The organism is Paenibacillus sp. SAFN-054 (genome assembly GCF_051966755.1).
Taxonomy (GTDB): domain Bacteria; phylum Bacillota; class Bacilli; order Paenibacillales; family Paenibacillaceae; genus Paenibacillus_AQ.
This window is the reverse complement of record NZ_JBQCKS010000012.1, coordinates 1-49,473: the sequence shown is the minus strand read 5'-3', so window position 1 is coordinate 49,473 and position 49,473 is coordinate 1. Positions and strand designations below refer to the sequence as shown.

47 protein-coding genes, 1 tRNA gene, 1 other RNA gene, 1 pseudogene and 2 riboswitches are annotated in these 49,473 nt (G+C 50.6%); of the genes and pseudogenes, 15 read left to right on the top strand and 35 right to left on the bottom strand.

Annotation, left to right across the window (positions count from 1 at the left end):
* Positions 1-203: 203 nt before the first annotated feature.
* The 14 genes from ACTHPM_RS27290 to rpoE all read right to left on the bottom strand — a co-directional run bounded on the left by ACTHPM_RS27290 (position 204) and on the right by rpoE (position 13,365).
* Positions 204-470 (bottom strand): pro-sigmaK processing inhibitor BofA family protein, encoded by a 267-nt coding sequence (locus tag ACTHPM_RS27290; RefSeq protein ID WP_440398501.1) that lies wholly within the window; start codon positions 468-470, stop codon positions 204-206.
* A gap of 24 nt (positions 471-494) precedes the next feature.
* A complete protein-coding gene (locus ACTHPM_RS27285) occupies positions 495-809 on the bottom strand; it encodes a DUF2508 family protein (RefSeq protein WP_440398500.1) in 315 nt (104 codons plus the stop codon).
* Between the two features lie 119 nt (positions 810-928).
* Positions 929-1,528: a recombination mediator RecR gene (recR, locus tag ACTHPM_RS27280; protein WP_440398499.1), complete on the bottom strand. Its 600-nt coding sequence runs from the start codon at positions 1,526-1,528 to the stop codon at positions 929-931.
* Between the two features lie 26 nt (positions 1,529-1,554).
* Positions 1,555-1,866: a YbaB/EbfC family nucleoid-associated protein gene (locus ACTHPM_RS27275; RefSeq protein WP_136607632.1), complete on the bottom strand. Its 312-nt coding sequence runs from the start codon at positions 1,864-1,866 to the stop codon at positions 1,555-1,557.
* 51 nt (positions 1,867-1,917) lie between these two features.
* Positions 1,918-3,666 (bottom strand): DNA polymerase III subunit gamma/tau, encoded by a 1,749-nt coding sequence (gene dnaX / locus ACTHPM_RS27270; protein ID WP_440398498.1) that lies wholly within the window; start codon positions 3,664-3,666, stop codon positions 1,918-1,920.
* 338 nt (positions 3,667-4,004) lie between these two features.
* Positions 4,005-4,272: signal recognition particle sRNA large type (ffs, locus tag ACTHPM_RS27265), an RNA gene on the bottom strand.
* Between the two features lie 197 nt (positions 4,273-4,469).
* A complete protein-coding gene (gene rpmE / locus ACTHPM_RS27260) occupies positions 4,470-4,667 on the bottom strand; it encodes a 50S ribosomal protein L31 (protein WP_127607030.1) in 198 nt (65 codons plus the stop codon).
* Positions 4,668-4,777: 110 nt separating this feature from the next.
* Positions 4,778-6,058, bottom strand: coding sequence for a radical SAM protein (locus ACTHPM_RS27255; RefSeq protein WP_440398497.1), 1,281 nt, complete (start codon positions 6,056-6,058; stop codon positions 4,778-4,780).
* Positions 6,059-6,085: 27 nt separating this feature from the next.
* Positions 6,086-7,423: a transcription termination factor Rho gene (gene rho / locus ACTHPM_RS27250; protein ID WP_440398496.1), complete on the bottom strand. Its 1,338-nt coding sequence runs from the start codon at positions 7,421-7,423 to the stop codon at positions 6,086-6,088.
* Positions 7,424-7,714: 291 nt separating this feature from the next.
* A complete protein-coding gene (locus tag ACTHPM_RS27245) occupies positions 7,715-8,968 on the bottom strand; it encodes a UDP-N-acetylglucosamine 1-carboxyvinyltransferase (RefSeq protein WP_440398495.1) in 1,254 nt (417 codons plus the stop codon).
* A gap of 200 nt (positions 8,969-9,168) precedes the next feature.
* The gene (gene fba, locus ACTHPM_RS27240) at positions 9,169-10,023 is read right to left on the bottom strand and encodes a class II fructose-1,6-bisphosphate aldolase (RefSeq protein ID WP_440398494.1); all 855 of its coding nucleotides are present in this window, start codon (positions 10,021-10,023) and stop codon (positions 9,169-9,171) included.
* 176 nt (positions 10,024-10,199) lie between these two features.
* On the bottom strand, positions 10,200-10,583 hold the full coding sequence (locus ACTHPM_RS27235) for a response regulator (RefSeq protein ID WP_440398493.1): 384 nt from the start codon (positions 10,581-10,583) through the stop codon (positions 10,200-10,202).
* Between the two features lie 172 nt (positions 10,584-10,755).
* Positions 10,756-12,360: a CTP synthase gene (locus ACTHPM_RS27230; RefSeq protein WP_440398492.1), complete on the bottom strand. Its 1,605-nt coding sequence runs from the start codon at positions 12,358-12,360 to the stop codon at positions 10,756-10,758.
* A 453-nt stretch (positions 12,361-12,813) separates the two neighbouring features.
* Positions 12,814-13,365, bottom strand: a complete 552-nt coding sequence (gene rpoE, locus ACTHPM_RS27225) for a DNA-directed RNA polymerase subunit delta (protein ID WP_440398491.1) — start codon at positions 13,363-13,365, stop codon at positions 12,814-12,816.
* Positions 13,366-13,771: 406 nt separating this feature from the next.
* Between rpoE and ACTHPM_RS27220 the strand changes: the two genes are divergently transcribed.
* A complete protein-coding gene (locus ACTHPM_RS27220) occupies positions 13,772-14,932 on the top strand; it encodes a S8 family peptidase (RefSeq protein ID WP_440398490.1) in 1,161 nt (386 codons plus the stop codon).
* Positions 14,933-15,004: 72 nt separating this feature from the next.
* Here the strand turns inward: ACTHPM_RS27220 and argS are convergent, their stop codons facing one another.
* On the bottom strand, positions 15,005-16,684 hold the full coding sequence (gene argS / locus ACTHPM_RS27215; RefSeq protein WP_440398489.1) for an arginine--tRNA ligase: 1,680 nt from the start codon (positions 16,682-16,684) through the stop codon (positions 15,005-15,007).
* Positions 16,684-17,106: a DUF1934 domain-containing protein gene (locus tag ACTHPM_RS27210; RefSeq protein ID WP_440398488.1), complete on the bottom strand. Its 423-nt coding sequence runs from the start codon at positions 17,104-17,106 to the stop codon at positions 16,684-16,686. Before ACTHPM_RS27210 ends, argS begins: the two co-directional genes overlap by 1 nt.
* Before the next feature lie 301 nt (positions 17,107-17,407).
* Between ACTHPM_RS27210 and ACTHPM_RS27205 the strand changes: the two genes are divergently transcribed.
* Complete coding sequence (locus ACTHPM_RS27205) at positions 17,408-17,965, top strand: GNAT family N-acetyltransferase (protein WP_440398487.1); 558 nt, start codon at positions 17,408-17,410, stop codon at positions 17,963-17,965.
* A gap of 28 nt (positions 17,966-17,993) precedes the next feature.
* Here the strand turns inward: ACTHPM_RS27205 and ACTHPM_RS27200 are convergent, their stop codons facing one another.
* The 3 genes from ACTHPM_RS27200 to speE form a co-directional block, all read right to left on the bottom strand.
* Positions 17,994-19,184 (bottom strand): WD40/YVTN/BNR-like repeat-containing protein, encoded by a 1,191-nt coding sequence (locus tag ACTHPM_RS27200; protein ID WP_440398486.1) that lies wholly within the window; start codon positions 19,182-19,184, stop codon positions 17,994-17,996.
* Between the two features lie 180 nt (positions 19,185-19,364).
* The gene (speB, locus tag ACTHPM_RS27195; RefSeq protein ID WP_440398485.1) at positions 19,365-20,234 is read right to left on the bottom strand and encodes an agmatinase; all 870 of its coding nucleotides are present in this window, start codon (positions 20,232-20,234) and stop codon (positions 19,365-19,367) included.
* Positions 20,235-20,248: 14 nt separating this feature from the next.
* On the bottom strand, positions 20,249-21,076 hold the full coding sequence (gene speE / locus ACTHPM_RS27190; RefSeq protein WP_440398484.1) for a polyamine aminopropyltransferase: 828 nt from the start codon (positions 21,074-21,076) through the stop codon (positions 20,249-20,251).
* Positions 21,077-21,418: 342 nt separating this feature from the next.
* Between speE and ACTHPM_RS27185 the strand changes: the two genes are divergently transcribed.
* The 3 genes and pseudogenes from ACTHPM_RS27185 to ACTHPM_RS27175 all read left to right on the top strand — a co-directional run bounded on the left by ACTHPM_RS27185 (position 21,419) and on the right by ACTHPM_RS27175 (position 25,374).
* Positions 21,419-23,491, top strand: a complete 2,073-nt coding sequence (locus tag ACTHPM_RS27185; RefSeq protein WP_440398483.1) for a transglycosylase domain-containing protein — start codon at positions 21,419-21,421, stop codon at positions 23,489-23,491.
* A 164-nt stretch (positions 23,492-23,655) separates the two neighbouring features.
* Positions 23,656-24,704, top strand: a pseudogene (locus ACTHPM_RS27180) (endonuclease/exonuclease/phosphatase family protein).
* A gap of 19 nt (positions 24,705-24,723) precedes the next feature.
* Positions 24,724-25,374 carry a DNA-3-methyladenine glycosylase gene (locus ACTHPM_RS27175; protein ID WP_440398482.1) on the top strand — a complete coding sequence of 217 codons (651 nt, stop codon included), beginning with the start codon at positions 24,724-24,726 and terminating at the stop codon, positions 25,372-25,374.
* A gap of 94 nt (positions 25,375-25,468) precedes the next feature.
* Here the strand turns inward: ACTHPM_RS27175 and ACTHPM_RS27170 are convergent, their stop codons facing one another.
* Positions 25,469-25,978 (bottom strand): YwhD family protein, encoded by a 510-nt coding sequence (locus ACTHPM_RS27170; protein WP_440398481.1) that lies wholly within the window; start codon positions 25,976-25,978, stop codon positions 25,469-25,471.
* A gap of 189 nt (positions 25,979-26,167) precedes the next feature.
* On the opposite strand from ACTHPM_RS27170, the gene ACTHPM_RS27165 reads away from it, so the two are divergent.
* The 6 genes from ACTHPM_RS27165 to ACTHPM_RS27140 all read left to right on the top strand — a co-directional run bounded on the left by ACTHPM_RS27165 (position 26,168) and on the right by ACTHPM_RS27140 (position 32,174).
* The gene (locus ACTHPM_RS27165; RefSeq protein WP_440398480.1) at positions 26,168-28,156 is read left to right on the top strand and encodes a M1 family metallopeptidase; all 1,989 of its coding nucleotides are present in this window, start codon (positions 26,168-26,170) and stop codon (positions 28,154-28,156) included.
* 11 nt (positions 28,157-28,167) lie between these two features.
* Positions 28,168-29,001: a hypothetical protein gene (locus tag ACTHPM_RS27160; protein ID WP_440398479.1), complete on the top strand. Its 834-nt coding sequence runs from the start codon at positions 28,168-28,170 to the stop codon at positions 28,999-29,001.
* Positions 29,002-29,296: 295 nt separating this feature from the next.
* Positions 29,297-29,436: riboswitch (cyclic di-AMP (ydaO/yuaA leader) on the top strand.
* Positions 29,437-29,441: 5 nt separating this feature from the next.
* Complete coding sequence (locus ACTHPM_RS27155; RefSeq protein ID WP_440398478.1) at positions 29,442-29,906, top strand: C40 family peptidase; 465 nt, start codon at positions 29,442-29,444, stop codon at positions 29,904-29,906.
* A gap of 385 nt (positions 29,907-30,291) precedes the next feature.
* Positions 30,292-30,429: riboswitch (cyclic di-AMP (ydaO/yuaA leader) on the top strand.
* Between the two features lie 3 nt (positions 30,430-30,432).
* On the top strand, positions 30,433-30,924 hold the full coding sequence (locus ACTHPM_RS27150; RefSeq protein ID WP_440398477.1) for a C40 family peptidase: 492 nt from the start codon (positions 30,433-30,435) through the stop codon (positions 30,922-30,924).
* Between the two features lie 242 nt (positions 30,925-31,166).
* Entirely contained in the window at positions 31,167-31,658 is a 492-nt protein-coding gene (locus ACTHPM_RS27145; protein WP_440398476.1) for a GNAT family N-acetyltransferase, read from the top strand.
* Positions 31,659-31,814: 156 nt separating this feature from the next.
* Positions 31,815-32,174, top strand: coding sequence for a c-type cytochrome (locus tag ACTHPM_RS27140; protein WP_440398475.1), 360 nt, complete (start codon positions 31,815-31,817; stop codon positions 32,172-32,174).
* 99 nt (positions 32,175-32,273) lie between these two features.
* Here the strand turns inward: ACTHPM_RS27140 and ACTHPM_RS27135 are convergent, their stop codons facing one another.
* Together ACTHPM_RS27135 and ACTHPM_RS27130 are read right to left on the bottom strand one after the other, a co-directional pair.
* Positions 32,274-32,579 (bottom strand): 4a-hydroxytetrahydrobiopterin dehydratase, encoded by a 306-nt coding sequence (locus ACTHPM_RS27135; protein WP_440398474.1) that lies wholly within the window; start codon positions 32,577-32,579, stop codon positions 32,274-32,276.
* Between the two features lie 191 nt (positions 32,580-32,770).
* Positions 32,771-33,064, bottom strand: a complete 294-nt coding sequence (locus tag ACTHPM_RS27130; protein WP_440398473.1) for a hypothetical protein — start codon at positions 33,062-33,064, stop codon at positions 32,771-32,773.
* Positions 33,065-33,421: 357 nt separating this feature from the next.
* On the opposite strand from ACTHPM_RS27130, the gene motA reads away from it, so the two are divergent.
* Positions 33,422-34,222, top strand: coding sequence for a flagellar motor stator protein MotA (gene motA, locus ACTHPM_RS27125; protein ID WP_440398472.1), 801 nt, complete (start codon positions 33,422-33,424; stop codon positions 34,220-34,222).
* Positions 34,206-35,009, top strand: a complete 804-nt coding sequence (gene motB / locus ACTHPM_RS27120) for a flagellar motor protein MotB (RefSeq protein ID WP_440398471.1) — start codon at positions 34,206-34,208, stop codon at positions 35,007-35,009. The genes motA and motB overlap by 17 nt, the downstream gene beginning before the upstream one ends.
* Before the next feature lie 91 nt (positions 35,010-35,100).
* Here the strand turns inward: motB and rluF are convergent, their stop codons facing one another.
* Together rluF and ACTHPM_RS27110 are read right to left on the bottom strand one after the other, a co-directional pair.
* Entirely contained in the window at positions 35,101-35,805 is a 705-nt protein-coding gene (rluF, locus tag ACTHPM_RS27115) for a 23S rRNA pseudouridine(2604) synthase RluF (protein ID WP_440398470.1), read from the bottom strand.
* A gap of 18 nt (positions 35,806-35,823) precedes the next feature.
* The gene (locus ACTHPM_RS27110; protein WP_440398469.1) at positions 35,824-38,115 is read right to left on the bottom strand and encodes an ATP-binding protein; all 2,292 of its coding nucleotides are present in this window, start codon (positions 38,113-38,115) and stop codon (positions 35,824-35,826) included.
* 385 nt (positions 38,116-38,500) lie between these two features.
* Here ACTHPM_RS27110 and tadA point away from each other — a divergent pair, with 385 nt between their 5' ends.
* On the top strand, positions 38,501-39,007 hold the full coding sequence (gene tadA, locus ACTHPM_RS27105) for a tRNA adenosine(34) deaminase TadA (protein WP_440398468.1): 507 nt from the start codon (positions 38,501-38,503) through the stop codon (positions 39,005-39,007).
* A 58-nt stretch (positions 39,008-39,065) separates the two neighbouring features.
* On the opposite strand, the gene ACTHPM_RS27100 is transcribed toward tadA, so the two are convergent.
* From ACTHPM_RS27100 to ACTHPM_RS27050, 11 genes are all read right to left on the bottom strand, one after another.
* The gene (locus ACTHPM_RS27100) at positions 39,066-40,145 is read right to left on the bottom strand and encodes a DUF6612 family protein (protein ID WP_440398467.1); all 1,080 of its coding nucleotides are present in this window, start codon (positions 40,143-40,145) and stop codon (positions 39,066-39,068) included.
* A 299-nt stretch (positions 40,146-40,444) separates the two neighbouring features.
* Complete coding sequence (locus ACTHPM_RS27095) at positions 40,445-40,603, bottom strand: small acid-soluble spore protein P (RefSeq protein ID WP_440398466.1); 159 nt, start codon at positions 40,601-40,603, stop codon at positions 40,445-40,447.
* A gap of 23 nt (positions 40,604-40,626) precedes the next feature.
* Positions 40,627-40,803: a hypothetical protein gene (locus ACTHPM_RS27090; protein WP_440398465.1), complete on the bottom strand. Its 177-nt coding sequence runs from the start codon at positions 40,801-40,803 to the stop codon at positions 40,627-40,629.
* A 21-nt stretch (positions 40,804-40,824) separates the two neighbouring features.
* Entirely contained in the window at positions 40,825-41,169 is a 345-nt protein-coding gene (locus tag ACTHPM_RS27085; RefSeq protein WP_440398464.1) for a hypothetical protein, read from the bottom strand.
* Positions 41,170-41,294: 125 nt separating this feature from the next.
* Positions 41,295-41,383 (bottom strand) — tRNA-Ser (locus ACTHPM_RS27080).
* Positions 41,384-41,457: 74 nt separating this feature from the next.
* Positions 41,458-42,744 (bottom strand): serine--tRNA ligase, encoded by a 1,287-nt coding sequence (serS, locus tag ACTHPM_RS27075; RefSeq protein ID WP_440398463.1) that lies wholly within the window; start codon positions 42,742-42,744, stop codon positions 41,458-41,460.
* A 228-nt stretch (positions 42,745-42,972) separates the two neighbouring features.
* Entirely contained in the window at positions 42,973-43,551 is a 579-nt protein-coding gene (gene pdxT, locus ACTHPM_RS27070; RefSeq protein ID WP_440398462.1) for a pyridoxal 5'-phosphate synthase glutaminase subunit PdxT, read from the bottom strand.
* Between the two features lie 21 nt (positions 43,552-43,572).
* Positions 43,573-44,454 (bottom strand): pyridoxal 5'-phosphate synthase lyase subunit PdxS, encoded by an 882-nt coding sequence (pdxS, locus tag ACTHPM_RS27065; protein ID WP_440398461.1) that lies wholly within the window; start codon positions 44,452-44,454, stop codon positions 43,573-43,575.
* Positions 44,455-44,652: 198 nt separating this feature from the next.
* On the bottom strand, positions 44,653-46,047 hold the full coding sequence (locus ACTHPM_RS27060) for a D-alanyl-D-alanine carboxypeptidase family protein (protein WP_440398460.1): 1,395 nt from the start codon (positions 46,045-46,047) through the stop codon (positions 44,653-44,655).
* Between the two features lie 142 nt (positions 46,048-46,189).
* Positions 46,190-47,647, bottom strand: coding sequence for an IMP dehydrogenase (gene guaB, locus ACTHPM_RS27055; RefSeq protein ID WP_440398459.1), 1,458 nt, complete (start codon positions 47,645-47,647; stop codon positions 46,190-46,192).
* A gap of 265 nt (positions 47,648-47,912) precedes the next feature.
* Positions 47,913-49,130 carry a DUF6612 family protein gene (locus ACTHPM_RS27050; protein ID WP_440398502.1) on the bottom strand — a complete coding sequence of 406 codons (1,218 nt, stop codon included), beginning with the start codon at positions 49,128-49,130 and terminating at the stop codon, positions 47,913-47,915.
* Between the two features lie 155 nt (positions 49,131-49,285).
* On the opposite strand from ACTHPM_RS27050, the gene ACTHPM_RS27045 reads away from it, so the two are divergent.
* A partial coding sequence (locus ACTHPM_RS27045) for a hypothetical protein (protein WP_440421741.1) occupies positions 49,286-49,473 on the top strand: 188 nt, incomplete at its 3' end.

The following is a 49,473-nucleotide window of genomic DNA, read 5'->3' as shown; positions in this document are numbered from 1 at the left end:
CAGTTTTCAAAGATCAAATTCTTTCATTTTCGAAGCCGCTCAGTTAGCTCAGCAGCAACTCTTATAATATATCATGTCACCCAGCATTTCGTCAAGTACTTTTTTTTAATTTCTTTTTCTTTCTTCGCTTACCGAACCGGCAAGCTTGTACCTTTTTGAAAGGGGCGAGAATTAATGTACCATAGATTGAAGAACTTCGTCAACTACCCCATCAAAGAAATTTTCAAACTATATAAAAGAGCGACCCCCGGAAGGCCAAGCACCATGACGGTTCCTACCGTTGTAGGATTCAACGGAATGTACACTTCCGTCATCAAACCTGAGAAGTTCACAAGATACAAGCCCAGCGCGGCAAGCACCATATGCGTTCCAAACACCGTCAGCCAACCGAAGCCGATCTTCTTCCTTACAGCAATAAACAGAAGAAGCAATAGGCACACCACCATGATTCCCATAACAGCCATTCTCATTCTTTCGCCCTCCCATCTTATCGATTAAGCTTCGACCCTTTGCGACACCGGAAGCTGAGCCCGATTCAGGCCAATCCTTTTGGCGGCTCTTAAATTCATCTGGTACTTCAGTTCAGCTGCCTCCAGCATATAGATCGCATAATCGATCTGCTCTTCGCCCACGGCCTCTTCAAAAAGCCGCCTTGCCCTTTCCCATTCACTCTGGGCCTTCCGCACATCCATATAGACCGCAAGTTCCTCGTCCCGCTTCTCTTTCATCTGCCATGCAGGCACCCTCGGCTTTTTGTTCCAAAACCACGCCATCATGATCCCCCCGTCCTCATATTGATGCATGATCATCTCATGTGTCCTCTCCACTTTCATTCATACGGTCCGGGGGACAAACTTAGAACACAAAAAAAGAAGCTCCCTTCGGAGCTCCCCTCTTGCCGCGCTCTATGCGCAGTCTTCCTTGTTCATCAGTTCAATTGACGGCGCCCTTCCAGCGCCTTGGATAACGTGACCTCATCCGCGTACTCTAAATCGCCGCCTACCGGCAGGCCATGGGCTATCCGCGTAACAACGAGTTCAAAGGGACGCACAAGGCGCGAGATGTACATCGCGGTTGCCTCGCCTTCAATGTTCGGATTCGTCGCTAAAATAAGCTCTTTCACGCGTTCATCGCTGAGCCGCGTCAACAGCTCCTTTAACCGAATGTCATCGGGGCCGATGCCTTCCATGGGCGAGATGGCACCCTGAAGAACATGGTAATACCCATTAAACTCTTTGGTGCGTTCCATGGCTACAAGATCCTTGGGATCCTGAACCACGCAAATAACGGACGGGTCGCGCGTTTTGTCCTGGCAGATACGGCAAGGGTCCGTATCGGTGATGTTGCAGCAAACCGAGCAGTAGTGAAGATTGCGCTTCACGCTGACCAGCGCCTTGGCAAAGTCAATGACATCGTCTTCCTTCATGTTCAGCACATGAAAAGCCAGACGGGCCGCGGTTTTCGGCCCAATGCCCGGCAATCGTGTAAAAGCGTCGATCAGCTTGGCGATCGGTTCGGGATAATACAAAACGCGGGCCTCTTTTCTGCTTTAAATTAGAACAGGCCTGGAATTTTCATGCCGCCTGTAAACTTACTCATATCGGAGTTGGCAATATCGTCTGCTTTAGTCAATGCATCGTTAACAGCCGTCATCACAAGATCCTGCAGCATTTCTACATCTTCCGGATCAACAGCCTCCGGTTTAATGGTGATGGAGAGCAGTTTTTTATGGCCGTTGACTTCCACGGTTACTACGCCGCCGCCGGAGCTGCCTTCGACTTTTTTGTCGGCAAGGGCCTCTTGGGCTTTCAGCATTTGTTCCTGCATTTTTTTCACTTGCTTCATCATTTGGTTCATATTATTCATAAATCATCGTCTCCTCTTAAGTTATTGGGGCGCACCGAGAAGCAGTGCAGATTAATCCTTTATGATCACGAGATCTTCTCCGAAAATTTGGAGGGCCTCATCAATCCATGGCTTTGCGTTCGGATCCTTGCTTTCATGCTCATGCTCGAGCTTCAGCTCTTCTTTCTGCTGGGTGCCGGCGCCTTCCAGGGCTGCGGCCCAATCTTTCTGCATCATGGTTACCAGATGGTAAGGCTTGCCGAGCTTATCCTGCATCACGCCTTCAATCACCTGTTTGTTGGCCGGCTTCTCTGTCGTTTCCCGGTGAATGTTGTTTTTAAAAGCTACCAGCACCGCGTCCCCGGATACCGATACCGGATCGCCATCCATGAACCAGGCGTGAACCGTTACCTTCTCTTCCTTGACTCCTTGAAGAACCTGTCCCCATTGCCGCTGCACTTCTACAAACTCCGGGCTGCTCTTCTGAGCGAGGAACTGATCCATGTTCGATGGAATTTTGGCCGCGGAAGACGCTCTGGGCGCAGGGGTGCTGTGTGCCGGCCTGGAAGACCCTCCGGCAGCTGCTCCGGATGGCGCTACGCCGTTCTGAATCAGCTTCTCAAGCTTCTTTTCCAGCGCGGCTACCTGCCGTTTCAACTGGTTCACTTCTGAGGAATCCGCCGGCGCTGCCGCTTGCTGTGCGTGCGACTGGTCATATCCTGCCGCCGCCGGTTCCTGCGGAGCTCCGCAAAGCTTCAGCAATGCTACTTCAAACAGCGTCTGCGGCTGCGATGCGTATTTCATTTCACTTTGGTAATGGTTCAAGGTGTCGATCATATGAAACAGCTGCTGCCTTGAAAAAGATGACGCCATTTCCTTATACTCCTCCGGATGCAGCACCCGGTCCGTCAGCTTGTCAGCGTTCGGAATCATCTGGATCATCAAAAGGTCGCGGAAATAGTAAAGGAGATTTTCCATGCACTTATCGGCGCTTTTGCCTTCCTGCATAAAATCCTCCACCATTTGCAGCACCAGACCCGCATCACCCTTTTGAATGGCGCCGGCCAGTCTGCCGAACTGCTCGGAAGCAATGCCCCCCGTCATGCTGAGCACCTGCTCATAGGATACATGACCATCCGTAAAGGATGCAATTTGATCCAGAATGCTCAAGGCATCCCGCATACCGCCATCGGATAGGCGGGCTATATATTGAAGAGCCTCCGTGTCGGCTTCCATTCCTTCTTCCTGGGCAATTTGCCGCAGCCGCTGTGTCTGCTCATCCAAAGAAACCCTTCGAAAGTCAAAACGCTGACAGCGGGAAATGATGGTTGCCGGCAGTTTATGGGGCTCCGTTGTCGCCAAAATAAACATAACATGCGGAGGCGGCTCCTCCAATGTCTTTAAGAGTGCGTTAAATGCTTCCGTCGTCAGCATATGCACTTCGTCAATGATATACACCTTTTGTCTGACTTCTGTCGGCGCATATTTTACCTTCTCGCGCAGATCGCGAATTTCTTCCACGCCCCGGTTCGATGCAGCATCGATCTCCTGTACGTCCATGACGGCTCCGGCCGTAATCCTCCGGCATGCCTCACATTCGTTGCAGGGTTCGGCTCCCGGACCGCGTTCACAGTTGACGGCTTTAGCCAAAACTTTGGCAGCGGTCGTCTTACCAGTTCCGCGCGGACCGCTAAACAGGTATGCATGAGAAACCCGCTGTTCGCGAATGGCGTTCTGCAGCGTCTGGATAATATGCTGTTGTCCAACCATGTCCTGAAACGACTGCGGCCGCCAGGCACGGTAGAGCGCGATATGTTTCACTTAGCTATACCCTCTTTCAACTTCCACTAGCGCGCGTTCGCCGCCTCATCATTATACTATAATACGGCGTTATACAAAACGTCTAACCGCTATCGTTGTATTCGCTTTTTTTGACATTCCCCCGAAATCCGCGTAAGGCCGAGGACACAGGTATCATCTATAAAAAGAAAAATGCACATCCAAGCACTTCCAAAACAGAAAGACTGCGCTTAAAAGATGTTATTCTTAGCAAAATAACAGTCCCAAGCCTCGGATGCTCATGCTTTCTTATCTCCTAAAATAAAAAGCATCCTCACCCCTAACGGGCAAAGATGCTGACATTTCATTGTAAGGTTATACCGTGCACCTGTTATTGATAATTGCGATCCAAGCGGCACCCCTGAGTAACAACTCGGGCTAGGCCACCCTCCGGCACAAGAGCGGGCTTGCTTATGGCTGCTTCCTTCCGGACCTGACCAGGTTCACAAGTGCTCATTGCGGAGGACCCAGCCGTCAACATCGCACGCAGGGACCAAACCTCACATCGACAAAACCTCTAACAGGAATTCAACCTCGCTACAGCGGATTGCGAGTTACAGGGCACCGCTACCTCCCCGTCTAGCACGGCAAGAATTAGTATAGTTCATTTCAGGCCAAAGTGCAACCCAAGGCAAAAGTTGGACAACTCCACCCACAAATCGGGGTCTTGCTCCGAGGCCTATTGAGATACTTTGCAGGAACCCGGTAATGTGTATAATTCGAGGCTGGATAAAAAAAAATCCCCTGTTCGCCAAAGGCGGACAAGGGATTTTGTTGTATTCGTATTAGATACCGTATTTCTTCTTAAATCTATCAACGCGGCCGCCAGCATCCAGGAATTTCTGTTTGCCAGTGAAGAACGGATGGCAGTTGGAGCAAATCTCAACGCGCAGATCTTCTTTAACGGAACCCGTTTCGAATGTATTGCCGCAAGCACATGTTACGGTCGTTACGTGATATTTTGGTTGAATTTCTTGTTTCATGTCTTTCACCTCTTTTTGCCCTGAGTCTCATGCGTACACAGAGTTATAATGACACAACATATATATTATAACAGGGACAAACATAATAATCAACGGATTGTTGGAAACTGCTAATCCCGCGCCAATACAGGCTTCTTAGGGCGTCTCATTCCAACGGGCGGCACATGGGTATAAGAACCAATGACAACATCCGGCAGCTCCGCCTGGAAAATCTCAATCATCTGCTTCATACCCAGAATCTCACCTTGAGCAGGCGGAATCAGCCCTAGATAGCTCTCCGGATCAATATTCAAGTTACGCATTTGAATCAGCTTCAAGCCTGTACGGCGTACAAACTCCACCATTGCCTCAATCTCTTCCTCCCGATCCGTCACGCCCGGGAAAATGAGGTAGTTGATCGACGTATATACCCCTTGGTCGGAGGCATACTTTAAAGACTTCTCCACATTGGCCAGCGTGTATTTGCGCGGTTTGTAATAGGCATTGTAATGGTCGTCCAGAGCGCTGATCGTGCTCACCCGCATCAAATCAAGCCCTGCATCGACGATGCCGCGGATGAAATCCGTAAGTCCAGCGTTTGTATTGATGTTGATGTATCCCATATCGGTAATCGAACGGACTTCACGCATGGCTTCGATGATAATCTTCGCCTGCGTGGACGGCTCGCCTTCGCAGCCTTGCCCAAAGCTGATAATGGATTCGGGCGTTTGAAGATGCTCCAGCATGATCTGAACCAACTCTTCTACCTTCGGCTTGAAGTTCATGCGCGTCTGCGGCGCAACGAAGCCGCTGTCGTCCGGCTGCTCGGAGATGCACCCGAAACAGCCCGCGTTGCAGGAGTAAGACACCGGAACGGCGCCTTCCCAGCGATTCAGGAACGTATTGGAGGCCGTCAGGCACTCATATCCCAGGGCACAGTTGGACAAATGCTCATACAGCCGGTTTTCCGGGTATTTCTGGGTCAGCTTCTTCACGCCGAGCTTCAGCTCATTCAGATCGCAATTGAGCGGATTCCATTTCTCTGGATCATCGGAGAGACGAGCCGTCGTGTAAAAACGTCCATCCTTCCATACCACGGCGGAATACCCGAACAGCGGCAGCTTATATTCTTTATCCGTCTTTACATAACCAGGCAAACACAGCCGGGTGAATCCTTGAGGAAGAAGCGCACCAACCGCCTGAGCATCGTCAGGCAGCGGCATCATCTCCCCGGTTTCGGGGTCCATGCCGATCGCCCGCGTGTTTGGAAGCCCAACGAGCGTGGCGCCATCCGGCAGCGGAATTAATTCATCCTCCAAGATTTCCACGATCATATCGCCGCTGCGGGCAAGCCCGAAGAGCGAAGGATGATCGAATACATTGCCTTTCTCATCTGCATAAACCAGGTACATATGGTTCTCCTCTTTGTTCGTTAAAAGTTAGGTCAACGGCACGGATGCGGCCGCAGGTCTGGATGTGCGGCGGTTGCCCCCACTGCTGTGGCTTCCGGATCCTTTGTTCCCGCTGCCTACGCTGCTGACGTCGAAGGAGGCCAAAAACTCCGCATTTGTTTTGCAATCACGCAGCTTTTTGAGGAATCCTTCAACAAAATCAGCCGATTCATTCATATTTTTACGGATCGCCCAAATGGTATCCAGTTCTTCCTTCGTTAACAGCACTTCTTCACGACGCGTACCCGAGCGGCGAATATCGATCGCAGGGAAAATGCGGCGTTCCGCCAATTTACGGTCGAGATGAAGCTCCATGTTGCCCGTTCCCTTGAATTCTTCGTAAATGATGTCATCCATCCGCGAGCCGGTATCAATCAGCGCCGTGGCCAAAATCGTCAAACTGCCGCCTTCCTCCACGTTCCGGGCCGAGCCGAAAAAGCGTTTCGGACGATGGAATGCAGCCGGATCAATACCGCCGCTCAGGGTGCGTCCGGATGGCGGAATGACCAGATTATAAGCACGCGCCAGACGGGTGATACTGTCCATCAAAATGACAACATCCTTCTTGTGCTCCACCAAACGAAGTGCGCGCTCCAAAACAAGCTCCGCAACTTTAATATGGTTCTCCGGCAGTTCATCGAATGTCGAAGCAACCACTTCTCCTTTAACGGAACGCTGCATATCCGTCACTTCTTCAGGACGTTCATCAATAAGCAGTACAAAGAGTTCAATTTCGGGATTGTTGGTAGAGATGCTGTTGGCAATTTCTTTTAAGAGGAGCGTTTTACCTGCTTTTGGAGGTGCAACGATCAAACCGCGCTGTCCCAAACCGACGGGAGCGAGCAAATCCATAATCCGGGTAGACAAATGGTTAGGGGATGTTTCAAGCACGAGCTTCTTTTGCGGAAAGAGAGGTGTGAGTGCAGGGAAGTGAAGGCGCTCTGCAGCTGCTTCAGGGCTTTCGCCATTAACCGCATTGACCTGCAGCAGACCGAAATAACGTTCGTTTTCCTTCGGTGCGCGGCATTTCCCCGAGACCAAATCTCCAGTCCTGAGATCGAACTTACGAATCTGGGATGCTGAGATATAAATATCCTCGGTACTCGGCAGATAGTTGATCGGACGGAGGAAGCCGTACCCTTCGGGCAGGATTTCCAGGACGCCCTCCATGAACATAAGCCCGCTATGCTCTGCCTGTGCTCTAAGAATCGCAAAAATCAGCTCTTTCTTCTTCAACTGGCCGTAGTACGGGATCTGATACTTCTTCGCAAGCTTGTACAGATCGGTCAGCTTCATTTCTTCCAAATCGGCAATTTGCAAATCCATGTAATAACCACCTATTCAATTTTATAAGTCCAGTCAAACTATTGGTTGTTTTGCTTGTCTATCACTATCAGTCTATGAGAAAAACGTCAATCGAAGCGATTAGATGAAGTTTTTCTTGCGATTATAGAATAGTTCAGCTTCTCTGAAATTATAAATTCTATAATCTTAAAAAATCCTCATTAGGATAGCATTACCCAATTTAGAAGGAGATATGCAAAATTCACCGCAAAAATAGTTGCCTCCGCGCGAGTCCGTGGGAGGCAGCACGCAAATCCCCTTCATGCACATGGCTTACTCGTTTTCACGCCACACATCGGCACCCAGCATTCGCAGATTGGTCACCAGGTGATCATAGCCGCGATCGATGTACTCTACGCCGGTAACCTCCGTTACGCCTTCCGTGACGGTAAGTCCCGCAATGACCAGCGCTGCCCCCGCACGAAGGTCGGTCGCCTTCACTTTGGCAGCGTTCAGCCGGCTGCGTTCAATGATCGCTGATCGGCCTTCCACCCGGATTTTTGCGCCCATTCGGACGAGCTCCGGTACATGCTTAAACCGGTTGCTGTATACGAAATCGCTCAGAACGCTAACACCTTCCGCCTGCGTCAGCAAGCTGGTCATCGGCGACTGTAAATCCGTAGCAAATCCTGGATAAATCAGTGCTTTCACGTCTACATGCTCATAGTTCGGCTGGCCGAGTACGCGGATGCTTTCATCCAGCTCCTCGATCTGCACGCCCATTTCAATCAGTTTCGCCGTGAGTGCTTCAAGGTGTTTGGGAATGATGTTGTCGATCAAGACATCTCCACGGGTAGCGGCGGCGGCGATCATATAAGTACCCGCCTGAATCCGATCCGGGATAATGGAGTGACGGCAGCCGTGCAGTTCGGATACGCCCTCAATACGGATCGTTTCCGTACCCGCCCCTTTGATGACTGCCCCCATAGAATTGAGAAGGGTTGCTACATCTATAATCTCAGGCTCTTTGGCCGCGTTTTCGATAATTGTAGAGCCTTTGGCTTTGGAGGCCGCAAGCATGATGTTAATGGTTGCACCCACACTGGATACATCCAGATATATTTTGGCGCCTTTCAGCTCTTTCGCATGAAGGTGTATCGCCCCATGCTCATTGGTTACAGTTGCTCCCAAAGCTTCAAAGCCTTTTATGTGCTGGTCAATCGGACGAGGTTCGAAATTGCAGCCTCCGGGAAGACCGATCACCGCTTCTTTAAAACGTCCGAGCATGGCTCCCATCATATAGTAAGAAGCCCTCAGCTTCTTCACAGGACCGTTCGGCATCGGAATGGACTTGATATCGGAAGGGTCGATCTTCATCTGACTGTCCTTCCAGCTTACTTTCCCGCCTAGTTCTTCAAGAATTTCGGCATATACCGCTACATCGCTCAGGAGCGGCAGGTTGTCGAGCACGACTTCGGACTCAGCCAAAATCGCGGCAGGTATCAGAGCAATAGCGCTGTTTTTGGCTCCGCTTATCGTTACGGTGCCATTTAGCGGGCGCCCGCCGCTAATCATTAATTTTTCCATACGTTTCTGGTTCCCTCCACATACTTCGCTGCAGCAACGGTGTTAATTTTGGTGTATGAAATGGAAAAACACCGGCTAAGCGGTGTGCTCTCCATTCCAACCTATTCGATTGGACAGCCCCGCCAGGGACTGTCCGCTTCCCTATCAAACAACACTTAAGCTCTCTTGTGCGGCAAAGCACAGAAACAATGAAAAGCGTCTTACGCTTTGTTGTTGGAGCCAAATTCGCGAATTTTACCAATAACAGTTGCTTTGATCGCATCGCGGCCTGGCACGATGTATTTACGCGGATCGTAAGCATCCGGTTTTGCAGCAAGCACTTCGCGTACAGCCTTCGTAAACTCGATTTGGTTCTCTGTGTTTACGTTGATTTTGGATGTTCCCAAAGAAATGGCTTTTTGGATGTCATGCGTAGGAATGCCTGTACCACCATGAAGAACGAGCGGAAGATGAAGTTCGTTCTTGATTTCTTCCATTTCTTTAAATCCGAGGTTCGGTTCGCCTTTGTAAGGACCGTGTACGGAGCCCAGAGCTGGAGCAAGGGTGTCGATACCGGTTTCTTTGACGATACGAACGCAATCTTCAAGCTTCGCGTACATTACGCCGCCGATGACGTCGTCTTCCTGTCCGCCGACCGTACCCACTTCAGCTTCAACGGAAACACCTTTGGAATGAGCATACTCAACGACTTTTTTGGTCGTTTCGATATTTTTGTCGATCGGGCTGTGCGAGTCGTCAATCATGACGGAAGTGAAGCCAGCGTCGATCGCTTCTTTACATTTGTCAAAACTGGAACCATGGTCCAAGTGAATGGCTACAGGAACCGTAATTTTCATATCATGAATAAGACCTTCAACCATTTTAACGACCGTGTAGAAGCCGCTCATGTGGCGGGCAGCACCTTCGGATACGCCAAGAATCACAGGGGACTTCTCTTCTTCTGCAGCAGCAAGAATCGCTTGGGTCCATTCCAGGTTGTTGATGTTGAATTGACCTACCGCGTATTTCTCCTCCAGCGCTTTGTTTAACATGTCAGTCATGGATACTAATGGCATGGTTTCAAATCCTCCTAAGTATATGTTTTTTTCTATGGTTTTTAGCCGACTTCTCTCATTCGGGATTATTATACCACATCATGTTACAAATACTAAACAAGCATTTGAATTTGCGCTGTGCCTTATCATACACCATGGCAAAAAAAGAATTCTGCCTAAGCAGAATCCCAGAGGTGCTACCCGAATTGAACCGGGTTATGTTTAAGCTGCATGTTTACGGCAACACGCATTTCATCGATATCGAACGGCTTCGTAAAGTGCATTAAGGCTCCCAGCTCCGTGGCCTCCTTGATCATGTCCAGCTCACCGTAAGCGGTCATCATAATGACTTTAATCGAAGGGTTCATTTCTTTGATATGCTTCAAAATCTCGAGTCCGTCCATCCCGGGTATCTTCATATCGAGCAGAACCAGATCGGGCGCGTCATTCTCTACGATTTCTAACGCGATTTTGCCGTTGGCCGCCTGATACGTCGTATAACCCTCGCTGCTGAACACTTCCATTAATAAAATGCGGATTCCGTTCTGGTCATCGACGATCAAAACCTTCTTTTTATCCACTAAAGCAAACCTCCCAACATCAGCCTGACCCTGCATACCCTTGAATCTTCATGAATTGTTATTCCAGACGTCATTTATCCAATTAATGTTATTCGCTCTCTGGTTACGAATTCCTGCCTCTGCGTAAAAATGAAAAAAGGACCTCCGAAGAGGTCCGTCCTTATATCGAGCATTACAGGGTTTTATGTGCAATCGAAGCTTTGACAAACTCACGGAAGAGCGGCTGAGGGCGGTTTGGACGGGACGTGAATTCCGGATGGAACTGCACGGCCAGGAACCAAGGGTGGCCCGGAAGCTCGACGATTTCGACCAAACGTCCATCCGGGGAGGTACCGGAAATGCGGAATCCAGCCTTTTCCATCGCTTCGCGGTACTGGTTGTTAAATTCATACCGGTGGCGGTGTCTTTCGTACACAAGCTCATCATTGTAGCATTCCATAGCCAGGGAACCTTCCGTCAATTTGCATGGATAGAGTCCCAGACGCATGGTGCCGCCCAGATCCTCGATGTCCTTTTGCTCAGGCAGCAGGTCGATAACCGGGAAAGGCGTGGCCGGGTTGATCTCGGAGCTGTTGGCATCTTCCATGCCAACGATCGAACGGGCATACTCGATTACCGAAACCTGCATTCCAAGGCAAATGCCGAAGAATGGAATTTGCTGCTCGCGGGCATAACGGATCGCGGAGATTTTACCTTCGATGCCGCGGTCGCCGAAGCCGCCCGGAACGAGAATGCCGCCGATGCCGCCAAGCAGATCGCCCACGTTCTCATCGGTAATTTCTTCCGCGTTCACCCAGCGGATCTTCACGTCGGCATTCGCATCAAATCCGGCATGGGAGAGGGATTCAACCACGCTCAAATAAGCGTCATGCAGTGCAACGTATTTGCCGACAATGGCAATTTCAACCGTTTTCTCCAGCTTGTTGATCCGATCAACCAGAGCTTCCCACTCGGTCATATCCGGCTTCGGTGTCGTCAGCTTCAAGTAGTTGACCACGATTTCGTCAAGGCCTTCGTCACGAAGGTTCAGTGGAACCTCGTACAAGGTCGACGCGTCGCGGCACTCCACAACGGCATTTTCGTCGATATCGCAGAACAGGGCGATTTTCGCCTTCATGTCCGCGGACAGCTCATGCTCGGTGCGGCATACGATCACGTTCGGCTGAATGCCGATGCTGCGAAGCTCTTTGACGCTGTGCTGAGTCGGCTTTGTTTTCACTTCGCCGGCTGCTTTAATGTAAGGAATAAGCGTCACGTGGATGTACATGACATTTTCACGGCCGATTTCGCTCTTGATCTGACGAATGGCTTCAAGGAACGGCAAGCTCTCGATGTCGCCTACAGTCCCGCCGATTTCTGTGATAACCACGTCCGAACCTGCTTCGCGGCCAGCACGGAATACGCGCTCCTTGATCTCATTGGTGATGTGAGGAATGACTTGAACGGTTCCGCCCAAGTATTCGCCGCGGCGTTCCTTGCTGATCACCGACGAATATACTTTACCTGTGGTGACATTGCTGTTTTTGGACAGGTTGATGTCAATAAATCGTTCATAATGTCCCAAATCAAGGTCCGTCTCGGCGCCGTCGTCGGTAACGAATACTTCACCGTGCTGATAAGGACTCATGGTTCCCGGATCCACGTTTAAATAGGGATCGAATTTCTGGATCGTAACCTTTAATCCTCTGTTTTTCAGCAGCCTGCCCAGTGAAGCCGCAGTAATCCCTTTACCCAGGGAAGACACAACCCCGCCCGTCACAAAAATATACTTCGTCACTATAAAAACCCTCCTATTAAAGTCCAGTAAATTCAGGAACATAAATTGAGCTAAAGTTATTTCGGAAGGCTTATCTTTTCTTTAGTTCAATTTATATACATATGATGTTTAGCGTAACCCTTTTTCGCGATTTCCACCCGAAAGGGCTGCACCGGTTTTATTGCTTTTTACCGTCCGCTTGAACAACAATGCGCCATTTGAAATCAAATGGCACAAAGTGGGTAATCCGGCATCTATACAGAATGAACAGATCGTAAACAAGTCCATTCTACAGAGACAAAACAGCCGAAAAACAAGCTATTTTTGCCTTATAAAAACAAAAAAAGTGACACCCGTAGGACGGGGCACTTTTTATTATTTTACGCATATTTACATCTCAATCATAAGCCCATGCAATAGTTTACTCTGTGCCTTGTCCCCTGTCAAGAGAGAAAGGCAAACCGATTCATATTTCTAATTTTCTTCAGAGTCCTCTTCGGCATCTTCTTCATCTTCGTCCAGATCGTCATCATCCTCATCGATCTCTTCGTCTTCCATGATGCCGTCATCCTCAACCTCTTCCTCGGAGTCATCGTCGGAGTAGATATCGTCATGGTCTTCATCGATGCGGTCGAAATCTTCGTCGCTGTCGTCGGCGCTGAAGGTATCGTCTTCATCGGTAAAGTCGTCATCGTCATCATCGTCGTCATCGTCATTGATGATGCGCGGACGTTTCGAGCTCGCGATCGGGTCCTCGGAGCGGTCGACAGGATACCAGCGTTTCAGTCCCCAAAGGTTCGTTCCGACACAGGCAAACCGGCCATCGATATTAATTTCTGTATATAGCTGCGCAACGGTATCTTGAATTTCTTCCTCCGTCAAGCCGCGAAGCTTGGCAACCTCTTTCATCAGGTCAAGATAATAAAATGGCGTATTCGCTGCCTTCAGTACGGCAAAAGCCAAATCCACCAGCGGCATTTCCCTGATCTTTTCAGGGTCCAGCTTTAATTGGAGTGAGTTACTCACCAACGGACACTTCCTCTCACGCAATGTTCACTTATACGGAAATCTTGAAGTCGCTTAGTCCGTATAACATCCTGCTTTATAACAACATATCCATTATCAAAACTAAGTAAAACCTATTTAGAAATAAATTGCAAGTTTTAATGTTGTGAATATGTATACTGCCGTTCTCCAAAAGAAAAGGCAGGGTTGCCCCTGCCCGTTGACTGTATCCGTCCCTGGCAGGTGCTACCCACCGGGATGATCGAAAGAGCGCCTATCGCCCTCTTCCATTTATTTTATGTCCACGGGCTCCTTTTGACATTCAGGCAGGGCCTATTTCCATAAAAAAGGGCAAGTTCCCACTCGTAGCGACCATCTCCTACATACACTGCAAAAGCAGGGTTCATTATGAGGGGGACTGCCCAATATGGACTACACCGGATTGATACAGATGCTGCTTGAAAACATGGAGAGTCCCGCACCATCCGGAGCCAAACAAATACTCACCTTTGTCAATCCCCGGCAATACGACGCATTCCAGCAAACATTGCAGGAGCTCAAGGCCCGTCATCCCGATTGGCCCGACCTGCCGACGTCCAATCTATCCCATTCCGTCATGACGTCCCTGTCCGGCAGCACCAAATACCTGGATGCATATAAGCATGACATCCTGGTGGAAGATGACAGCCTGGTTCAGGTGCATACGCTGACGAACAAAGTCAATTCAGGCCCAGGCATTCCTTATGGCGTCAAGCAAATTCAAGCCCCTAAAGCCTGGTCGACGTCCACAGGATACCGGGTAAAGATCGGCGTCATCGATACCGGAGCAGACTATTACCATCCCGACCTTCGCCAATCGCTGGCCAAGGGGATCAATCTGCTGAACAGGCATATGATGCCGCTTGACGACAATGGACATGGTACTCATATTGCAGGCACAATCGCCGCTGCCAACGGCACGGAAGGCATGATCGGCGTTGCGCCGCGGGCCACCATCTATCCGGTCAAAGCATTCGACCATAACGGATCGGCATACGTCTCCGACATTATTCAAGGAATTGACTGGTGCATCCGAAGCCGCATGCATGTCATCAACATGAGCTTCGGTATGAAAACGCGGAGCAAGGCCTTATTGGACATCGTAAATAAAGCCTATCTGTCCGGCATATCCATCGTCGCCTCATCCGGTAATGACGGAAAGCGGCGCAACATCGATTACCCGGCCAAATATCCCCAGACGATCTCGGTTGGAGCCACCGACCGCAGCAGGCGCATTGCCAGCTTCAGCAACCGCGGAGAGTTTATTGATATTTATGCGCCAGGCGACAAAATTATCTCTTCCTGGACGCACGGCAAATACCATGAAATGAGCGGCACCTCCATGGCAACCTCCCATGTGAGCGGAGCCATTGCGCTCCTGCTCGCTCAGAATCCCGACCTGCAGCCTGCCGACATCAAAGCGCTGCTGCTGCAAACCGCCACGCCGCTGCGTTCGCGAAAAGGACAGAAGCGCTCAGGCGAGGGCTGGGAGGTCAATGCCCTGAAGCTGTTAAAGGAAGGGATGAAGAGGAACATATCCTCTCCGTAAAATAGGCCGTCCCTGCTGGTACTGACAGCAGGAACGGCCTATTTATCCATTGGCAGGAATGTGCTTGCGGAGTTACATTTGCTCCGGCGCGCTTACGCCGACCAGTCTGAGCACGTTGGCAATCACCGTGCGAACGGCGCCAAGCAGGGCGAAACGAGCCTGCGTCTGGGCGGCGTCCTCGGTGATGACGCGCTGCGCTCTGTAGTAGCTGTGGAACAGCGATGCCAGATCATACACGTAGCGGATCATGCGATGAGGCGCGTAGCCCGCTGCGGCTGTCGCGATTTCCTCAGGAAGCTCGCCGATTTTGCGGAGCAAATCGTATTCATGCTCGGTATTCAGCATGCTGAGGTCCACCTCGGCGAGCGGCAGCAGTGTGACGCCCTGCTCTTCGGCCTGGCGGTAGATGCTGCAGATGCGGGCATGTGCATATTGCACATAGAATACCGGGTTTTCGTTGGACGTCGAAATCGCCAGATCCATGTCAAAATCCAGATGGGAATCCATGCTGCGCATCGTGAAGAAGTAGCGGATCGCATCAATGCCGACTTCTTCCATAAGGTCTTCCATGGTCACGGCTTTGCCTGTCCGTTTGGACATTTTGACCTTTTCCCCGTTTTGGAACAGGCTGACCATTTGGGCGATCAATACCGTCAATTTTCCCGGATCGTAACCGATGGCTTCCATAGCAGCCTTCATCCGCGGAATATATCCATGGTGATCGGCACCCCAAATGTTGATGAGACGGTCATACCCGCGCTCGTATTTGTTGCGATGATATGCGATATCCGGCGTCAAATATGTGTAGGTCCCGTCATTTTTCACCAATACGCGGTCCTTGTCGTCGCCGTAATCCGTCGTGCGGAGCCATGTGGCACCGTCCTGCTCGTACACTTGTCCCTTGGATTTCAGCTCGCTCAAGGATTCCTCGACCAGTCCCTTTTCATAGAGCGAGGTTTCACTGAACCACTCGTCGAAGTGAACTCTGAACTTGCCCAGATCGCGCTTGATCTTGTTCAGTTCCTTTTCAAGTCCATACTGGCGGAAGAACGCCGTGCGCTCTCCCGGCTCCATGGCCAGCAGCGAATCGCCCTTCTCGGCGGCAAGCTCTTTAGCGAAGCCTTTGATGTCTTCCCCGTGGTAACCGTCCTCAGGCATTTCGGCGTTGTGTCCAAGCTCCTGCAAATACCGGGCCTCGATGGACTTGCACAGGTTCTCGACCTGGTTGCCGGCATCGTTAATGTAGTATTCGCGCGTCACTTCGTATCCGGCGAAATCGAGCACGTTGCAGAGCGCATCCCCCACGGCTGCCCCGCGCGCATGGCCCAGGTGCAGGCTGCCCGTCGGATTGGCGCTGACGAATTCCACCTGTACCTTTTGGCCTTGGCCCAGGTTGACGCGTCCATAATCGTCGCCCTGCTCATGGACCTGCTGTACCACAGGGTACAAGTAGCTTTTATTCAATGTAAAGTTGATGAAGCCCGGGCCGGCAATGTCGGCTTTCTCGATCGAAGCCTTCTTCATGTCAAAATGCTCCAGAATCGACTCGGCAATCTGGCGCGGATTTTTCTTCGCGATCCGTGTCAGCTGCATCGCCGCATTGGTTGCCAAATCCCCATGGGACTTGTCCTTCGGCACTTCCAGCGCAAAAACAGGCAGCTCCTCGCGAGTCACGATTCCTGCGGCCACCACCGCATCGGCCAGAGCCTCGGTCACGAGCTGGTTAATATGTTCTAATGGATTGGTTGTCATCAATGTTCCTCCTGTATATGCAAACTAATATCGAAATGTCCCGTGCGTTCCTCGTAAACGTATAGATCGTACGCCCAGGATACGGTGCCGGACATGCCTCCGTTCAGCTGAATCCGCATTGAGCTTGTCTGCGTCGAAAGGTTAAACGAGGTGTAAGGCGAACGGTAAAATCCCGGCAGCATTTGTCCTTCTTGAAAGGTTTGCTCCGATTCCACCGCGCCGTGCCGGATCATTTTGAGACTGTCACCGGTAATTTTCAGCAGCGTGCGGGTCTTCTGTCCCTGCAAGTCCGCATCCGGCTCCTCGTACCTGAGATAGAGCGCACCGCCGCGCTCGAACGCTTCGGCCTGCGTCTCCTGCACCACATTCTGGCCTTCGTGCCGGCTTTGAAGACGAATGCGGGCTTTCCTGGCTTCCTGCATAAGTATACGGCTCCAATCTGTTCTTTCCTATTGTAATACTATATCCAGTTCAGGGGTTCAATTCAACAAGAAGAACCGCCTGACATGATCATTGCGCCCGTTTCCCATCTGCTATTATACAGCTTTCACACGTCCCGTTCTTCATATTCTTGCAAATCTCTTTTTTAATGAAGAAAATGCAAGGAACGATAAAAAGAGGAAGCGTCCCTGTTCACTGCGAAGTATACCTGTATGAGGGACCTTGAGGTACAGGATTTGAACTTGCGCTGCAGTCGCCGCTGGCACATAAGGAGGATACCGATTGTTACCCGAACAAGAACATCAACTCATCATACGCCCCGTAGAAGAGCATGATCTGCCCCGCCTATGGGAGCTGTCCGCGAAAGAAGAAGCGCCCGAATGGAAAAAGTGGGATGCCCCTTATTATGAGCACAAAGCTGTTTCCTTTGACGAATATATGGGGAGAAAAGAGCACCTGGTCCATCAGAGCGACTTTTGGGCGATTGAGTCGGATGGGGAACTGATTGGCACCGTCTGTTACTACTGGGAGCACGAACCGTCACATTGGCTGGAAATGGGCATTGTCATTTATCACCCTTCCTATTGGAGCGGTGGCTACGGCACGCGGGCACTCACGCTGTGGATCGATCATCTGTTCCAAACGCTGCCTTTGGTGCGCGTAGGGTATACGACATGGTCCGGCAACTATCGAATGATCCGGGTCGGTGAAAAGCTGGGCTTCACCATGGAGGCCAGACTTCGCAAATGCCGGCTCTATAACGGAGTCTACTATGACTCGATTCGGATGGGCATGCTCCGCGAGGAGTGGGAGGAATCCCGGAATAAACGAAAAGGATAGGCCGCAAGGGCCTATCCTTTCGCTGTTGTTATGGCTGGAGCGCTTCCGGAAAAGCAAATTTGCGGCTCCAGGTCGCTCCCCCGTCCTTGGTTGAGTATATGGCCGACTTCGTAGCACTCGTCACGACGAGCCAGCCCGTTTTGCCGTCCTGAAAGGAGATTCGTCCGTCGTAACCGTTCACGGTCGGCTTCACGTTCTTCCACGTATCCCCTCCATTATAGGTTACCCCAACCGATACAACGCCGCCTGCTGGCGAACCGCCTGCCAGGAAAGCCGTATCTTTGCCGACAAGCTGCATATTGCCGGGATGTCCGCCCGGTTCTGCCGGACCGTCTTTGACGACAGGCGTCCAGCCGCCAGGAGCGGGTCCGCCCCCTGCCGTGTCCTGTCCAATGACGCGTTTCCAGTGGGAGCCTTGGTCCGTGCTGCCGTACAGGGAATACGACACTTGGGACATGCCTGCATCCCCATACAGAACCGCCCACACCTGGTTATCCAGACTATAAATCTCGCCACCCGCCGTCGATGGCGTCTTCACGGTGAGTTTAGTCGCCCAGCTATGTCCGCCGTCGCGTGTTTGCAGCACCTTATAGCCTCCGCCGGGCATGACGGTCAGCACATATCCGGTCTTCGTACTATTAAAGGTCGCATAACGTGTATTGGCGGGTGTCGGTATCTTGACCCAGCTGTTGCCGCCATTATCAGTCCGGTATGCCCCGTTACGGGTATAGCCGAATCCGGTGTTCTTATCCAGCTTCTGTATCCGTTCAAAATGAATGCTGCCGGTGTATACACCCTTCCAATGCGAGCCGCCATCGGTAGTCTTGATCAAATACGTCGTCTGCTGGGCCGGCATCGTAGCCAGCGCCCACCCGTTCACGTTATCGGTGAAATCCATTTGCGTAAACTGCCACTGCCCTTTATAAATTTCCTGCCAATGGCATCCGGCATCCGATGTTCCGATCATGAAGCCCGTGCCCGCCGCTCTGCCGGTACTGCCGCTGAGAAATTCAATATCCGTAAAATGCAGCGGATCCGTTCCCGAGTGCTGTTTCTGCAAGCTTTGCAGCAGACCGTGATCGCCGCTCCCGCACGGAGTCGGTGCCTGCTCCGCTGCCGCCGATGCTTCCCGGGCCGGAGAGGCCCAGCTCATCGGCACAGCCAGGAGCAGGACGGCTGCAGCCAGTGATGAACGCTTCATCCATTTGTGCAAGTTCATTTCAACACCTCCATGTACAGTGAACTTACCCGTTATGCCCGGGAATCACTCGGACATTTCAATATTGTCATAAGTCGTTTGGCATCAGGAAACGCAAAAAAAGCATCGCCCGCGTTCCGCCGGGCAGACTCCTCGTCTGCTCCGGCATCCCGCTGACAGATGCTCATGAAAGTAACAGGTTTATTTTACGAAGCCAAGCAGCATTTCGCGGATCAGCTTGGCTGCCACGATTGGTGTTTGCTGCGTAGGATCGTAAATTGGCGCCACTTCGACCAAATCACAGCCGACGACGTTCACGGCGGAGCCTGCAATCAGATGCACAGCCTCCAGAAGCTCCTTGGAAGTAATACCTCCCGCTTCTGCCGTACCGGTGCCCGGGGCCGCGGACGGATCAAGCACATCGATATCGATCGTCACGTATACCGGACGGTTGCCCATTTGCGGCAGTGCTTCCTTGAGTGGAGCCGCCACGTCAAACGGGTGGAAGTTGATGTTCTCGTGTCCGAACTTGAACTCTTCGCGCGAGCCGGAACGGATGCCGAACTGGTAGATGTTCTTGCCGCCCATCAGCGCTGCCGCCTTGCGGACCGGCGTGGAATGCGAAAGCGGTTCGCCCTCGTACTGCTCACGGAGATCGGCATGGGCATCAATGTGAATCAGAATCAGATCAGGGTATTTGGCATACACCTGCTCGATGATCGGCCAGGTCACCAGATGTTCCCCGCCGAGACCGATCGGAAACTTGCCGTCGTCCAGCAGTTTGCCCACATAATCACGGATGATGTCCAGGCTGCGTGCGGCATTGCCGAATGGCAACAGCAGGTCGCCGGCGTCAAAGTAAGTCATATCGTCGATGCTCTTATCCAGGTAAGGGCTGTATTCTTCCAGTCCCACCGAGGCTTGGCGGATATGGGACGGGCCGAAACGAGAGCCCGGGCGGAAGCTGACGGTGTAATCCATCGGCATACCGTAGATGACCGCCTTAGAGCCCTCGTAATCCTCGGAGCTGCAAATAAATACGTTACCGGAATAAGCTTGATCCAGTTTCATCGTGTAAGTTCCCCCTACTTCGTCAGATCTTCTACAAATTTTGGAAGTACAAATGCCGCTTTGTGCAGGCGCGGCGTGTAATATTTCGTATCCATTTCTGGAATGTCCGCTTCATTGACTTCAAGCGGGTCATATTTTTTGCTGCCCATCGTAAACGTCCACAGACCGCTTGGATACGTCGGAATGTTGGCGCCGTACACGCGCACGATCGGGAAGATTTCCTTCACGTCACGGTTAACTTTTTGAATAAGGTCGGCCTTGAACCAAGGGTTATCGGTTTGCGCCACGAAAATGCCGTCGTCTTTCAGCGCCTCGTAGATGCCTTGATAGAACCCGCGCTCGAACAAAGGCGCAGCCGGACCTACAGGCTCCGTAGAGTCGACCATGATCACGTCATATTCGTTTTTATGCTCGTGAATATGCATGAAGCCGTCATTCACATGAACCTCTACCCGCGGATCCTCCAGCTTGCCGGCGATTGAAGGGAGATATTTTTTCGAATACTCGATGACTTTGCCGTCGATATCCACCAGCACCGCTTTCTCGACTTCCGGATGCTTGATGATTTCGCGGATCACGCCGCCATCGCCGCCGCCAACGACTAGGACATGCTTCGGATTCGGATGCGTATTCAGCACGGGATGGGCTACCATTTCGTGATAAACGAACTCATCCTTCTCCGTCGTCATGACCATGCCGTCCAGTAAAAGCATATTTCCAAACTCTTCAGTCTCCACCATGGCCAGATCCTGAAAATCGGTTTTCTCGCTTACATAGGTTTGTTTAATTTTAGCCGTTATCCCGAAAGCGGGGGTCTGCTTCTCCGTGAACCACAATTCCATCGTTATTACCTTCTTTCCGCTAGAATAGAGGGGATTTCCATCTGTTGTTTCTATATTCCCGGATGATTCCCGGTCGGGCTGAATCCCCGCCTTGTCCTGGACACCAGTCCATACTGTTACATTGTACCAAACTATGGATGCGTAAACACATCTTTTGAATTATACGCGATGCGGGAAATAAGTGTAAAGATACAGTTTTTCTCCCTTTTCATCACCGAATCGGATGGCTTCCTGACCCCTCGAAAGCCGCAGTGTACAGGGCTTTTCGCTTCTGTTGCCGCTTATTTTGTAACCCCCTCATGAATATCCCTCCCGCTCCTTTCCCATAATGAGTGTATATAAATGGAAGGGACGTTTAACACCATGCCGCAGCCCCCAAAAACGAAGACCAAGCGCAGAAGCAAACTCGCTGCACTCCTCAAGCTGACGTTGGCCCTGATGATAACCATGCTTGTGTCAGGAGGTATCTTGCTTGGATATTTGTATCAGAAGAGCCTTCCCGTTGCCGACACCGACCGCAACTCCCGCCTGCTCGACAGCCAGGGGAGCATTATCGCCACCTTTTCGGCAAGCGGCCGCAGCTATGAACCGATACCGCTCAATCAAATATCGCCTTGGCTGATTCGAGCGACGTTGTCGGTGGAGGACCGGAAGTTTTATGATCATATCGGCTTTGATCTCAAGGGGATGGGCCGGGCCGTACTCGTGAACCTGCAGGAAATGGAACGGGCGCAGGGCGCCAGCACGCTGACACAGCAGCTGGCCCGCAACCTGTATCTGTCGCACGCCAAAACATGGACACGCAAAATCAAGGAGGCCATGTATACCGCCCAGCTCGAAATGAAATACAGTAAGGACGACATTTTGCAGATGTACCTGAACGAGATTTATTACGGTCATGGGGCATCCGGAATCGAGGCGGCCTCACAAATGTATTTCGGCAAGCCGGCGGCCGAGCTGGATCTCGCGGAAAGCGCCATGCTGGCAGGCATCCCAAAAGGTCCAACCTATTATTCCCCGTATACTCATATCGTAAATGCCAAGAAGCGGCAAAAAATCGTGCTTGGCTCCATGGTGGATACCGGCGATATTACACAGCAGGAGGCGGAGCAGGCTGCAGCTGAGACGCTGTCCTTCAAGCCACAAGGGCAGCAGCAGGCGCTCGTGTCCGCTCCCTTTTTCCGTGATTATGTGAAGAAGCTGGTGACCACCCAATTGGGCATCAGCGAGGAACAGCTGGATCATGGCGGATTGAATATCTATACCACGCTCGATCCGCATGCCCAGGCCGCAGCCGAACAGGCCGTGTCGCAAGGAATGGACCCGAAGAGCGAGCTTGAAACGGCTCTTGTATCGCTTGACCCTCGGACGGGCTATGTCAAGGCGATGGTCGGCGGCAAAAATTATAAAAACAGCCAACTCAACCATGCTCTCGCTAAAACGCGCCAACCGGGTTCTTCATTTAAACCGATCATGTACCTGACGGCGCTGTCTTCGAGAATGATGACCGGCCTCACCACATTCAACAGCGAGCCCACTCTGTTTCACTACGACAACAACCGGAAAACATACCAGCCTAGCAATTTCGGAGAGAAATATTTGGGTGAAATTAACATGCAGGAGGCGATCGCCGCCTCGGACAATATTTATGCAGTTAACACACTGCTGAAGGTCGGTGCAGATAACGTCATAGCTATGGCCAAAAAGCTGGGAATCATCAGCCCGCTCCAGCCGGTTCCTTCGCTCGCGCTCGGGACATCACCGATCAGTCCGTTCGAGATGGCCTCCGCCTTCGCGGTCATGAGCAATGCCGGTAAACGCATGCCGCCCGTCGCGGTGCTCAAAATAACGGATGCCGCCGGCGAAGTGCTGTATCAGGCCCCCGAGACGAGCGGAGATCAGGTCGTAGATCCTGCTGCGGCATACGTGCTGACGCATTTGATGGAAAGTGTATTCGAAACGGGCGGGACCGGGAGCCGAGTCTCCTCGATGATCAAGCGGCCGGTCGCCGGCAAAACCGGTACGACGGATAGCGACGCCTGGATGGTCGGCTATACGCCGGAGCTTGCAACCGCCGTCTGGGTCGGCTACGACAAAGGCCGTGCGATTACTACGCTGGACGGACACCGGGCAGCACCGATTTTTGCCCAATATACCGAAAAGGCGCTGGAGAATGTACCCCCGAAAATTTTTGCCATCCCAAGCGGGGTCGTTACGGTATATGTGGATGAAGCGACGGGCAAATTGGCAACCGCCGATTGTCCGGATAAGAAGCTTGAAGTATTCGTCGCCGGCACGGAGCCTACGGAGTATTGCGCCCAGCACGGCGGTGAGGATAAAAAACCGGTTTCGACCAAAGGCAATCCCGAAGAGCATTCGTGGTGGAGCGACTTTAAGCGCTGGCTGACGGAATAACCGGGTGAATACCCGCAGTGGGGGCCTTCCCGCCGTATAAAAACGGCAAGGGAAAGGCCCTTTTTAATGTCTGGACCTCGCTAATCACCCATGATACATTAGGGTTGCACATCAGGAGACGGATCATAAAGGCAATCACTCCAACCATAAAGGAGACGCTAGAAATGGCCAAAAAGACACTATGGACCCTGGGGAGCATCGTACTTGCCGCCGTACTGCTTTTCTTGGGCTTTTTGCTGTACGTCACCGTGACCGACTATAAGCCGGATGCGACTGAACCGGTTGCCATCTCAGGCAATCAGGCAAAGGTTCTTCAACAGGGAACCCCTTTCACGCTGACGACGTTTAATATCGGTTATGCGGGGCTTGGCAAAGATGAGGATTTCTTCATGGACGGCGGCACGGCATCGCGTTCGAGCAGCAAGAAACAAACACTTGCCAATTTGCAGGCTATCACTTCTTTTCTAAGCAGCAATCATTCGGATTTCTATTTTATCCAAGAGGCGGACGTAAAGGCTTCGCGCAGCTATCGCATCAACGAGATCGAGGAGCTGAGAAGCGCACTGCCGGACTACAGCTTCTCCTATGCAGACAATTACAAGGTTCCTTGGGTTCCGGTGCCCGTACTTCATCCCATGGGATATGCCCACAGCGGCATGGTTACCCTTTCCGGCTTTAAGAGTACCAGCGCAGCGCGATATGACCTGCCAGGGAAGGAGAAGTGGCCGCGGCAGCTGTTTGATGTCGACCGCGCTTTGATCGAAAATCGAATACCTGTGGACAACGGCAAGGAGCTTGTCCTTGTGAACCTTCATTTGTCGGCCTTCGACAAGGGCGGCAGCAGCTGCAATTTTTGGGTGATTATATAAAGAAGGAAAGCAATAAGGGGAACTATCTCATTATCGGCGGCGACTGGAACCACTCGCTGCCCGGCACGGATCCCAAAGCGTTTGCGGCCACGCAGGAATGGCCCGAATGGCTCCAGCCTTTCCCGGACAGCTTCAAGCCGGAAGGCTTTCAGTGGGCTGTCGATAAAGACACGCCATCCGTTCGCACCGTCGACGTCGCTTATCGGGAAGGCGTGAACTTCCGGGCCGTCATTGACGGATTTCTGGTCTCCCCGAACGTCGAGATTATAAAGGTCACAGGGCATGACTTGAAGCATGAGCACAGCGACCATAATCCGGTTACGGCCGAGTTTAAATTGAAATGAAAGGAAGGAGGCCCCTGGAATGCGCGAAACCGACAAGTTGATTCCTTCATCGCTGCTGTCGCTGACAGCCAGGGAAGCCGCTCCGCTTCTGCTGGGTCAGACGCTGGTACGCTCCACCGAAGACGGCGATATCCGCTGCCGCATCATTGAGACGGAGAGCTACGGCGGTGCCGAAGACCAGGGCAGCCACGCCTTCGGCAATCGGCGCACGGCCAGGACCGAGGTCATGTTTGCTGCCGGCGGCATCGCTTATGTGTATCTGATTTACGGCATGTACTCCTGCCTGAACGTGGTGGTGGGAGACCTTGATGATCCCCAAGCGGTTCTGATCCGCGCGGTCCAGCCTGTCAGCGAGCAGGATGAGGAGCTGATGCGCCGAAACCGCGGGCTTTTCTCCGGCAAGGCTGCGAATTTAAGCAACGGCCCCGGCAAGCTATGCCGCGCGCTGCGCATTGATCGTAGTCTGAATGGATGCAGACTGGATCAGGCTGCAGGTCCCCTTCGGCTGGAATCCGGCGATCCCGTTCAGGATCTGCCGATTGTCCAGTGTCCGCGGATCAATATCGATTATGCGGGCGATTACGTATCCAAGCCGTGGCGCTTCTATATCGAAGGGAACCCCTATGTATCCGTAAAAGATAAGCACCCGATTCCATGGAAGACGATGTAACACTTCTCCTTTCCTTCATAAAAAGGACCTGGCCCATGCTTGTTGCGATCAACAAGCATGGGCCAGGTCCTTTATTGTATCGAAATCGAAATCCTTATGCTTCCAGTGCCTGTTTCAGTTCTTCAGGCGATTTCTCCCACCATTCCTCGTTATGGGATACGAGCAGATCCTTCAGCAGCTTCTTCTCCTCGGCTCCAAGCTCATCCAGCATGAATTTGCGCTTCAATGCCGCATCCATCCGGTTCACATGCTCGGCGAGAATTTTCCAGCCCCGGCGCTCCTCCTCGTCAATCCACATTTCGCTGGCCGTCGCTCCGCCGTAAAATTGGCCTTCGGCATCCCGGTCCACGGCTACCCACACGATCCATACCTGCCGGCCGTTCGGTACATCCTCCCGGTTCGTGGAAAAGCGAATCCGGCGTTCCGGCTTGCTCTTGGCATGCATGGCGCCGATATCGATCGTTGCTACGCCGCGGTCGATAATAACGGGCGAAATGTTGTTCAGATCGATTGAGCCTGCGCCAAAGCCCATCTTATGTTTGCTCTTGCTGCTGACGATGTTCAGTGCAATTTGCTTTTTGCCGATTGGCTCCTTGTTCTCCATTAGCTCGAGTTCCTCCTATTCGAAAAACGTCTATCCTCTCGCCTGCTCTAGGCCGGATAGGCATTTCTTGATTGATATATAGTGAACGAAGTTCAATTTATGAAGCGACTTAATTTTATTTTAACTAATAATCGCTGGAAAGCCAACATATACATGCTGTAGATGCTTGTCAACGGGAGGTATTCGTATATGGCTCCAGCACGCGCCAAAATCGTCTTTTCATCCATCTTCGTCCTTTGTCTCCTGCTTGCAGGGACAGGGTGGCTTCTCTTCAGGGATGGTCCGGAATCGCAGGCTTCCTATGCTCCGAATCGGGCCAAGCCTCCCAAGGTATCCGCTCCGATTGTCCAAAAGGAACCGGTTCAGCAGCCGACAGCCGAAATTCTCAGCAATCGGATCGTGGAGTATCACATTGATACCACGCTCGATCCTGACAATCGCACCCTAAAGGGAACCCAGACGCTGACATGGACGCATCCCGGCAAAAAAACGGTGAACGAGCTCTACTTTCACCTGTATCCCAACGCTTTCTCATCCATGGACTCTACCTTTATGAAGGAATCCGGGGGCAAGCTCCGGAATGACGCGATGCCTGCGGACGGCTTCGGCTCCATCGCGATTACCGATATCAAAACCTCTGAAGGCCTGTCGCTCATGCACCGTATTCAGTATGTCCAGCCCGACGACGGCAATGCCAAGGACAAGACCCTCGCCAAAGTGCGCCTTCCCAAACCCGTTAAGGGCGGGGAAAGCATCACGCTCAGCATCCAGTTTGAGGTCAAGCTCCCCAAAATATTCGCTCGGATGGGTACTGCCGATGATTTTGTCATGGCCGGGCAGTGGTTTCCCAAAATCAGTGTCTATGAGCCTGCCGGTGTAAGGGGCCGCCAGACCGAGGGCTGGAATTTGCATCAGTACCACGGGAATTCCGAGTTTTACGCGGACTTCGGCATTTACAGCGTCCGCATTCATGTGCCTGAGAACTACATCGTCGCAGGCACCGGAATCATGCAGTCGTCCCAGATCCGCAATCACGAAAAAGTCTATCAGTTTTATGCGGATGATGTGCATGACTTTGCCTGGTCCGCATCCCCGAACTTCGTCTTCGCCGAGGAGCCCTTCTCCTCAGCCGAGGTGCCTGGCGTACGGATCAAGCTGTATCTCGATCCGGCCCATAAAGACCTGAAGGAAAGATACTTCTTCGCTGCCAAAGCCGCTCTGAAGTACTTCAGCAAGTGGTATGGCACGTATCCTTACTCTACCTTGTCCATTGTCGTCCCGCCTGAATCAGGCAACGGCGCCGGGGGCATGGAGTATCCGACACTGGTTACGGCATTCGGAGCGAAGGACGATTCGCCCGGCTACGACCTCGAGCGGACCGTCATTCACGAGATCGGTCATCAGTATTTTTATGGCATGCTGGCCAGCAATGAATTTGAGGAGGCTTGGCTGGACGAGGGCTTTACCTCATACGCAGAAGATAAGCTCATGGAGCAGGAATATGGAGTTATCCCGAACCTTCCGATCCAGGCCTCGATCATTTCCTCGCCGATGACGCTAACGCAGGAGGCTTGGAAATACGGCTCGCAGGATCAGTACGCCCTCAATGTTTATTACCGCGCCAAGCTGCTGCTAAAGGGCATGGAACAGCAGGTCGGTTCGCAAACGATGAACAAAATCATGAGTACGTACGCCAAAAAGTATCGGTTTAAGCATCCAACAACGACCGATTTTCAAAAAGTGGCCGAGCAGGTCACCCGCAAGTCATGGCAGCCCTTCTTCGATCAGTATGTCTACGGCAGCCAAATGGCGGATTTTGCCGTCGACACCATCTCCGTGCGCAAAAAAGCAGCCGACGGAGGGAAGCCCATGTATGAATCCACCGTTCAGATCTCCAAAAAGGGCGGAGACTACCCTGAAGTGCCCGTGCTGTTTACCTTTACCGACGGACATACGCTAAGCAAGGTTTGGAACGGGACAGGCGACCGCACGGCGTTCAAGCTGAGCTACAGCGCACCTTTGGCTTGGGCCATGGTCGACCCGAAATACTCGATTGTGATTGAGAACAAGCATATCAATAACTATTTAAAGGCGGATATGGACCGCGAGGTGCTGGTCCGCTGGAATCTTGGCATCACCAAGCTGATTGAGACTCTGCTTGGAAGTCTGTCCTGGTGAGGTGAGAAGCGGTGAAATCCCATATTGCAAATGGCTGGAAAAGTCTTAAAAATCAATTTTATATCGTCATCATTCTCTTTTTGTACCAGCTGATCTGGGGATATTTCCTGTACCGCCTGGTCCATTCGGCAGTGACGCCGCTGCTGATGCGTTATCCCGATCCCCCGCCGAACGAGCTCAGCCAGCTGCTGTTCTACATCGAAGGCAAGACGAGTCTTTCCACGAGCGGAACCGTCCATACGTACTTCTGGATCCTGCTTTCGATGTTCGCGCTGCGCATGCTGCTGACACCCTTCATCCATGCTGGCATCTATCACGGATTGCACAAGGAGCGCGAAGGAGATATCGGGCTGCATTTCTTCAAGGGCATGAGACGTCACGGGAAGGTCGTCTTTCTCTTCCACCTGGCGGAATGGATATGCATCGCGGCACCCGCGTATTGGATCTTGCCCAAGCTGTATAAGATCCTTCTTAGCGGCGTCCAGCTGCCATCTCTTGCACTTCAGGTCCTTCCGTACGCGGCTGCCTGGCTTCTGTACAGCTATATGATCCATCAGCTCATCCTCTTCATGCAGTTCGGCAAGACCGGCGGCACCGGCTTCCTGGCACCCTTATGGCAATGCCTGCGCGGTGCGCTGCCTCTGGTGGGAATTTCCCTCACTTTGGGGATGGCGAGCTTGCTTATATTCAGTCTTTTTACGGGCATCTCCCTCTTCTGGGCCGGCATCTTCGCGCTGATTCTCCAGCAGGGCTATCATCTGGTCAGCTGCATCATGAGGCTATGGGGCATTTCGACCAAATTTGATCTGTGGTATCGGCTGGCTCATAAGGATGCGGAAAAATAAAAAAATTATTTTTTGTGGTTAAACAGCCAGCAGCATTGGATTGGTTAATTTTTTGTCATCACTTCAATCCCCTGATAGAAGAAAAACCCCTCCCTTTCGCATGTAAAGGGCAGGGGTTTTGTTCGTTTAAAAGTGCCTTAAGTATTTGCCAAAGCGCGAATCGTCTGATACAATAATCCGAGTACGAACTTAGTAACAACTTTGTAATTTTTGCTGTAACTATTCCACTGTACTGTAAACGAAATTTTAAACGACACATTCCAATTGATACCATGCCGTCATTCACGTTTCAGGTGCCTGATCAAGGCCGAATTCCTTGGCACCGGGAAGCGGGGGAACCACTTTGGGTGAATTGATCTCGTAACAGAGGGATCATAGGGGACTACCTTCTACCGAATCCTTAAGCTAACCTCGCAGGCACTCGGAAGGGGTTTATTTTTTTGAAAAAGAAGTTTGCAGCCGCTGCGCTCGGATTAACGCTTATGTTCTCGATGGGAACCAGCGTATTCGCCGATTCCTCATTGAATAACGTTGTCCACAAAACGATTGGTGTTTCTTACAAAACCGGCGGAACCACGACGAACGGGTTCGATTGCTCCGGATTTACGCGTTATGTATTCCAAAAGCTGGGTGTTTCCATTCCTCGCCAATCCAGCGCACAGTATAAAACAGGCACTGCGGTCTCCAAAAGCAACTTGAGAGCCGGAGATCTGGTATTCTTCAATACGACTGGCGCAGGCGTTTCCCATGTCGGGATCTACGTCGGAAACGGAAATTTTGCTCATTCATCCTCTTCCAAGGGTGTTACGATCAGCAAGCTTAGCAACAGCTACTTCGCCAACCGCTACATTGGCGCCAAACGAGTCATGAGTACGGCTAAATACAAAGCTGCCGTTTATAACTAATACTCTCTCCCATACACATATCTTAACTTAAGGCCCGCACCGGGGATTTTTGCCGAAATCCCTCTTGCGGGTTTCTTGTTACTTATTAGACGGTTGAAATGCCTAAAAGGTAACAACTTTTCGCAAAAAAATTTTAGGAGCCTTCAATTCGTGCTCCTTCTTACGCCTCATTTACCCACCCCGCCAACAAATAAACATTTTTTCCTATAAAATGCTCTAAAAAATGCCTTATTTTTAAAAAAAGTTGATTATTTATAGCCTTTATTGATAGAAACAATTGCCAAACGCAAATTCCTTTGCTACAATAGTCCCAGTGAGTTAGTAACAACTTTGTAATCTTTGCTGGACCGTTTATGAATAGAACGTTTCCTGATGTATATAGTGTAGAGAATCTATGCCGAATTTCCTCACACTAGGGAAGCGGGGGAACCATGATGGGTGAATTGATCTTGCAACAGAGGGATCATAGGGGACCTTCTACCGAATCCTTAAGCTAACCTCGCAGGCACCGGAAGGGGTATTTTGTTTGAAAAAGAAGCTAGCAGCAGCAGTCATGAGTTTTGCCATCGTATTTACCGTTGGAGCCGGAAGCGCTTTCGCGGACTCCAAAATGGACAAAGTGATCGATGATGTCATCGGCACCAAGTACAAAACCGCAGGAACGACAACGAGCGGATTTGACTGTTCCGGATTCACGATGTACGTTTTCAAGCATTTGGGGATCAACCTGCCGCACCAATCGGGCTCCCAATTCAGCATGGGTTCCGCTGTATCCCGCAGTAATCTGAGAGCAGGAGACCTGGTATTCTTCAATACTTCCGGCTCCGGCGTTTCCCATGTCGGAATCTATGTCGGCGACGGAAAGTTTGCGCATGCCTCGACTTCCCGTGGTGTTATTGTCAGTTCGCTTAGCGACAGCTACTACGTCAACCGCTACGTTGGCGCCAAACGAGTCATGAGCACGGATACCTACAAGTCCGCCGCCGTTGATTCCGAAGACAATGATGACGTGCAGTAATGCCTGACTGTCTTGAACGGTTTGTACGACCACCCGTACTTTGAGATTTTTGCCGAAATCTCAAAAGGCGGGTTTTTTTGTGGGCATCTGAGGCTGTATATCATTACCATATGCTGCCCACATTATTTGTTTACCCTTCCTTCCGCCAAATAAACACCCTAAAGCCTTAAGGAAGGAATAGTTTCGCAAAAAGTTTCAAATCCTATGGTTTAGCGCTGTCTCTCAAGGAAAGGGGATACGCCATGAATGATTCCAAACGTTTTTTCACCGTTGTTCCCATGAGCCGCGAGCAGGCTGAAACGTGCTGCTCCTGGTCGTATGAGCCCCCTTACGATGCGATTTACGGCTGGCTGCCTTGGCCTCAGATGGAGGCGCTCGGAATCGAGCTGGGCGACCCCGAGGTACGCAAACAGCAGTATGTTTCGGTTCTGAATGCTGAGGGCACCCTGTGTGGCTTTGCGCAGCTTTTTCCGATGGTTAACGTCATCCGCCTGGGAATCGGTATGCGGCCTGATTTATGCGGTCAGGGGCTGGGTAAAAGCTTTATACATGCCATCGTGCATGCGGCCAAGCAGCGCTATCCCGGTTTGCCCGTGGATCTGGAAGTCCAGGACTGGAATCAGCGGGCCATTCGGGCCTACCTGAAGGCTGGTTTTATGATTACCGATACGTATGAAAGGCAGACCCCTGAAGGGATCGGATGCTTTCACTGCATGGTATATGAGGAAGAATAACCGATCGTCAATGATAAATGGTACAAAATTGTGTATATTTCAAGGCTATGCCCCGCTTTCGTTTGCTTTTTTGTCACAAACTATTTGATGTACCGGCTTGTTCCGTTATAATGAAGAAATGAAGAACTGCAGTTTACATAGAAAGGACGAAAACGGATGCAAAAATGGATCATGAGCGGTGTCGTAGCAATCGCATGCGTATTTGCCATTGTGCTCATGTTTACACTGCCTGGCAAAGAGCAAGTAGCTGAAGAAGAAAAACCATCCATGCCTGAGGTAACGATGGACGCTGCATCGGCTGAAGCAACCGTCAAAGCCCAAGGCTGCCTTAGCTGCCACGGTGACCAATTGCAGGGCGGTGTAGGGCCTAACCTGCAAAAAATCGGTTCCCAGCTTTCCGCAGAAGAAATCTATACAATTGTTACTAAAGGTAAAGGCGGCATGCCTTCATTCAAAGACAAGCTGAAGAGTGAGGAAATTGCCAACGTAGCCCAGTGGCTTGCAGCCAAAAAGTAATCTTTTCCCGCATGGGATAGAAAAACACGCTTCGAATCCTTGACCTAGAGGTCAAGGGCCGAAGCGTGTTTTTTGCTGTACCCGCATGGGCATGAAATGCTAACGTTTCTCGCCTGAGCGCATTTTTTCGAAAAGCTCGTTAAACTGGTGGGCCTCCTTGATGTCCAGGGCGGTAATGCCGCCTTCATCCCAGGAAGTCAAACGCAGCGTCACGTTTTTGTAATCGATGGAAATAAAGGGGTGATGATCAAAGGCCTCCGATATCGTCGCAACCTCGTCGACAAACGAAATCCCTTTCATGAAATTGGAAAAAATGAATTTGCGCACGATCCAGCGGCCCTCTTCGAGCTCCCAGCCTTCCAGCTTCGCTAAATGTGCCTCGACTTCTTCCTGCGTATAAACCATTGTTTAAGTTCCTCCCTGAAACCAAACACCCTGATGGCCTCGGCCAAAAGGATGCGTCTTTACCTTGCTTTCCATTAACTTTTCCCATTGTATTCCGGTCATTGAATATTTATGAATATGGCCTTCCACAGGGCCAAACACTTGTTATATCTTAACACGCCAGGCATTCAAAAATCCATTCGGCCCATGGACTAGATCAGTGGAACTACAGTCAGTTCCTCGTCCCCGATGAGCAGATTGATCCGGTGATGCTCCTTGTCATACATGACGACGCCGCTGCCCACTTCAATCACGGGCTCTGTACCCAATCCGTAAAAAAGATCCTCGGCCAGCGCCTCATGTACCTCCCGCTTCTCTTCGGGACTCAGCAGCTGCCATTCGCTGCCTTCCATTTCAAAGAACAAGTAGCTGTCGGGGATTTCCCCTACCGCGCTCGTCAGCTCTTTCAGGATTTCATCGTATTCGCGCCCATGCTTTACACCCATGGCTATTCCCTCCGCCCTCGTTACGTATCCCCCTGTGCAATTCAGGGTCCCGCTGAATTTGCCTTGCCAGATATTCCGATCATACGGCCGGTCATGAACCGCCCATTTTTGCAATAGAACATTTTATTTAGGGCCCCTGGCTTGTGCATTGTGCTTGTACATTCGCCGTTTGAATCAGGCGCCGGTAGGACTGATGGACCCCATGGTTTCATTATAACGGAAAAATCCCCCTAAAAAAAAAGAGAATCCTGACGATAAATATTATATTACGTTTTTTGGTGCAGCACACCATTTTGCAAGGACGCAAACATGGTGCACGAAAGGATTCAATTCTATTTCTCATGGATGAGGTGTGCAATGGAAATTTCAACAATTATAGGCCTAATACTTGGCTTGATCGCGGTCTTTGTCGGTATGATACTCAAAGGGGCTCCTTTGATATCCCTCCTCACCCCCGCCGCTTATGTCATTATTCTCGGGGGAACGGCCGCCACGTTGTTTATTGGTTTTCCCATGTCAGAGCTTAAGAAGTTTCCCCAGCTGCTGAAAATGGTGTTCGTAAAACAAAATTTGGTGGATCGCCGCGACCTGATCACGATGTTCATGGAATGGGCATCGATCACCCGCCGCGAAGGTCTCCTCGCTCTGGAAACCAAAGTCGAAGAAATCGATGACCAGTTTCTCCGCAACGGCATGCGGATGATTATTGACGGCAATGACCAGGATTTTGTCCGCGATGTCCTGATGGAAGATATCTCGGCTACGGAAGAACGGCACCGTGCAGGCGCCCTGCTCTTTTCCCAGGCCGGTATGTATGCTCCTTCTCTCGGGGTTCTCGGGGCCGTTGTCGGCCTGATCGCCGCCTTGACCAAGATGGAGAACATGGGTGAACTGGCGCATGCGATCGGTGCAGCATTTATTGCGACCCTTCTTGGTATTTTTACCGGTTACGTGCTGTGGCATCCGATTTCCAACAAGCTGAAACGTTTGTCCAAAAAGGAAATCGAGCTGAAGCTCATGATGATCGAAGGACTGCTGTCCATTCAATCCGGCGTGTCCACGATCGCCATCAACCAAAAGCTTTCTGTTTTCCTGACCCCTTCCGAGCGTGCTCAAATGAATGAGAAGGAGGCGTCCGCAGGTGAGCAAAAAGACTAGACATGAACCCCATGAGGAGCATGCAGATGAATCCTGGCTGCTTCCTTATGCAGACCTTTTGACCCTGCTGCTAGCCTTGTTCATCGTTATGTATGCCATGAGCGCCACGGATAACAAGAAGTTTGAAGAAATGAGCAAAGCCTTCAACACCGCCCTCAGCACGGGCACAGGAGTCCTGAATTTCAGTTCAGCCCTTCCTTCCGATAGCAATATGGATAAAGGCAAGAAAAACAGCGAGGAAAGCGTCGTAAACAGCGCCGACAAGCAAAGGCAGAAATCCCAGCTGGCCAAACAGGAACAAGAAGACCTGGAGAAGCTGAAAAAGCAGCTGGACCAATATATTAAGGGCAATGGACTGACTAATCTGCTCGACACGAAGCTGAATCAATCCCAGCTTACGATTACGATCAGCGACAATGCACTTTTCGCATCCGGAAGCGCGGTCGTGAAGCCGGAATCGAAACAATTGGCATTGGCCATCAGCAACATGCTTCAGCAGTTTCCGACCTACAGCGTGGTCGTTTCCGGTCATACCGATAACATGCCGATTTCCAATAGCGAGTATGCCTCCAACTGGGACCTCAGCTCGGATCGGGCCCTTCATTTCATGAAGATCCTGCTGCAAAACACGAAACTTGATCCGGTGAAATTCACATCGACTGCTTACGGCGAGTTCCACCCTGTCGCATCCAACGATACGGCAGTAGGCCGTGCCAAAAACCGCCGCGTCGAGGTGTCCATCATCCGCAAATATACAGATAACGCGCAGGAAGTTAAAGCCAAATAACCCCATTCTAAAGCTAAAAGCTGTATTATCGTTATATACGATAAATACAGCTTTTAATCATATGTGGGGATATATGGCCTCGAATGAGACCTTATACGAGGTCGTAATGTAACGAGCGGCTAAGCTCCTTTTTCTCCGCGTCAGTCAAATCCCTCCACTGTCCCTTGGGCAGCGAACCGAGATGGATGTTCATGATCCGGATGCGCTGCAGCTTCCGGACGCTGTAGCCGAAGGCGCTGCACATCCGGCGGATCTGTCGGTTTTTCCCTTCGGTCAGAATAATTTTAAATACCCGCTCCGAAATACGCGTAATCGTACAGGGACGCGTCATTTCACCGAGAATCTTTACACCGCCGGCCATTCCGGTCAGAAACGACGTCGTGACCGGCTTATCCACCGTTACGATATATTCCTTCTCGTGCTTCCCTTCCGCACGCAGTATTTTATTGACCACGTCTCCGTCGCTTGTCAGCAGAATCAGGCCTTCCGAGTCCTTGTCCAGTCGCCCGATCGGAAAGATTCGTTCGGTATGGCCGACAAAGTCCACGATATTGCCTTTGATATGCTGCTCCGTCGTACTGGTAATCCCTACAGGCTTGTTCAAGGCGATATATACATGGCTTTTCGGTTTTGAAGTCAAGGGACGGCCGTCAACGCGCACATCGTCCCCTTCCTCCGCCTGGCTGCCCAGTACGGCCTTCTCACCGTTAATCGTCACTTTGCCGCTCTCAACCAGTTTGTCGGCTTCGCGACGGGAACAAAACCCGGTCTCACTGATGAATTTATTGATCCGCAATGGGTTCCTTCCCCCTTATCATTTATGTTCTTCGGTTTCTTCCGCCAAAGGCAACACGATATCCACCCGGGTGCCTTTGCCCGGTTTGCTGAATATCTCCATCATCCCCTTATGTCCTTCAATAATACCTTGGCTGATCATGAGTCCCAGGCCAGTCCCGTTTTCCTTGCTTGTGAAGAATGGTTCCCCAAGCTTCGGCAGCATCTCGCTCGGAATTCCGATGCCTTGGTCGGAAATGGTGATTCCGATTTCCTCCCGGCTTAACCTGAATAGCTCTATTGTAATGATGCCGCCATTCTCCATGGCCTCAATGGCATTTTTGATGATGTTAATAAACACCTGCTTCATCTGATTCTCTTCGCAGTGCACTTTATAGTCGTCCGGCTCCGATTGGAACCTGAATTCAATACCGTACAAATGCGCCTGGCTGTTTAGAAGAGACACGACGTCGTTCAAAATATTCCTGATGCTTTTTACCTGAAACTGTATCGCCTGCGGCTTGGCCAAGATCAGAAACTCGCTGACGATCAGATTGATGCGGTCCAGCTCCGACAGCATAATCTCGTTATGCAGCGGCGTTACATGGTTATTCTCCTGCTGCAGCTGCAGAAATCCGCGCAGCGTGGTCAGAGGATTCCGTATCTCATGTGCCACGCCGGCCGCCAGCTGGCCCACCGTGGTCAGCTTCTCCGACCGCCGCAACAGCTCATCCATTTTGTTGCGTTCCGTCATGTCCCGGGAGACGCTGATAAAGGAGAGAATATTCCCGTCCTCATCCCTCACGGGAGCTGTACTGATGCTTACTTCCACAAGAGATCCATCTTTTCTGAGACGGAGGGTTTCCGTCGGCGGAAGCTGCTCTCCATTGCGAAGAGCCGTCAGCTTCTTCGACTCTTCGACCTGCAAAAATTCCGGCACGATATTCAAATGCTTCCCGAGCACCTCATCGCTATTCCATCCGTATAACGTCTCGAAAGCCCTGTTCACCTGAATGACGCGACCGGACCAATCCACCGTATGAATGGCATCAGCCGTCTGCTGGATGATCGATTCCAGATGGTCCTTCACCGATTGATTCTCCTCGACAGCCTGCTTCAGCTGATTCGTATAATCGCTGAGGCTTGCGGTCATCGCATTGATTTTGGAGGACAGCAACCCGAACTCATCCTTACTGTTGAGCGCCAGCGGCGTATCAAACCGCCCCTCCGAAACATCCTTTACTTTGATGAGCATGGATTCAATCGGACGGATGATATACCCTGCCAGCACATAACTCACTATAATGACGATAATCAGCAGCACCGCGGAAATGGCGATGTAGTTCATCAGCTGCTCGTTCAGAACCTTAGAGATGCCCTTGTAATCCGTGACGATGCTGATAACATATACCGATTGATCCGGATTGAACACCGGAATAAAGCTTTTGAGCACCTTCTCCCCGTTCACCCGGGTGACCTGCACGACGTTGGTGCCTGTCTTAATCGCTTCTGATACCGCCTGCTTGTCCTTCGGTACGTCGCCATACGCATAAGTACCATATTGGATCGGACGGTTTCTCAGTTTTACGTTGTTGCTGTCGAAGCCTTGGTCGTTCATGTTTCGGTTGCCGAAGGTCTGGGGATTGATAATGGTGATCTCCAGAATCTGCTGATTCACCTGCTTTGTTTTTTCCAGGACCGCTTCGGGGCTTACCATTTTGGCATAATCGTTGACGGCATCACTTCGAATAAACGGGTCGATCATATAATTGCGTCTGCCGTCATAATAATAACCCCATTTATCTATAAAACCGGGGTTCGACGTCGAATATTCAAACGGTCCTGTCCAGAATTTATCCATATACATTCCTTGCGAGACCGTTACCTTCTGCATGTTAAACAGCTGCTTAAATGCAGTGAACCAGTAACCCCAATCCTGTGTGGACATGCCCACTTCCTTGGGATCCGAGGATTTATTAATAATGACGTCATCCTTCGTACGTACCATAATCGAAATATCGGTCACGCCAACTTCCTCGCTCAATCGCTTCAGCTGGCTGGTGTCGATATCATGATAGTCCTCGGGCAGCTCTTTGGCCGCGAGGATTGCCGCCATTCTGAGCATCTCGCCAATTTGGCGCTCAACATATTCCGAACTGTACCGGCTTTGTTCGATAGACGCTGCAATTTGCCTGGCAGCCACGAGCATCTTGCTCTCGCTGTCCTTCCGCAAATTAGCTTGCGTGGTGTAGAAACTGAGAAGTATGTATAAAAGCAGGATTAACAGCAGGGAGCCAGACATGATCAAGGTTAGCTTATTTTTAATGGACAAAGGACCACCTCTTGGCAAGGAAAGCTTTAACATTACATATCGAAAGTGAACCAAAAATTTATTTTATATAAAAATATTGAAATACACCTTTCATCATAACCCCAAACCCTTACATTTGAAAAGAGCGCTTTAAAAATCCGGATCGCTTCTTATAACCCGCCGACACCGTAAAATAAACACTTTAGATTGATATTCAACGCTTCATTCTCTAAAATAAGAGGGTGATTTATTCACTTTATACACATATCCACATTTTATTAAGCGTATTTTGTGGATAAAATTGTGCGTAACCAAAAAACTATCCACAATAATATGCACAGCATGTTAACAACCGAATGTTTGTTCGCTGAATAAATCGTTTATGGATCAGAGGAGGCTTTTAAACTTGGATGAACAGCTCAACCATCCCTTGATTGTGGATGAAACTGTGGATAACCTTGTGCATGAACGGTGGATGAGAGAAGCGATTGCTCAAGCGAGGCTGGCTGAAGAAATCGGTGAAGTACCGATTGGTGCGGTCGTCGTTCGAGGCGACGAAATTATAGGACGTGGATATAATCTCCGCGAAACCTCACAGGATGCCACGGCGCACGCTGAAATCGTGGCCATCCGTGAAGCCAGCCAGGCGATCGGTGCCTGGCGCCTGCTGGATTGCCAGCTTTACGTCACGCTGGAGCCATGCCCGATGTGTGCAGGCGCCATCGTTCAGTCCCGCGTACCCCAAGTGATCTACGGAACGCGAGATCCCAAAGCAGGCTGCGCCGGGACGCTGATGAACCTGCTCCAAGAGCCGCGGTTCAATCACCGCACAGAGATCGTTGAAGGCATCCTGCAAGAGGAGTGCGCCTCCCTGTTGACGCAATTTTTCCGCAGGCTGCGTGGCAAAGCCTAATAACTGAAACAGCCTGGCAGGGATGACCCCCGCCAGGCTGTTTGTTGTTGAAGTGTGCTTAGTAAGCTGCACTTCCCATTTTCTCTTGGAATTGTTCCATCGTGATAACGTCGCCGTCTTTTGGAATGCCGACTTTGAAGGTTTGTTTTTCGTTCACCTTGCTGTATTGGTTCGTCATTTCCATCGAAAGCTTCATGTTGTCCTTGGTTTCCGGATCATTCATTTCCACGTTTACGACAGCATCCTGATAAGAAGGGAAGTCCTTCTTGTCGATTGCCGTGTTTACAGTGAATTGATTGATCTTCAGGTAGTTTTTCAGATCGTTCAAGCCTTTGCTCAGCTCATCCTGATTCGCGGAGTTCAGATCCTTCTTCGCGTCTTCGATGTCTTCCTTCGTCAGACCCAGCATATCGCGGTATTCGTCTTTACCCACGATATCGAGGATTTTAGGCATTGCCTTGTTCACAAAAATTTCTGCCGCTTCCTTCACGTTATCGTTGGTTACATAGAACTGCACCACTTGCTTGGCATCTACACCCTCTGGAAGCTTTGCGTCTTTAACCTTGATATCCTTAAAGTATTTTTCACCGTCATACTCGCCATATAACGTATTCATGATTTCGTTGGAAAGTTGCTGCGTTTTCTTCGTATCCATCGAATCCGGGTTGAACGTCGTTCCTTCTTGCTCAGCCAGTTCCTTCAGGTCAAGCACGAGATACTTGTTCACTACATCTTCCGGAAGCGGAAGCATTGGAATGCTTGGGATTTTAACGTACAGCTTCTCTTTCGTCATTACCATAGGAACGTTAAAGCTCATGGACATATCGCCCTTCAAATTGATACCCATGGTAAGCTCGGTTTGCATCGGATCGTTTTGATATACCCCATCAATTGTCAACTCTGCATTTTTGAGCATGCTCATCACTTGCTCGGTAGCCGCAGCATCCGTATCCTGGCTGGATACTTTCAGATCTTTAATGACCACCTTGCTTTTCATTTCGTACGAAGTCATTTCCATCGCTTTCCCCGTGGCGCTCTTCATCGCGTCTTTCGGTTCCTGCTTGCTTGTGCATCCTGCAAGGACCACTGTCATGGACATGATCAGTGTTAGAATCAGGACCGCAAACTTCTTGTTCATTAATCTCTCTCTCCTCTCGGTTCTCTAAAGCCATAAATCACCTATTAATCATAAACGATTTAGTCCATAACTTAAACATATTTTTGGAAATTATATGTTTGCAAATTAAGTAATTTCCTTTTCTTCCTGTTGTGTGAGCTCACATGTTGTTATACGGTGGGTTTGCTTGATGGTTGCAAAAATTCAGAAAACAGACTTAAAACCGCGAAATTTTGTCCAAATCATCATGGAAAACCCAATAAAAAAAGCACTCCGGCGGCTGCCGAAATGCTTTTGAATTTTCCATTTAGGAGTAAAAGTTACCCCTCTTTATTCAAATGATCCACATGATTACGGTTTTTGACTTTTTTCGATCCGGACAACGGCTCCTGCATCGTGTTTTCCTCATGACGCGGGTGGTGCTGACGCTGCTCGGCTCTTTGAGCCTCCGGTACGGGGACAGCTTTCGGTTTACTCATCGGGATCACCCCATCTTTAGGATTTAAGAATGCGGATGTGTCAAGTCCGTCGGCTTGTGGCGATGACGGGCGTCTTCATGGCGGCGATCATTCTCATCCTGCTGGATCTGCTGCGCATGGTGACTGTTCACGGGTGTCTCGTTCAGCTCATCAATAACGTTGCTCAGGTTTTTGTCTAAACCGGGCTTGGCCTTGGTCATCTAACTTCCCTCATTTCCCTTTTATGAGTGATGAGTCACATCGTGAAGCGCCTGGGCGCATTCATGGATCTGACGTGTGTACCCCTGGGCCATATCCTGAATAATCTCGGTCCGCTCATCCACCGTTCGTCCTTCCCGCTCCACGTCGACCAAATCCACCTTTACCTCGCGGGTGTCCATGTATGAACACTGAAAGTCGAAGGAATACATCTGACGGCCTGCGGTATCGATATGGATTCGGAGAGCATTCGGGTTTGCCTCGTCGGCAAATACTTGGGCGGAATCCGACGGGTCGAGGTTCTGCGGCAGCTGGGACTTCCACGCATCGACCAATTGACCTTGATTTAATTCAAATTCTCGGTTCATTCTTCACACCTCCCCTGACTTTAATGTGCGAAAAAGCAATCACATTTATGCGTTCCAAGAAGTCAGGAAGAAGACATAAAAAAAGAAGCCTTCCTGATCAGGATGACTTCTGTCGTTGTAATATCTGGCGGAGAGGATGGGATTCGAACCCATGTGGAGTTGCCCCCTAACGGTTTTCAAGACCGCCCCGTTATGACCGCTTCGGTACCTCTCCAGGTGGTAAATCATATTCAATTACATAATGCGTAACAAAAATATTTTACCACAGATGAATATATTGATCAAGTTTTATTTGCTCTTCGACTGAATAACCTGCACATTGCCCATGTATGGCTGAAGTACTTCAGGGACGAGCACGCTGCCGTCCGCCTGTTGATAGTTCTCCAGAATGGCTGCAACCGTCCGTCCGACCGCAAGTGCAGAACCATTCAGCGTATGAACGAATTCCGGCTTCGCTTTCGGTTCCGGGCGGAAACGGATGTTTGCCCGGCGGGCCTGGAAGTCCTCCGTATTCGAACAAGAGGAGATTTCACGGTACATACCGCTCTCAGGCAGCCATACTTCAAGGTCATACGTCTTTGCTGCAGAGAAGCCCATGTCGCCCGTGCTGAGTGCCATAACGCGGTACGGCAGCTTCAGAAGCTGTAGAACGTGTTCGGCATTGGCTGTCATTTTCTCCAGCTCTTCGTAAGATGTTTCCGGTGCCACGAGCTTTACCAGCTCGACCTTATTGAATTGATGCTGACGAATCAGACCGCGGGTATCGCGTCCTGCCGAACCGGCTTCGGAACGGAAGCAGGAGCTGTAGGCAACGAAATGCTTAGGCAGATCCTCCGTCGACAAAATCTCATCACGGTAATAATTCGTAACAGGCACTTCCGCTGTCGGAATCAAGTAGTATTCCGTATCTCGGATTTTGAACAGGTCCTCCTCAAACTTCGGCAGCTGTCCGGTACCGCGCAGGCTATCGCCGTTGACAATATACGGTGGAAGCATTTCCTCATAACCATGCTCGCTGCTGTGAAGGTCCATCATGAAATTGATCAGGGCACGCTCCAGCCGGGCGCCAAGACCTTTGTAGAAGGTGAAGCGCGAGCCCGTTACTTTGGCAGCAGCCTCAAAATCCAGAATGTCGAGGCCCTGAGCGATATCCCAGTGAGCTTTAGGCTCAAAATCAAAAGATGTAGGTTCCGCCCAGCGGCGAACCTCTACGTTATCATCTTCTGAAGTGCCGACAGGTACCGATTCATGCGGGATGTTCGGAATCGCCATCATCAGCTCGGAAATGGAGGCTTCGAGTTCGCGCACTTCCTCGTCCATCGCTTTGATGCGGTCAGATACTTCGCGCATTTCAAGAATGAGCTCCTCCGCGTCTTCCTTGTTTTTCTTCCGCTTGGCTACTTCGCCCGATACGACGTTGCGGCGGTTTTTCAGCGCTTCGCTCTCCTGCAGCAGTTCTCTGCGGCGTGTATCCAGCTCAGGGAAACCCGCGATCAAATCGAGCGATTTGTTGCGGTCCTTCAGCGCTTGCTCAACCTTGGCATAGTCGCTCCGTAATATTTTCACATCCAGCATTGGACAATTCCTCCTAGAAATCTTGCATTGATTCACAAATTCAAACTGATTCACTTATCCATCCAAAAAAAGAACCCCGACCCCTGTGGGTCGATCAGCCTGCCGCCCCTTTACCGGAGCGCGCAGGCCAAACTTCCCTTACCTAAAGCTTACCCTATTGGGGGCCTTAGATATCATCGAAAGAGTCAAGGTGTCTGTCATGTTATATATCGGTAAAACGGCAGGGCTTTATGACGTCTGACTGGCTTTTACCATATCCACGAAATACTGATGGAGGCGATAATCATCCGTCAGTTCGGGATGGAATGAAGATGCCAGCAAATGGCCCTGTCTCGCTGCTACAATTTCTCCATTATAGGAGGAAAGAACGTCCACTTGTTCCCCCACATCACGGATGAGCGGTGCGCGAATAAATACGGCACGGACGGCCTCGTCAATGCCTTTTACATCCAGATCCGTCTCAAAGCTCTCCCGCTGGCGGCCAAAAGCATTGCGTGCAACGGTAATATCCATCAATCCCAGATGAGCCTCTTCCTGGCCTTCAATCGTTTTGGCGAGCACAATCAGGCCTGCACAGGTTCCAAAAACGGGTTTGCCTTCCGCTGAAAATTCGCGGATCGCATCCATAAAATCGTACTTGCGCATCAGCTTGCCGATCGTCGTGCTCTCGCCGCCGGGAATGATCAGGCCCTGAATCTCCTGAAGCTCTTCCTTTTTCTTCACGGCGAGTCCTTCGGCACCGGCCAGTTCAATACTGCGGATATGCTCTGCAACGGCACCTTGAAGTGCCAAAACCCCGATTTTCATATGTCTACAGCCTTCTCTCTCTTACCAGCCGCGATCCGACATCCGTTCAGCCGGACTCAGCTTCGAAATCTCAATGCCTTTCATCGGCGCACCCAGGTTCTTCGAAACTTCAGCAATGAGTTTGTAGTCCTGATAATGAGTGGTGGCTTCGACAATGGCACGGGCAAACTTCTCCGGGCTGTCCGATTTGAAAATACCGGATCCCACGAATACGCCATCGGCTCCCAAATGCATCATCAGCGCCGCGTCAGCTGGTGTGGCTACACCGCCTGCAGCAAAGTTGACCACCGGCAGCTTGCCGTTTTCATGCACGCCTACAAGCAGATCGTAGGACACGCCAAGGTTTTTGGCTTCAGCATATAGCTCGTCCTTCGACATGTTCTGTACTTTTCGGATTTGGCTGTTAATAAAGCGCATATGACGGACAGCCTCAACGATGTTGCCTGTTCCCGGCTCGCCTTTTGTACGGATCATCGATGCCCCTTCGCCAATACGGCGCAGTGCCTCACCCAGGTCCTTAGCACCGCAAACGAACGGAACGGTGAAATCCCATTTATCGATATGGAAAACTTCATCCGCCGGAGTCAAAACTTCACTCTCGTCCAAGTAGTCTACGCCAAGCGATTCCAGCACTTTTGCTTCTACAAAATGGCCGATCCGGGCTTTCGCCATGACCGGAATGGATACCACCTTCATAACCTCTTCAACGATCGTTGGGTCAGCCATACGGGCCACGCCGCCAGCCGCGCGAATATCGGACGGTACGCGCTCTAATGCCATAACGGCTGTAGCACCAGCCGCTTCAGCGATTTTTGCCTGCTCCGCATTCATGACGTCCATGATGACGCCGCCTTTTTGCATTTCTGCCATACCTCTTTTGACTCTCGAAGTTCCCGTTTCCATGTCTACGCCTCCCGAAATGTATATCATGTCATCTGTTATCCGCCTTAACTTGAAGGGGAATACAGCTCCATTCACAACCAAAAACCATATGAAGAAAACCGTCTGATCGGTTTTTCACAGAAATAATTCCGCCTTGCAGCGGTTTATTGCTTCAACGTCAGGAGAGTGGCTCACCTTGGCTTCAGGATTCCCACCAATTTAGAAAAGGTTCTTGATTCCCTCGAACAAATCACTGAACATTTCTCCGATGGCACGGAAGAACAAGCGGAACCAGCCGCCTTTTTCCACTTTGTCGGAGGTGATAAGATTCACGGTTTTGGTTTGCGCTTTGTCGATGCCGTCGGCTTTATAAGTATAGGTAATCGTACCGACCTTGGTGCCCTTCTCGATCGGCGCTGTAAGTCCGTCAGCCGAATCCAGTTTCGTCGTGAACTTCACGCCTTTGACTTCTGCGCCTTTCGGTACGACAAAGCTGACATCCCCATCGGTCACGACGCCGACTTTAGTCTCAGCGCCTTTTTTGACTGGAACTGTATCCAGGCCTTCCACCTTGGATTTGCCTGCAACAGCCTGCTTGATTTCGAAGTTATCAAAGCCGTAGTCGAGAAGCTTCTTGGTTTCCGTAAAGCGGTGCGCCTCGGAGTCAGCTCCCATGACCACGCCGATCAGGCGCACGCCGTCACGGACTGCCGTTGAAGTGAAACAGTTACCCGCGTTTTGCGTATGGCCTGTCTTCAGACCATCCAACCCTGGGTAAGCATAGGCCTTGAAGTTCTGAATATTCTTGTTGGTTTCCAGCATCCAGTTATAGTTAATGATTGGAGCCTTGTCGCGTTCACGGAATTTATAGGATTGAATCGAAGTATACTTGGCATAATCCGGATGGTCCGTGACAATATGCTTGCCCAGAATGGCCGCATCCATTGCCGACATGACGTCTTCCTTATCGGTATCCGGCCGGAAATCTTCCGGCATGTCAGCTCGGTCAAGACCTGTCGCATTAATAAAATAGGCCGTCTTCATACCCATTTCCTGCGCGGTCTTATTCATCAGCTTCACAAACTCCTGTTCGGTTCCCGATACCTTCTCGGCCAGTGCAACCGTAGCGTCGTTCGCGGATCCAACAGCCATCGCTATGTACAGTTCCTCTACGGTATGTACGTCTCCTTCAGCCAAAAAAATACGCGATCCGATGGTTTCCTCGGAGTTTTTACCTACGGTAACCTTATCCGTCCACTTCAGCTTCCCCTGCTTGACCTGTTCGGCAACGATGTACTCCGTCATCATTTTGGTCATGCTTGCCGGTGGCAGTGGCTCATCCGCATTCATGGCATAGAGAATTTGACCTGTTGTCGGCTCGATTAGTACCGCTGACTTCAGGTTCAATTCAGGCTTTTGAATGCTGCTTGCAGTGCTTGTCGTTGTGCTGGTTGCAGCAGTGCTTGCCGGAGCAGCGAATACCATAGCTGCCGGTAGAGCGGATAGACAAAGCATATTCAATAGCACAACCGAAGCTATGCTCTTTTTAACGAGATGACGTTTTTGTTTTTGTTGTCCCGCCTTCCGGCTTGGACGCTTCCAATGCTTACTCAATGAATGTATAACTCCCCTCTAGCCCACTTAATTCTTACTTGTTCTATTCTATCACAGGGAATTAAGCAAAAAAAGACAGACAGGGCGAAATTCGACCTGTCTGTACAAGAAGATGTTGGTTTTATGCAAACATCCTTCTTTTTTATACCGAATAGTTCGGCGCTTCCTTCGTAATTTGCACGTCATGCGGATGGCTTTCGCGCAAACCGGCACCAGTAATGCGAACGAATTGCGTATCCTCGCGAAGCTCTTCCAGCGTCTTCGTACCGCAGTATCCCATGCCAGAGCGAAGTCCGCCGATCAATTGGTGAATTGTATCCGCCAAAGGCCCTTTGTAAGCTACCCGTCCCTCGATGCCTTCCGGCACGAGTTTTTTGTCGTCATCCTGGAAGTAACGGTCCTTACTTCCTTGTTTCATAGCAGCCATGGAACCCATACCGCGGTACACTTTATAACGGCGGCCTTGGTAAATTTCAGACTCGCCCGGGCTTTCTTCGGTACCGGCAAACATGCTTCCCAGCATTACCGCATGCCCTCCGGCAGCGAGTGCTTTCGTAATTTCACCAGAGTATTTGATGCCACCGTCTGCGATCAATGGAATACCGTATTCGCGGGCTACTTTCGCGCAATCGTAAATGGCCGTAATTTGTGGTACGCCGATACCCGCGATCACGCGCGTCGTACAAATCGAACCAGGCCCGATCCCTACTTTTACGACAGATGCGCCAGCCTCGATCAAATCGCGTGTTGCTTCGCCTGTGGCAACGTTGCCCGCGATGATCGTCAGATCCGGATACAAGCTGCGCAGCTTGCGAACGGCATCCAGAATGTTAATGTGATGTCCGTGCGCGGAGTCAACGACCACAACATCGACACCAGCTTTAACCAATGCCTCAGCCCGGTCGAAGCCATCCTTGGAGATGCCGATCGCAGCGCCGACAAGCAGGCGTCCTTGCGCATCTTTTGCAGCGTTCGGGAACTGAATGGCTTTTTCGATATCCTTAATCGTAATAAGGCCCTTCAATACGTTGTTCTCATCCACCAAAGGAAGCTTCTCAATTTTATGTTGTTGGAGGAGTACCTCGGCTTCGCTAAGTGTAGTACCCACAGGAGCCGTTACCAGGTTTTCATGGGTCATGACTTCTTTGATTTGGATGCTGTAATCATGTACAAAACGCAAATCGCGGTTCGTCAGGATGCCCACCAGCTTATGCTGCTCGTCCACAATCGGTACGCCGGAAATGCGGAATTTGGCCATCACTTGCTCTGCATCGGAAACAAGGTGTTCTGGTGTCAAGGAAAATGGATTCGTAATAACGCCGCTTTCCGAGCGTTTTACGCGATCTACTTCTTCGGCTTGCTGTTCTACGGGCATGTTTTTGTGAATAATGCCGATTCCTCCCTCACGGGCAATTGCAATTGCCATCGCGGACTCGGTCACAGTATCCATGCCTGCACTGATGAGCGGAATGTTGAGCTTCACATGCTTGCTTAATCTTGTGGACACGTCCACTTCCTTCGGCAGTACCTCAGACTTGCGCGGCACCAGCAATACATCGTCAAAAGTAAATCCTTCTTTACTGAATTTGTCTTCCCACACCTCGGAACTTCCCCCTCATTTGTCATGTATTGTATTCGTCAAAACCTTATACAACAAGGTTTGAAAATCATTTTCTGAAAATATATTATTGCCATCTTAGCAAAGGCCCTGCGAGGCTGTCAAGGAATTGAAGCTGGTAAAACGAACAGATCGTTTGGCTGTCTAGCCGCTGCATTCACTTGTCCACTGGGACTAGACAGAGGGAATAAAAAAGACATCCCTTGGTGGGATGTCCACTTTTCATAGTCTTCATACATAACGTTGATTATTTTCCTGTTTGAGGCTGCGCTGCAGACAGCTGTGTCGTATATTCCTCCATTGTCGGAGCCTTCTTGGCCTCATCCGGCAGTTTGATCGTTTGCGGCTCGTTGTACTTGCTATAGCTCATATTCATGCTCATTTCCATGGTGATTTCCGGAGTCTGCCCGGTTGCCGGCATGGAGTAAGACATGTTCGCATCGGATTTGTAGATGCGGTGAGCGGCTTCATCAATCCAGTAAATGATGTTGGCTGCAACGCCCATGTTCTCGACAGCTGCTTTGCCGTCGCTTGGCAGGGTGCTCATCATGTCACTCATACCAGTCAGGCTTTGCGTATCGTTCATAAGTCCCTTGAGAGACGGAATCTTGCCATACAAAGCAATTTTAGCTAGTACTTTGCCATTGATCGTTTCTTTACCCAAATCACGGTATATGAAATATTTCTGATTTAAGCTGCTGAGTTGCGTTGCGTTGGCCTTTTGCAATTCCATGAGTTGATTGAAACCCAGCATTCCCTTGGACATGTTAATCCATTGTTTCTTGCCTGTTCCCAAGTCCGGACTTTGCGTAAAGACTCCTTCTGGAACGATATAAGTTACGGTCTCCATATTCCCTGAGCCCAAAAAGTTTTTCATTGTCATGGTTTGCATCATTCCCTGCTTATCATCCAGCTTGGCCAATCCTTCGGCATCTATCTTCATGGACATTTCATTCGGGTCAGAATCACTTGAATCGAGAAAAGCCATGTTGATTTGCATGCCCACTTGCGACTCGTAAGAGTGGACATCACCCATTCCCTTCTGCACGGCATCCATCAAGTCAATCGCCGATTTATCATTGCTAAGCACTTTTGCCAGCGTGGACTGGACCTCTGCGGCATTTAATACCTTCTGCGACTGCCAGTCGATACCCATTTCGGATTGTAGGCGTTTGATGCTATCTTCATCTTTGAATCCTAAAACACGTCCAAGGACAATCGATGCATCTTTACCGGTGATCGCTACATCCGTTCTTATGCTTCCATCCGGAAACCCTTTTAGCACTTTGCGTTCCAGCATGGCGCTAACCGCTTCCTTATAAGGTGAATCGGCCATAATATCCTTTGGAAGCTCCTCGGAAGAATTTGCAGTTATATTTAAATCAGTAGCAACCAATTTCAAAAAGTCACCGCGGGTAATTCCAGCTGAGGCCTCTGCCGCATATACGGGTAAAGCGATTCCCATCGCCAAAACGCCCGTCAAAATCGCCGATATCAGCTTGTTCTTACTTTGTTTCATATGTACTTACCCCACTCTCATAAATTTTTAAAAAAATACGTGGATGAAAAAAGAAATACAGATTGAATTCAATCGTCTACGCTTAAAACATTCCACTGCTGATGATCGAGGCCAATCTTAATTCCAGTAAATGCACACAGAGTAAGTATAACATGATTTTCCAATTACGAGCTTTAACAACACAAAAAAACCACCATCGATTATTCATCAACAGTGGTTCTTCGCTTGGCGGCGTCCTACTCTCCCAGGACCCTTCGGTCCAAGTACCATCGGCGCTGGAGGGCTTAAC

Excerpts from the sequence above, each read along its gene's own strand:
- ACTHPM_RS27220 (WP_440398490.1), top strand. The coding sequence starts at position 13,772 with ATGGACTACACCGGATTGATACAGATGCTGCTTGAAAACATGGAGAGT.
- fba (WP_440398494.1), bottom strand. The coding sequence starts at position 10,023 with ATGCCATTAGTATCCATGACTGACATGTTAAACAAAGCGCTGGAGGAG.
- rho (WP_440398496.1), bottom strand. The coding sequence starts at position 7,423 with ATGGATTTGCAAATTGCCGATTTGGAAGAAATGAAGCTGACCGATCTG.
- ACTHPM_RS27095 (WP_440398466.1), bottom strand. The coding sequence starts at position 40,603 with ATGAGTAAACCGAAAGCTGTCCCCGTACCGGAGGCTCAAAGAGCCGAG.
- motA (WP_440398472.1), top strand. The coding sequence starts at position 33,422 with ATGGAAATTTCAACAATTATAGGCCTAATACTTGGCTTGATCGCGGTC.
- ACTHPM_RS27275 (WP_136607632.1), bottom strand. The coding sequence starts at position 1,866 with ATGAATAATATGAACCAAATGATGAAGCAAGTGAAAAAAATGCAGGAA.
- argS (WP_440398489.1), bottom strand. The coding sequence starts at position 16,684 with ATGACAACCAATCCATTAGAACATATTAACCAGCTCGTGACCGAGGCT.
- ACTHPM_RS27290 (WP_440398501.1), bottom strand. The coding sequence starts at position 470 with ATGAGAATGGCTGTTATGGGAATCATGGTGGTGTGCCTATTGCTTCTT.
- ACTHPM_RS27165 (WP_440398480.1), top strand. The coding sequence starts at position 26,168 with ATGGCTCCAGCACGCGCCAAAATCGTCTTTTCATCCATCTTCGTCCTT.
- ACTHPM_RS27050 (WP_440398502.1), bottom strand. The coding sequence starts at position 49,130 with ATGGGAATCGCTTTACCCGTATATGCGGCAGAGGCCTCAGCTGGAATT.
- ACTHPM_RS27130 (WP_440398473.1), bottom strand. The coding sequence starts at position 33,064 with ATGGGTGTAAAGCATGGGCGCGAATACGATGAAATCCTGAAAGAGCTG.
- serS (WP_440398463.1), bottom strand. The coding sequence starts at position 42,744 with ATGCTGGATGTGAAAATATTACGGAGCGACTATGCCAAGGTTGAGCAA.
- ACTHPM_RS27085 (WP_440398464.1), bottom strand. The coding sequence starts at position 41,169 with ATGAACCGAGAATTTGAATTAAATCAAGGTCAATTGGTCGATGCGTGG.
- ACTHPM_RS27200 (WP_440398486.1), bottom strand. The coding sequence starts at position 19,184 with ATGAACTTGCACAAATGGATGAAGCGTTCATCACTGGCTGCAGCCGTC.
- ACTHPM_RS27100 (WP_440398467.1), bottom strand. The coding sequence starts at position 40,145 with ATGAACAAGAAGTTTGCGGTCCTGATTCTAACACTGATCATGTCCATG.
- ACTHPM_RS27090 (WP_440398465.1), bottom strand. The coding sequence starts at position 40,803 with ATGACCAAGGCCAAGCCCGGTTTAGACAAAAACCTGAGCAACGTTATT.
- rpmE (WP_127607030.1), bottom strand. The coding sequence starts at position 4,667 with ATGAAACAAGAAATTCAACCAAAATATCACGTAACGACCGTAACATGT.
- ACTHPM_RS27140 (WP_440398475.1), top strand. The coding sequence starts at position 31,815 with ATGCAAAAATGGATCATGAGCGGTGTCGTAGCAATCGCATGCGTATTT.
- speB (WP_440398485.1), bottom strand. The coding sequence starts at position 20,234 with ATGAAACTGGATCAAGCTTATTCCGGTAACGTATTTATTTGCAGCTCC.
- pdxS (WP_440398461.1), bottom strand. The coding sequence starts at position 44,454 with ATGGAAACGGGAACTTCGAGAGTCAAAAGAGGTATGGCAGAAATGCAA.
- ACTHPM_RS27245 (WP_440398495.1), bottom strand. The coding sequence starts at position 8,968 with ATGGAAAAATTAATGATTAGCGGCGGGCGCCCGCTAAATGGCACCGTA.
- ACTHPM_RS27185 (WP_440398483.1), top strand. The coding sequence starts at position 21,419 with ATGGAAGGGACGTTTAACACCATGCCGCAGCCCCCAAAAACGAAGACC.
- ACTHPM_RS27170 (WP_440398481.1), bottom strand. The coding sequence starts at position 25,978 with ATGGAGAACAAGGAGCCAATCGGCAAAAAGCAAATTGCACTGAACATC.
- ACTHPM_RS27285 (WP_440398500.1), bottom strand. The coding sequence starts at position 809 with ATGATCATGCATCAATATGAGGACGGGGGGATCATGATGGCGTGGTTT.
- ACTHPM_RS27145 (WP_440398476.1), top strand. The coding sequence starts at position 31,167 with ATGAATGATTCCAAACGTTTTTTCACCGTTGTTCCCATGAGCCGCGAG.
- ACTHPM_RS27210 (WP_440398488.1), bottom strand. The coding sequence starts at position 17,106 with ATGCAGGAAGCCAGGAAAGCCCGCATTCGTCTTCAAAGCCGGCACGAA.
- speE (WP_440398484.1), bottom strand. The coding sequence starts at position 21,076 with ATGGAATTGTGGTTCACGGAGAAGCAGACCCCCGCTTTCGGGATAACG.
- pdxT (WP_440398462.1), bottom strand. The coding sequence starts at position 43,551 with ATGAAAATCGGGGTTTTGGCACTTCAAGGTGCCGTTGCAGAGCATATC.
- ACTHPM_RS27255 (WP_440398497.1), bottom strand. The coding sequence starts at position 6,058 with ATGTACCTGGTTTATGCAGATGAGAAAGGCAATGTATTCGATCATCCT.
- ACTHPM_RS27135 (WP_440398474.1), bottom strand. The coding sequence starts at position 32,579 with ATGGTTTATACGCAGGAAGAAGTCGAGGCACATTTAGCGAAGCTGGAA.
- ACTHPM_RS27175 (WP_440398482.1), top strand. The coding sequence starts at position 24,724 with ATGCGCGAAACCGACAAGTTGATTCCTTCATCGCTGCTGTCGCTGACA.